Raw genomic sequence first — 54401 nt, forward strand, 5'->3', positions numbered from 1 at the left:
CTCCGCGCACGGCTAAGGACTGCGCGTTGCTGCCAATATAAGAACTCCTCGACCGGAGTCGAGGAGTTCTTATATTATCCTCCGCTGAAGCGGTGGATAAAACCAGATAAAGCACATCAACGCTGCAAAGTGACTTCAAATCATAGAATGTTAATTTGCGTTGCTTGCCGCAACGGCCCTGTTTCTGCTAAACTATGCATGAAGTCTTTAGAAGAATCATGCCGGAACGCTTATTTCTCTCTTTTTTGGAATCTGCTTAACTATTTCAGTATATTTTTATTACAAATCTTGCTGAATAAGGCGTAAAGCTATGAAAAAGGAGTGCCCATTGGGGCACTCCTTTGCTCTGTTGGAACAGTGCGAAGCTGTCATTTTAAGTCTGCTTCTTTATCATAAAGCATTGGCATTCAGTTTTTCAAATTCCACATAGGCTACGGCAAAGGCACAGACCTGCCGTGTGCAGCCGGGGATGGTATCCTTGAGATAGTAATGTGGTTATTTCTCTCGAAAGAGCGAAACAGAGTTTAATAGAATGGATATCCCTACACACACCCACAGAGCCTTGCTCATGGTTGGCATAATATCCATCAAGCCTCCCCAATCTTCATTTAGCACACGCATCGCTCCGTCTGAATAAAACGAACATACGGTCAAGGCAGTGAACGATAGGGCTGCGAATCTAAACCATTTTTCATTCTTGTTTTTAAAAGAGTAAATCAGATTGAAGCCCGTAAAAATCATTGCAGAAATTCCGAAAAACAGCCACATAATATATGATCTCCTTAATCTAACATGCCCTGCGCTCTTTTGGGACAAGGCTCGCAATCGTATCACTTACGGACAGGAACTGCCGTTGAGAGGATCGTTTGCAGCCCTTTACCGATTCTCCGCCAGATATTCCTCCGCATAGTGGACGGCTACCGCGCCGTCCGATACGGCGGTGACCACCTGCCGCAGCGCCTTGGTACGCACGTCGCCCACGGCAAACACGCCGGGAAGATTCGTGCGGGTGGATTCGTCTGCCACGATATAGCCGGACTTGTCCAGCACCAGCTCGCTTCGGAACAGCTCCGTGGCCGGGGCGCGTCCCACGCTGATGAACACGCCGTCACAGGCAAGGTCACGTTCTGCGCCGGTGTTGACGTCTTTTAGCCGAAGCCCCGTCAGGCGGCTTTCGTGCAGCAGCGCGGAAACGGTGCTGTTCCAGCGGAATTCCACGTTGGGCGCGTTCATCAGCGGCTCATGATAGACCTTCGTCGCCCGCAGGCTGTCGCGGCGGTGGATGAGATAGACCTCCTTGGCGATGCGGGACAGTGCCATAGCATCTGCCGCGGCGGAGTTGCCGCCGCCCACCACCGCCACGGTTTTGCCCCGATAGGGCGCGCCGTCACAGGCGGCACAGTAGTGAACGCCTTTGCCCACCAGCGCCTCCTCGCCGGGAACGCCCAGGGGACGGGGCGACGCGCCGGTGGCGATGACCACCGTTCGACCCTGAAAGACGCCCTCGCTGGTTTCCAGCGTCTTGATCTCCCCGGAAAGGCTTGCTTTGTACACCTCTGCCAGCTCCGTCACCGCGCCGAAGCGCTCCGCGCTTTGCTGCATTTTTTCGCCCAGCGTAAAGCCGTTGATGCCGTCCTCAAAGCCGGGATAGTTGTCGATCTGCTCCGTCAGCGCCATCTGCCCGCCGGCGGAGAGCTTTTCCAGCACCAGCGTGGAAAGTCCGGCACGGGCGGCATACAGGGCGGCGGTGTAACCGGCGGGGCCGCCGCCGATGACGATCATATCATAGATCTGCTTCATAATCGTGTCCTCACTGCGCCAGCGTTTCCTTGATAAACGCTTCAATGGCCGCCTTGGAGGCGGGGGCGACAACAGAGCCGAGCACCTTGCCGTCCTTAAAGAGCAGCAGCGTGGGGATGGTGTCGATGCCGAAGCGCTCGATGAGCTGCGGCTCCTCGTCGTAGTTGATCTTGCCGGAGATAAGCGTGTCGGCATACTGCTCGCCCACCTTGTCAAAGGCCGGGGCAATGCGGCGGCAGTAGGGGCACCACTGCGCCCAGAAATCCACCAGCACGGGCTTGTCCGCGCGGAGAACATCGTTTTCAAAGCTGTTGGTCGTAATGGTAAGCATCGTATATCCTCCTATTTCTGTGTAAAAAGCTGTGTTTCAATATCTGTGATCGTAATGTGCGAGAGATAGGCGGCGCACTGTTCACTCATCTGCCGATAGAGCGCGTCCATGACGCCCGCCATGCCGGAGCAGATGGCGCAGTCCCGGTCAATGTCCCCGCTGTGCCACGCACAGTCCACAAAGCGGGTATTTACCGCCTCCGCCACCTGCCGCAGAGTCAGGCTCGCAGGATCGGCCGTCAGGCGGTAGCCGCCATCCAAGCCCTCCCGGGTCTCCACCATTCCTGCCTTTTTCAGCCCCGCCAGCACCCGGCGGACGCGGGTGGGGTTGGTGCAGATGTTCTCCGCCAGCGCTTCGCTGCTGAGAGAGCGTCCGCTGTGGCTCAGGCAGACCAGCGCGTGGACTGCCAGATTAAAGGAGCTGTTCACAATTATCCCTCCTTCACAAGCTCGTAGGGCCAGTCGATGACGCCGCCGAAGTCGTAGACACTCTGATACCCAAGCGCCATCAGCTTTTGGGCGGCATCCTTGCTGCGGCGGCCGCTGCGGCAGTAGATCAGCAGCGTGGCTTCCTTGTCGGGCAGCGCCTCGGGCATTTCGCTCCCGATGCTCTCGTTGGGGACAAGGACGGCGTTTTCAATATGTCCGCCGTCGTATTCCTCCCGGGTGCGAACATCCACCACCACGACCTCCTGCGAGGCCATCATCTCATAGGCTTCCTCGGCGCTGATTTTATGATACGCCGCCTTCTCTGCCACGTCCTCCGTATCCTTTTTTGTTTTGGACAGCGTGCAGCCAGCCAGCAGTGCCAGCGAGGCGGTAAGTGCCGCAAAAAGCAATATCTGACGCATAGATTCACCTCCGAAATAACTGTGTCTGTTTTGGTAACAGTTTATACTGTAACTATATCAGACACAGTTTGAGCTGTCAAGAGTTACTCGCAAAAAAATGACAAAACATATCCTGATAGACGGGAAAAAGCAAGATCGGCAGTCCGGTGCAGGGAAATCTATTACTGCGGCAACGACATGTCAACGCAGTTTTTTACGGCAAGCGTGGCGGAGGAGCTGCTGCTGAATACCGGATTGACGGAAGAAAACAAGAGCCATGCAAGGAACCAGCTCAAAGAGTTTTGGCTTTACGAGTACAGGGATGCGCACCCGTCCACCCTGTCCGGCGGACAGGAGCAGCGCCTTGCCATCGCCTGCGCCATCTTTTCCGGCCGCAGGATACTGATCCTTGATGAGCCACCAGCGGCCTCGACGGGCAGAATATGCGCCTCATCACGGAAAGGCTGAAAAGCGAAGCGCGGCATGACAGAACTATTCTCGTGCTCACCCACGACAGGGAGCTGATCGAGAGCTGCTGCGATAACGTTGCGGAGGTTGAAAAACGATCGCCATGAATCAGCCGAGGACTGTTATGTGATATCCGCGCCGGAGGGATTGCTTTCTGTCTCTGCCGGCAGCTCCACCGCGATGGTCGTGCCCTTGTCCGAGCTTTCCTCCACCCAAACGGAGCCGCCGTGGAGATCGGCGATCTCCCACACCAGAGAAAGCCCCAGTCCCGCGCCACCTGCCGCAGATTGCTCATCTTCAGCAGCGTCCTGGTCATCTGCGTCAGCCGCTCCGTCTGCTCGCGCAAAAGCGTGAGAAACTCCGCAGTCTCCGGTCGCACATCAGGATGCTCCGCGGAGAAAAGCCCAACTGCACCTGCTCCACCTGCGAGGTAAAGCTGCGCAGGGGCTTGAGAGCGCGTCCGCTGACGAAATAGGCGAGGATGCCGCTGAGCATCGTTACCGCCGCCGTGATGTACCAGTTGGTGGTGCGGAAGCGCCCCTGCACCCCATCGACAATGATCGTCAGATCCTCGTTGGGCGCTATGAGCTGCGGGTCAAAGCTCGCCGCTCCGCCATCATTCAGGATCACCGTGCTGCCGCCTTGTAAGCTGTCCGCAATGGTGTCCATATAGTACACACCGGAGGAGCACAGCAGTAAATTCATGGCCACGCAGGTGATGCCGATGAGCAGGACGGTCATCAGCGTGATGCGCCACTGCAAGGAAAGCCGCTTCATTCCTCCTCGCCTCCCATCAGATAGCCCTCGCCGATGCGGTTGCGGATGGAGTCATAGCCCGGCACGGCGCGGAGCTTTTTGCGCAGGGCGGAGATGTGGACGCGAATGGAATTGCTGAAGCTGTCCACGCTATTGTCCCAAACGTGATCCATCAGCTCCTCCTGACATACTGGCCTTCCTTGATGCACCATCAGGTATTCCAGGATTCCCGTTTCCTTCCGGGTGAGCGTCAGCGTCTGCCCATTGACGGCGGCGGTACGGGAGCGGGTGTCAAAGGTCAGGCCTCCGCAGCTTAGCAGCACATCCTGCTGGGTGAACTGCCGCAATGTCAGGCTGCGGATGCGGGCCTCCAGCTCCGCCAAGTGGAAGAGCTTTGCCAGATAGTCGTTCGCCCCGGGCGCGTTCATCTTCAATTACTAAAAGGTGCATGAGAGCCCTCCTTTATATTTCTTCGTTTTTTGTGTTGCTTTCATGATAGCAAAAACAGATAAGAGTTGCCTTAAGTTTTCGTTCTTAACAGAGACTTTAACTCTCCCGCGCTATAATGGGGGTAGAAAATCGGAAAGGATGATGAAAAATGAGCTGCGGGAAAAAGGCCGCGGCGCAGATTGCGCTGCTGATAACCGGAATTACCATGCTGTGCTTCGGTGTCTGGCGGGGCGAGGCGGCGACAGTGCTGAGCAAAGCAATCCAATTATGTCTGGAGTGTGTGGGCATTGGGTAAAAAGTTTTCAGGCGTTTCACAGACCATGTCCCGCTTCCGGGGCTGGATTCAGGCGGGTGCGACGCTGCTGACCAACCTGCATCTGCCGAATTTCCTCAAGGGCAGACTGTATCAGGGGGCAGGGAAGACCGTCTGCGTGCCGGGGCTGAACTGCTACTCCTGTCCGGCGGCCTCCGGGGCCTGCCCCATTGGGGCGTTTCAGGCGGTGGTGGGATCGTCCAAGTTCAGCTTCTCCTACTATATCACAGGCTTTCTCATCCTGCTGGGCGTGCTGCTGGGGCGCTTTATCTGCGGCTTTCTATGCCCCTTCGGCTGGTTTCAGGAGCTGCTGCATAAAATCCCGACAAAGAAGCTCTCCACAAAGAGGCTGAAGCCGCTGACATACCTGAAATACGCTGTCCTGCTGGTGATGGTCATTCTCCTGCCGGCGTTTCTTGTGAACGATGTTGGCATGGGAGACCCGTTCTTCTGCAAATACCTCTGCCCCCAAGGCGTGCTGGAGGGAGCCATCCCGCTGTCCCTTGCCAATTCCGGCATCCGGGCGGCGCTGGGCAAGCTGTTTACATGGAAATTCAGCATCCTGCTGTCGGTGATTGCGCTGAGTGTACTGTTCTACCGACCGTTCTGCAAGTGGCTCTGCCCGCTGGGCGCGTTCTACGCGCTGTTCAACCGGGTGTCCCTCTTCCAGATGAAGGTGGATAAGAATAAGTGCGTCTCCTGCGGGAAATGCGCCAGAGCCTGCAAGATGGATGTGGATGTGACGAAAACGCCCAACCATACCGAGTGCATCCGCTGCGGAATGTGCATCCGCGCCTGCCCGACGAACGCCGTGAGCTTCCGCTACGGCTTCGGCAACGGGAAAGAAACAACAAAGAAAATAACGATGGAGGAATCAAAATGAACAGAAAGAGAATTTTTACACTGGCTTTTGCCGTGCTGATGTTGCTGGCCTTGGCGGCCTGCGGTACGAAGAACAATGACAAGATGGGCGACATGAGCGGCAACGGCTCTGCCATGACTGGCGAAGCGAAAAACGCCGAGGAAGCGCTCGCCATGCACAAGGAACTCATGGCACAGGAGAACGCGCTCCTGTCGGAAAAAACCGAGCTCTGGGAGAAGGTGTTCATGGCGGCCGATAAGGGCATGACCATGCAGGAGGACGGCAAAAACTACGGCGACTTCCTGCTCAAGACCATCGAGGACGCCAAGGAAGAGTTCAGCGATGAGGAGTATGAGTGGCTGAAGGAGTCAGCCACGGAGATCAGCAATATTGAAAGCAAGTTGACCGAGTTGGAAGAGAAGTATCCCGATATCATGCAGAAATCCATGGACGGCGATATGAGCGTGCCCGCGGGCAGCGACACGAGCGACCCTCCCGACGACGGCAGTATGCAGAAATTCCCCGTCTTTGATGGCAAGGATCTGGATGGCAACACGGTGAAGAGCGACGAGCTGTTCTCCGCCAACGCCGTCACCGTGGTGAATTTCTGGTTCACCACCTGCAACCCCTGCGTAGGCGAGCTTTCCGAGCTGGACGCGCTGAACAAGGAACTGGCGGAGAAGGGCGGCGCGCTCATCGGCGTCAACACCTTCACGCTGGACGGCGACGAGAAGGCCATTGCCGAGGCGAAGGATGTGCTTGCCAAGAAGGGCGCCACCTATCAGAATGTGTATTTTGACTCCGACGGTGAGGCGGGAAAGTTTACCACCAACATCTTTGCCTATCCCACCACCTATGTGGTCGACCGCAGCGGCAATATCGTGGGTGAACCCATCGTAGGCGCCATCACGGAAAAGAAGCAGTCGGAGACGCTGCAAAAACTCATCGACCAGGCTCTTGCCGCCGATATGGGCTGACCTGAGATTTAAAAAAGTGCCTGCTGCGCGCCATTGCATTGCCCTCGGCGGGCAAGGGGCGGAGTGAGCCCGGATTCCCCTGAAAGGAGGAAACGTGATGTATCGAAGTGTATTAGCCCTGTTTTTCGCCGCAGTGCTGCTGCTAGGCGGCTGCGCCGCCGGGAAGCAGACTGTGCCGAAGGAAAAGAGCGGACAGGAAACAAACATGGACGGAGCGGCTTTTGACCGGTCCGATGAGGAGATCACCTATATGGATACCACAGACAATGTCATCTATCTGGCGGGCGGCTGCTTCTGGGGCATGGAACAGCTGATGCAGTCCATCCCCGGCGTCATCGACGCCGAGAGCGGCTACGCCAACGGCACCTGCGAGGCGGATGCCGATTACAAGACCGTCTGCAAGGGAGAGACCGGCTTTCGGGAGACCGTGCGGGTGGAATACGACCCCGAGCAGGTGAGCCTCGACGCGCTGCTGATGGCGTACTTCTATGTCATCGACCCCACGGTACAAAACCGGCAGGGCAACGACCGGGGCAGCCAGTACCAGACCGGTGTCTACTTCACCAACGAAAGCGCGAGAGAAACGGTGAAGCGCATCGCGGAGATCGAGCGCGGCCGCAGCGAGAAATTCTTTGTGGAGATCGGCCCGCTCAAGAACTACTATCCCGCCGAGGAATACCACCAGAACTACCTCGAAAAGAATCCGGACGGCTACTGCCATATCCCGCGCGCGGAGATGGAGCTTTTTTCCCAGCTGCGCATCGACCCGGGCGACTATCAGAAGCCCGCGGCGGAGTCCATCCGGGACAAGCTGACGGCGGAGCAGTACCGTGTTACGCAGGAGAGCGGCACGGAGCGTGCCTTCACGGGCGAGTTCTGGGACAAGTTTGAAAAGGGCATCTATGTGGATGTTGTCACCGGCGAGCCGCTCTGTTCCTCCACGGATAAGTACGAAAGCGGCTGCGGCTGGCCTGCCTTTACAAAGCCCATCGAGGGCCCTGCCGTGGTGGAAAAAGAGGACCTGAGCCACGGCATGCGCCGTACAGAGGTCAGAAGCCGCGCCGGAGATTCTCACCTTGGTCATGTGTTCACCGGCGATCCGGAGTCGCCCAACGGCGTGCGCTACTGCATCAACAGCGCGGCTCTGCGCTTCGTCCCCTATGAAAAAATGGAGGCCGAGGGCTACGGATATCTGCTGCATCTGTTTGAAAAATAGGATGCAAGCGGTTGGCAATTCTTATGCAAAGTACCATCAGCACATCACAGCATATCGGACTGCCGCCGGGCAGTCCGATATGCTGTGAATGGATTTTCCGGCACTCTCAATGTTGATCTTATGCCATCTGGAAACAAAACCTTCAACCTGATTGGCCTAAAAATGCCGAGCGATAAGGATATACAGCCTGTCGAAAAAGGTCACCTACGGGTGGCCTTTTTCTGGTAAAATGGTTCAAAAAAATGGTATAATAAGTACGAGTGATAAACGTGCTAACGAATGGGTATTAAAGGCAGCTGCGGACGCGGGATATTTGGACACAGAAGCCATATTTGTAGACGGTACGCACATAAAGGCAAGTGCAAATCTGAACAAGCAGGCCCGCAAAGCTGCACCCAAAGAAGCAAAGCGCTATGCACACGAATTGTTTGATGAGATAAACAAGGACAGAGAAGCGCACGGAAAGAAGCCCTTCGACGAAAACAACAACGGGAATGATTCTGGCAGTGGAGATAACTCCGGTGAATCGGAAATGGTAGAAAAGACTGTTTCGACTACAGACCCGGAATGCGGCGTATTCGGGCGAACACAAGAAAGTCTTTGCCTATGAAGCGTATACCGCTTGTGACAAGCACAACTTTATTTTAGGTGTACATGTTACGCCAGGAAATATTCACGACAGCGTAGCATTTGATTTTCTGTATGATGATATCTGCCAGCACTACCCCGAACACAAAATCGTTGCAGCCGACAGCGCCTACAAAACCCCTTGGATCTGCAAAAGAATCTTTGAAAGTGGCAGAGTTCTGACTTCATTCTACCACAAACCGCGATGGCTACCGCGAATACAAAAGCCGTTCTTATCTGTGTGCAGACTGCCCAACAAAAGCGATGTGTACACAAAATGCCAAGTGCGAAAAAAACGTTACAAGGCATATCTGGCAGCACTTTGTGGAGATGGCTGAGGATGTACGACACACACCTTCGTACAGGGATATCTACAAGCTAAGACAACAAAAAATTGAGCGTGTGTTTGCCGATGCAAAAGAAAAGCACGGTATGCGCTATACGCAGTACAGAGGCTTGGCTCAGGTTACCAACTGGGTGAAGCTTAAATTTGCTGCCATGAATTTGAAAAAACTGGCCGCTTGGAAATGGAAACGCAAAAATCCTTCTCATAGGAAGAGGTGGAGAAGGATTTTGGCGGCCGATTATTTTTCTTGGCTGCTATTTTTCCCTTTTCAAACGAAAAAGCCTGCCTTGGCGTGATTGCTAAGACAGACTTTTTCTACAGGCTGAGCGGCACTCAGCTGGGTGCCGCCTGTTTTTGTACATCTAAGGGTCGAAAATCACCAATTTTCGTCTCTGTAAAGCAAGGACAGTGAAAAAGGTGAAATAGTTATCGCTTTTGTGCAGTTCCTTTGTGAAACAGTGAATTGCTGCGGGGTGAACACCATTCGCTGGGGCGTGTGTATATTTGCGGTCGTGCAAAAAATCCCACAAAACCGCAAAGTCGATAGGTGGGTATTTCGATGCAGAGTATGTTCGACACTGTGGAAACTGAAAATCAGCTTGTATTCGCAGAAAAGTTGCATTTTAGGGCGATAACCGCCGGGTGATTGTAAAGCGCTATTCAATACCACCCGGCTCGCTCGATGCAGGAAGCCACGCATCGGATATATTCTGTGCTGACGGGCATAATATAGCAAAACAGACAGCTTTCGTCAACCGTTGCGCAGAAATGCGGCTTCGGTGGAAAGCTGCTATTTTTTGCAAGATACGATTTCTTACTTGGTTATCTCTGCATCGACCAGATGGCAGTCCATATATCCGTTTTCTTCGTAGGTCTGGAATGTGCCAACGACCGTGATTTCTGTTCCCAGTTCGGGATAGTCGGCAGGATAGCTATGCTCGCCCGCGAGGACGAATTCCAGCCCCTGCGAGCAGCAGGCAGTCGCGTCCATGATGATGCAGACCGTGTACACCGCGCCGGTGTTCGGATTCCCATAGGCCGCAAACTGCCCATTCATTTGGATGCGCTTTCCGACATACCGATCCGGCTCGTACATCATGTTATAGATCTCGGAGTAGACCATCGTGCTGCTGAGCGTAGTCAGATCGACATCCGGTTCGCCGGAGGCCTGTGCCGGTTCATAGTCCGGAAGCGCTTCGGCGGGCTGCGTCTGCTCCGGTTCCGGAACGGATTTTTTCGGTGCAGTTTTATCCGAAGCAGGCTGCTGCTCCGGAATTGCAGTCGGCGGAGCGGTTGTTTCGCCTATGGCATTCGCCATCTGCTCCTGAACGACCTGCTGGGTCGCGCTGCCCTGCTTCGATTTGGACTGGATCTTCTGATCGCCGCAGGCGCAGAGGGAAACCAGATAAAGCGCGACGGCGAGAATAAACAAAGCCTGTTTCATGTGCGGATACCTCCCAATCGGGATATTCCTGAGAAAATCAGAAATGCAAAAATATCCACAGCCACAATGGTCGAGCCGACCGGCGTTCCAGCTAGGATGGAGATCAGAATGCCCAGTGCGGCGCAGCAGACGGAAAGGACGGCCGCACAGATCGTCACCGCACGGAAGTTTTTGTAGACCCGCATGGCAGACAGCGCCGGGAAAATAACAAGGGCGGATATGAGCAGTGAGCCGACAAGGTTCATTGCCAACACGATCACAACGGCGACCGTTATGGCAATCAGTAAGTTATACAAATCGGCCTTTGTCCCCACAGCCTTTGCAAAGTTTTCATCAAAGGTCACAGCGAAAATTTTGTTGTAGCAAAGAACAAATACCGCCACGACCGCCACCGACAGCACCGCGCACAGCCAGACCTCGCTTTTCGTCAGCATCAGAATAGAGGTCGAGCCGAATAGCGTACTGCACACATCGCCGGACAAGTTAGAGGATGTGGAGAACAAATTCATCAGCAGATAGCCGATAGCAAGTGCCCCCACCGAGATCATGGCGATGGCGGCGTCGCCCTTGATCTTCGTGTTCTGCCCGGTACGCAGAAGCAGCACGGCGCTGATGATTGTAATGACCATGACCAGCGGCATTTCGTTGGTGATTTGTAGCACAGCGGCAACCGCCATGGCTCCGAACGCCACATGAGAAAGTCCGTCACCGATGAAGGAAAACCGTTTCAGCACCAGCGTTACGCCCAGCAGAGAGGAACAGAGCGCAATCAGCACGCCGACCACCAGCGCATAGCGGACAAAGGGGTACGCCCAATAGAGGGTCAGTTTTTCCAAGATTGCAGTCATTGTTCATCACCGCCTTTCTCTGCGGCAAATAGCCGCCCTTGCGGGCTTTGGAGATACTCTGCCTTTGTTCCGAAGAAAACGGTGTTGCCAATATGCAGAATATGGCTGGCGTATTTGACTGCGGCGGCAATATCGTGAGAAATCATAATAATGGTGATACCGTCCCGATGGTGCAGTTCGTCGATCAGACGATACATTTCCGCTGTCACTTTGGGATCAAGCCCGGAAACAGGCTCGTCCAAGAGCAGCATTTTTTGTGTGGCGCACAGCGCACGGGCAAGCAATACCCGCTGTTGCTGCCCGCCGGACAACTCTCGATAACACCGCTTTGAGAGCTTATCAATCTGCATTTTCCGAATGTTTTCTTCGGCAAGCTGTTTTTCTTCTTTGTTATAAAAGGGGCGGCTGCCGCAGCGCCCCTGACACCCGGAGAGAACGATCTCTCTCACGGATGCAGGGAAATCCTTTTGTACGACGGTCTGCTGCGGCAGGTAGCCGATCTCATTTTTCCTCAGCCCGTCGCCTGTCAAAATTCTGCCGCTGATGGGCGGCTGCAAGCCAAGGATCGTTTTCATAAGTGTACTCTTACCAGAGCCGTTTTCTCCTACGATGCAGAGGTAGTCGCCTGCAAAGACCTCAAAGCTGAGATCTTGCAGAACGGACTTCCCATCATAGCCGACGCGGAGATTTTGACAAGTGAGCTGAGCCATAGACCTACCTCCTTAACCCAATGCTTCTTTCAGCACGGACAGGTTCTTCTCCATCACGGAGAGGTAGGTCGTACCGTTTGCCACATCTTTAGAAGTGGTGGACTGCATGGAATCCATGGTCAGCACCTTTTGATTTTTCTCAGCGGTGTTCTGGACAATGGTTTCGGAAATTTTATGCTGTGCGCCCTCAATGGTCAGAACGCAGGGCAGTTTCGATTCATCCACCTTCTTAGCAAGGAACGAAACGGTCTCAAAGCTGGCTTCCGTTTCGGCGGAGCAGCCCACAAAAGCGGCATAGTAGCTCAGACCGTAATCGTCCACCAGATAGCGGAACGGGAAACGGTCGCCGAACAGAACGGTCTTATAGGTCGCAGCGTCCACGGCAGCCTGATATTCGCCGTCCAGCGCAGAGAGCTTTTCGATATAGGCAGCGGCGTTGGTAGCGTAGGTGTCCTTATTGTCGGGGTCCAGCTCCTGTAAAGACTTGGAAATGGCATTTACAAGAACCTCCGCGTTTTTCAGAGAAAGCCAAACGTGCTCGTCCTTTTCTTCCTCATGCTCGTGGTCTTCGTCCTCGTCGTGGTCATGCCCTTCCATGTGTTCGCAGATCTCTTCGCCGGTCATATCAGCCGGGAAGAAGGTAGGCCAGGAGTTTTCGGGATCGACGATCGCGTCGAAGCTCTCGTTGCTCATCCGGATGTGGAAGTGTTCGGCGGCGGCCGGTTCGATCATGTGGTCATTGAACTCAATGTAGACCGGCGCGCCGGAATCCTTGTCCTCCGCCTCAAAGCGATACATGGCCGCCTTCGTGCCGGCAGACCAGTTCTGAATGTAATAGCCGACATACTTGTAGTTAGAGCCGACCTTCTTGCTATCTTCGTAGGTGAACTCGATGTGGTCACCCTCAATATCAATGTTGGTAATGTCCGTTTTGTAGCCGTTCTGATAGTAGGTCTTGTATTCTTCGGCGGTCATTTCGCCTTTCTCGGCCATCGCTGCAAACGCATCATCCAGCGTTCCGTCCAGCACAAAGGGATAGGCAGACTGCCAGTCGCCCGCCCAATCAGACAGGCTTCTGTCCTGAACCTCGTCATCTTCAAAGGTGGAGACTTCCTTGCTGTGGTCATGGTCGTGATCGTGCTCTGTTTCCTGCATACCCTCGACCACTTCTTCGGTCTTGACGCTGTCGCCAAGGACATCCAGCAGGTTGATGACCTTCATGTTCTTGTTGGTGGCATTTTTCAGAGCATCGTCCACCCAGCCGTCGGACTCGCCGCCCACATAGATGAACAGATCGCAGTTGGAGATTTTGACAATGTCATCGGCAGTGGGCTGATAGCTGTGCAGGTCAACGCCGTTATCAAGCAGCATCGTGACTTCGGCGTTATCGGCTTTGTCACCTAAAATCTCACGCACCCAGTCATATTCGGGGAAAATGGTAGTGACAATGCTCAGTTTGTCGGTTTTGTTGGTATCGTTCTGCTTTCCGCAGCCGGCAAGAGCGCCGACGAGCATCAAAAGCGCAAGCAGCAGCGCAGTTATTTTTTTCATAGGGTTTGTTACCTCCAAATTATGATAAGAACTTAAAAATGGGCGCAAAAATACAAGGGTAACAGCAACGCCGCAAAAGTCTATCCGAAAAAAGATAGACTACACCCTTGTAAAAAGTTCTTATTTTTAATTTGAAAGTTTGACCTTGAGAGAAACCAGCGTAAAGGTGCGGGCAACCTCTGTACAGGAGGGAATGATCTGGCACAGAATATATAGAATCGCCGCTACAGTAGCTGCGGCGGAGCCAGCAAGCCCAATGCTTTTGAGCAGGTTTTCGCAGACGTTGATCTGATGGCAGATGGCGCAGTCCACGCCAGTACAGTCATGGTCGGATTCCACTGCGATAAAGGCAAGAGAGGACAGCATAACAAAGGCCAGCACTACGGCCAGCAAGCCCGTCATAAAACGAAATTTCTTTGTCATGGTCTGTCCTCCTTTCCAATCGTTATTTTCCCTTGCAGTCCGAACAAGTTCCATAGAGGATCGTGTAAGTCGTGTCCAACATAAACTGTTCGCTCTGCGCCAAAAGCTTTGCGAGCAAAGCTGCGTTACCATCTGCCATGTGAAAGGTCTTGCCGCATTTGATACAGCTCATGTGCAGCGCACCTTTGCAGCTTTCGGCATCAAGGTATTGATAGTAGACCTCGCGCGTGCCGCTCTTGCTGCTCCGACGCACTTTTTCCTCTGTCTCTAACTGTGCAAGGTTTCGATATACGGCGCTCAGGCTGATTTTTTTATCTGCCAAAGCGTCCGCAATTTGCCGTGCGGACAACAGCTCGTCCGGGTGCTGGCTCAAATAGGCAAGCAGAACCTTTCGCTGCCGCGTGCTGTAGCTATGCAAGTCACCGCACCTCCAATTTGCAGTTCATTCGCAAATATTATAATCCAAGAAAGCAAGAAAGTCAATATGCGAGTTGTTCGCAAATTGCAAGTTTTCAATGAACGCAGCTACCGCGAAAATCAAAACTACTTTTACTGTTGCCCAATATGTTTGACTGCATATTTTAGGACTACAATTTCTGGATGTTGGAGTTGTCACTTGTCCAGATGCAGGAGACGCTCGGCAAGGCAGCATCTACTGGATTACATGCTTGATGTATGCCATGATGATAGAATGCTGAATCTGTTCAAGAAGGTTTGCAGACGATATTATAGTCTTTATCCGGAAATGATGGCCTATAAGGAATGGTATGAGGATTGAACGATTCTATCTTAAATCAAAGGAGGATGGTTGCCAAGTGTATAGAAAATGGACAAAGAATGATATAGAAGCATCCAAAGCACGCTTCCATAGGATTTATGTACAATCGCCGATTGAGTATCGCTTTCTCTGTGGTCACGATATTCAGAGCGACGATGATGAGGATGCATTGGATTACTACATGATGGGGGTATGGCTGGTTCAGCATAGGAAATATTCTGATTGGTCGAAAGAGAAATCGTTTGATTTGGCGAAAATTCTTGAATTTATGCGAGTGTGCAGGATAAGAATTCCACGATATATCAAGCGTACAAGATTCTATCGTAAAAAATTAACTTGAAAGATGACACGACAAGAATTATTCACATGGATACACCAGCAGTACGGCACGGAGCCGGAATACCCCTGGCATGACTGGAATGCTGTGCTGCGGCGCAACGACAATGATAAATGGTATGGTGTGGTTCTGGAAGTATCTGCCGATAAGTTGGGATTGCCGGAAGCAGGTATCGTTGATGTCCTTAATGTGAAAAGCGATCCGCTGTTGATCGGCTCTCTTCGCGGACAGGACGGCTATTTTCCGGCCTATCACATGAACAAGGAAAAGTGGCTCAGTATTCAGCTTGGCAAACCGGAACTGGATGATGCCATCAAAGATTTGCTTTCTTTGAGCCATGAGCTGACAGCACCGAAAAAGCGCAACTCCAACTCAAAGTCATCAGCAAATAATCCGGGAGATTCCGCAAATGGCAAAGAAAAAGAAACTGACGAAGGCTGAGCGAAAGGAAGCACGCCTCCGGAAAGGCAAGCAGTGGCTGCTCACCTATACCTGCTCACCGAAAAAGATGAACAAGCATTACCGGGAACGCTTTCATGTGGATGCTGTGACGGCAGCTAAAGATTTGCAGGAGCTGGGGGTCAATTATACACAGGAGCAGCTCGACCAGATTAAACAGGCTGAAGAACAGCGGCTCCGGCAGCGGAGAATGGAGCGGGAAGCGAAAGAACGGGAACGGCTGGCAGAACTGTATGAGGACTGCGATGATTGCTTTGCCTTTATTGCAGGCTATACAGATGGCGGCGCACCATTCGGTGTGATGTGGGAAGAAGTCGGCATTGATCCGGGACTGCCGTTCGAGGAAAAGTGAAGTTCTATCACATGCAGATGTTAGGCTGATAATTATGCAAGCGCCGCCTGCACAATTTGCAACAAAAAGAGGAGCCGGTCAAGGCTCCTCGAAGATACGTTATTTCAAAAAGTTGCTCTTATGTTCCAGTGCGTGCAGATTATAACCAAGGATGGCCAGGTGCGCCACCTTCAGCGCAACCAGGTTGATGTCGGTGGACATCGCACTGGCAATCTGTTCGGCGGTGTATCCATATTCATAGGTGTAGCGAAGGACTTCATCGCTGTCCATCAGGATCTCTGCTGTCACGAAAGCCCTGCTTGCTATCAACCGTTTCCTATTCTACTAATACTATAATTTCAAAGCATGAAAATGGCCGAATTGATAATAAAAGAGTGGTTGCTATGAACAACCACTCTTAATCAAAATCATTTTTAATGTTGCATTTTTCGATACTCTGTCGGTAACACCTGTACTACATCCTTGAATGCTTTCGAGAATTTTCCCTGAGTTTTGTATCCCACTTGGTTGGCAATATCAGCGATGGAGGCATCTGTTTCCCGCAATAATTTCATAGCCTGATGCACCCGAAATTCCTTCATATAGGTGGCGATAGGCTGGCCGTAGACTGCCTTGAATATTTCCTTTAGAGTAGAGGTATTTATCAAATATTGTTTGGAAAGTTCAGCAATCGTAAATCGCTGATCCAAGTGCTCTGTCAACTGTTGATGAATTTCTTTTATCAATTCGGTTTGCTGGGAGAAGTATTGAGTCAGTTCTTTATGCTCCGATTTCATGTTGCTCAAATAAATCAAAATTTCCAGCACCTTCAATTTCAAGAGGGAAATTCGAACGGACACAGGAGCAGAAAAGAGTGGGGCAAAAATATGCTCTAAATCGGAACAGGACGGGATTGCGGATGGCTTCCCGGAGCAAAATCGATCCCGTAACTGGTCTGCCTCTACACCGGCATTCTTTAAAACTTCCGGGCAAATGGAAGAAAGCTGTTTCAGATCCACGGAAATGGAAATCCCCTCTGAATATCCTAGGGGAAACATCATGGCGGAATCCGCGCAGCAGGCCATACTGTGCGCAGTCACATCACCTGCACCTAAATAGACGGCAGTACCGCCTTGCATATTCCAACCCACGCGACCACTGCGGCAATAGTAAATTTCCAAAACAGAATCCGAAGCATCGTGCCGAAACTTGACCTCTGAAGCAAGAAAAACATTGAAGGATACCTCTATTCCAGGAAAAGTTTCATATGCCTCCACACATCCTTTTCCAGCGGTAACCGCTCGAAACTGTTCTCCAAAGAGTGTGCTATCTGTTCCACCAGCCCGACAATGCTTCAAGGCGAGGGTGCCGTTTGGAATCTTTTGGAGTTTTTGAGCGATAACTTTGGATTTTTCTTTTTTCATGGCGTTCCTTTCTGTGTTTCTACTTGCGATGGACAGGCGATTTTTACAAGCCACTCAATCATGTGGTGGAAATTTTGGGCCGGTTCGGTATCGGCAGCTCTATAATAGACCTCTTTTCCGTCCCGGCGGCTAACGATCAGACCTGCTGATTTCAACTGCTTGAGATGGTGAGAAACTGCAGGACTGCTCATATCTACCATGGCCGAAAGATTGATAACACATTCCTCACAGTGGCAAAGTAACCCAAAAATGCGAATACGGCTGCCATCCCCCAGCTGCTTGAAAATATCGGCTACGGTTTGAAAGTTTTCTACGCTGGGTATATGTTCCAGTTCCTGCTCGATAGTTTGTTCGTGGTCGTGGGGTAAGTGGTTCTGAACCATTTAGCACTCCTCCTTGAAGTCTATTTTACCATAGGCCGGAGGGAAAAACTTTACTTCTGAGATGTTTCTGGTTCAGGTCCAGCGTCATGGGTGTAATCCAAGATACGGACACCATCGCCTACCTCTTTCTGCACCAGCTTCCGCATACGTTTGGCAAAAGGACAGGGGTAACCAATGGGAGTCCCTTTGCTGATACAGGAAGCAAAGGCAATGGTGTCTGCACACTGTTCTACCAGAGAACGGGCTCTTAGCACCGCTTTTTTCCGGGGCAGCCACCGCAGTTGATGAAGCCCACTAACTGAATATCGTCCTCTCCCATAAAAGCGCCTTTTCTCTCTCGGATTGTCCGAAAATCCCGGCTTCCGGGACAGCAATCCTCTGTATGCATACAACGAATAATGCCAAGTTTCATATTGGTTTCCTCCTTAATTTATTTAGGGCCGGCCATTCAGATTTGGCCGGCCCACTGTCTATTATTATGTAACCAGCTGTCCTCTGGCAATCTTAATGGAACGGGTTATGTGAGCCTTATCAGCTTTCATGGGGGATAATCTCCGTGACTTCGTAGCCCGCCTCGGTAACTGCCGCTTTCAGGGTTTCGTCAGTAACGGACTCCGGAACCTCAACAGTGGCCTTTTTGTCCTACAGACTTACCTGGATATGGGACGCACCAGGGATACCCTTCAGGGCATGGGTGACATGCTTGACGCAGTTCTGGCACATCATTCCTTCGCTCATCAGTTCTTTTTTCATAGTAGTTCCTCCATTCGATTGCTTCATTGTTGTTTGCTTTACGGAAATCTTCTGTACGGGAGATTCCGTAGTGACAGAAGCGGCAAAAACAGGGTCAGGGCGTAGACTATGGAGTTTTCCGTCCACAGAAAGACACTCGGCAGCGGCCAGCCCAACATATGTCCCATTGAGATATAGAACAAAGGGATAGTGAATACAAAGGACCAGATTACTCGACGGCGCATCGCCTCATATTCCTTTTTGCCGTGTCCACCGAGGAGACAGCCTGTACAGCCGAGTTTCCCTTGACCTGCTGTAGGGATGCGCCATAGCCTGCCTTTTCTACAGCGGCGATAATCTGCCCACTGTTTACATTTTTATCGTCGTAAGTCACCACCATACTGTTTTTTAACAGATTGACATTGCATTCTTGCACGCCGGTCAGGCTGGATACGCTTTTTGTACCCTAGCTTGGCAGGCCGCACAAGTCATGCCTGTGACATTGTACTTTTCCTGCATATTTGAAACCTCCTTTTCTGGAAAGCAGAATACCCATACGGGGCATAGGTCTCTCTGGTTCTCAGTATAGAATCGCAAGGAGGTCTTGTATTTCCCGTTCAGAAGAATTTTTGTCCCAAATGGAAGAGCTTCTGAAAATCGATCCGTTATAAACGCTGCAAGGGCATCCCTTCCAACTTCATGTGATATTGTTCCAGCACATCTTTCAGCGTGATTTCTTGCATTCTTTGTTCCGCTGTTTTTTGAATGTCCAAGTAAAAATCCCGCAGCACCAGTTGGATATTTACACCCACGCCACAGGCAGGATTGGTGTGGATGTCCTGATGGAGCAGAGGCTTGTTGCCCTCTACTGCTCGATAGGCATCCAGCAGAGTGATTTTCTCCGGCTCACGAGCCAGGGCAGGCCGAGGATGTCCCTTCACGCTGACCAGCAGCCCTCCTTTCCGCAAGGCGGACATGAGCTGGCGTACATAGGCAGGATTGGTTTGAACGCTTTCTGCCAGTTTGTTGCTGGTCAGGTCGCAGTCTGGGTACAGAGCGATAAAGGCTAAAATATGAACGGCATCGCTAAGCCGGGTGGGGTATTTCATGGCAAATCTCCTTTTTGATGTTATTTTTATTATAACAACATATTGACAGCGGCGCAAGCAAATGCTAATATGAGTTGTAGTAATAATAAAAATAACACCCGCTCGAAAGGAATGATGACAATGAACTTCTATGATGATTTGGTCATGCAGGCACAGATGAATTATTCCAAGTACTATCATATCTATGCTTCCGGCAGTACGCCTTATCAGCTGACTGACAAAAAGCCGCTGTCGTATAGCGAACAGATCAATCGGTTGGTACAGGAGGTAAAGGAAGCTGACTGTGTGGTAGTGGGCGGGGCCTCCGGTCTGTCCGCTGCCGGTGGCGGAGATTTTTACTACGAGGACAACGACTCCTACCGGAAATACTTCCGGCCTTTTGCGGAGAAGTACCACTTCAAAGGTGCTTTTGCAGGGATGATGCACCCCTGGAAGACAAGGGAAGAGTATTGGGGGTATCTCGCCACATTCCTTCACACCACCCAGACCGCACCTGTGCGTCATTCCTATTTGGATTTAGACGCTTTGTTGAAAGGCAAGGACTTCTTCATCCTCACCACCAATCAGGATACCCAGTTTGTCAAACTCTACCCGGAGGAGAAGGTGGCGGAGATCCAGGGAGATCACCGGTTCTTCCAGTGTGCCGCCTGCTGTACCGATGACACCTGGGATGCGGTAAAGCCGGTGGCTGATATGGTAGCCGCTATGGGGGATGGCACGAAGATTCTCACGGATCTTATTCCCCAATGCCCCCACTGCGGCGGTGAGGCATTCCCCTGGGTGCGAGGATATGGGAATTTCCTGCAAGGAAAGAAATATGAAGAACAGTACGAAAAAATTTCTCGCTACGTACTGGAACACAAAGACAGCAAAATTCTGTTCCTGGAGTTGGGCGTTGGTCGAATGACTCCCATGTTTATCCAAGAACCTTTCTGGAACATGACCCTCAGCTTTCCCCATGCTCGATATATTGCTGTCAACGACAAATATGACTTCCTGCCCAAGCAGTTGGAGGATAAGGGCATGACCATTGTGGCCGACATTGCTCAAGTGCTGCGGGATGCACGGAACACCATGGAAAGCGGAGATAACGATCAATGAGGGTTGGAAACCAAGCGGCGCTTCAGGAACTTGCCGAGCGTATTGCTCAAGCAGATGCCGTTGTGATCGGAGGCGGCTCCGGCCTGTCAAGCGCAGCTGGATACGACCACTACCATTGGTCCCCGGCATTTTCGGAGGCATTGGCTCCCTTTCGTGAACAGTATGGCTTTACCTCTCCGCTGGCTGGATTCTACCATTGCTTTTCCAGCTATGGAGAGCAGTGGGGATATTACAGTCAATATATCCGCTTCATGTGGGAAGCCCCTACGGGGCAGCCCTATCTGGATCTGCAAACGCTTGTTGCAGATAAACCGGTCTTTGTGCTGACCACTAATGTCGATCAGCAGTTTTTTCGGGTATTTCCCCAGGAACAAATTTGCGCCTTTCAGGGAGACTTTAGCTACTGCCAATGCAGCCAGCCCTGCCGGGATGATATTTGGAAAAACCGCGAACTGGTAAAGGAACTGACCGGTCGCTTGGTGGGGGTGCGCCTGCCGGAGGAAGCTGTTCCTCGCTGCCCGGATTGCGGGCGGGTGCTGGTGCCTTGGGTACGAGATGATACCTTTCTGGAGGGAACCTTCTGGCAGGATAGCCTGCACCGCTACCATAGATTCCTGCGACGCTGGATAATGGATCAGTCCGACAAAAAAGTCCTGCTGTTGGAACTTGGCGTGGGTGAGATGACGCCCAGTATCATCAAACTACCCTTCTGGGAACTTACTGCCAAAAACGAAAACGTCTTTTATGCATGTCTTAATCGAGAGGCATCTCATAGGCCAGAGCATCTGCGGGGACGCAGCCTGTATCTGCAAGGAGATTTGGTGGAAACTCTAGCTGCCCTCCGGCAGGAGCGCTCCATCGCAGCAAACATAAAATAGAAAGGGGCGAACGAATATGATTGATTGGAACCCTATTGCGAAAAAATTCAGAGAAGCGGACGCTATCTTGATCGGGGCCAGTAACGGACTGTCCATCACCGAAGGACTGCATTTGTTTGCGGATAATGCGGCCTTTGAAAGACTGTTTGGGGATTTTAAACGGAAATACGGCCTTGGGTGTATTTTGCAGGGCATGATGGCTGGATGGCCCAGCGAGGAGGAAAAATGGGCCTTCTGGGCCCGACTCATCCATCATTACTGCGGGCAGTACCAGCCTACGCCGGTGATGAACGATTTGAAGGCCATTGTGGGAGAGAAAGATTACTTTGTCGTCACATCAAACGGAGAAGGTCACTTTGAACTGTGTGACTTCGATCCGTCGAAAATCTATGAGATTGAGGGCAACTGGTTTACTATGCAGTGTGCCCGCCCCTGCCACGACACCATCTATCCTAGTCTGGAGGTGGCAGAAAAATTATCGGCTGCCGAACAAAGCGGCCATGTGCCTACAGAATTGGTGCCGCGCTGTCCCAAGTGCGGCGGTCCCATGGACATCCACATGGGTGCGGGTCAGAGAATGATTCCGGATACCGCTGCCCAGGCACGGTTCCAAAACTTTCTGAAAACCTACCACGGGAAGAAACTGGTGGTTTTGGAGCTGGGCATTGGCTGGCGCAATCAGCTGATCAAGGCCCCGATGATGCGCTTGGTGGCCAGCGAGCCAAACGCCACTTATGTGACCCTCAATCTTGGTGAGATCTACATTACGGACAATATCAAAGAAAAGTCCTTCGGTCTGGACGGGCGGCTGGACGAGCTGCTGCCTGCTCTCCGGGAGGCGTGCGAGGCATAACGATTTCGGAGCAAGTTCAAAATGACGATACGAATGCAGTGGACAGATGGAAAGATTCGATGCCATTGGGTGAGCTCGACTAATACCACTTATCTGCGATACCATGACGAGGAATGGGGCAGACCGGTCCACGATGACCAGTTGCTGTTTGAAATGTTGATTTTGGAGAATTTTCAGGCAGGCCTCACCTGGGAATGTGTCTTAAATAAACGAGAAGCATTTCGCCGTGCTTTTGACGGGTTTGATTTACGGAAGGTGGCATCTTATAGCGAAGAAAAATTGACGGCTCTGCAAGCTGACTCTGGAATCATCCGTAACCGGCTGAAAATACGAGCTGCAGTGGTCAACGCACAAGTGTTTCAAAAGATACAGCAAGAGTGGGGCAGTTTTGACCGATACTTATGGCATTGGACAGATGAAAAAATCATCCAAGAAGTAGACAAGGTCAGCTCACCATTATCGGATGCTATCTCAAAAGACTTGAAAAAGCGAGGCATGAAGTTTGTGGGGACCGTAATCATCTATGCCTATTTGCAGGCGGTGGGAGTTATCAACTCTCATGAATCAGGTTGCTTCCTGAATCCTTTGCAGCAGTAGAAAATGCAGAAAATAAAACGCCGGGAAGTTGACTCAAGTTGTCAATGTCTCCCGGCTATTATCTTGCAGATTAATATAGTTAGAATCATGGTATATATTTCATTCCCCATTGGGAAATGGCGTAAAAGACCGGCAACAGATCCCGTCCTTTCTCGGTGAGGGAGTATTCCACCCGTAGGGGCATTTCATTATATTGGATGCGCTGGATCAATTCATCCGCTTCCAGTTCCTTCAGGGCGTTGGTCAGGGCTGTATTGGTAATGGGTTTGAGAACTTTTTTCAGTTCCCCAAACCGCATGGGGCACTTGATGCACAGCTCATATAGAATTTGGAGCTTCCATTTGCCCTGCAGCATTTGAACCACCGGCGTGACCGGGCAGTTTCCCTCGTCGGTTAGAATGACACTGCCAACCTTTTCTTTGAATTCTTCATAAGTCATAATTGGATCGTTCCTCGTCTTTTGCGGTATATTTTTTGATACCAGGTACAAATAATTTGCGTACTTGAACAAAAATTGCTATTAGATATAATAAATATATCACTGGTTGACCATGCAGTCAACGACTGAATTTTCTTGGAAAGGTCTGAATTTTATGAAAGAACTGAACATTATGGAGGCTACTGTTCTGACCTCCCCCAATCCGCTGACACTGATCTGCTCTAAAAAGGAGGACGGTTCTACGAACCTGGCTCCCATTTGCTTTGTGTCTTACCTCTCCTTCAATCCGCCTATGGTGGGTTTCGCCACTAGCAAACAGTCCCACACCGGTAAGCGTGTGTGTGAGACCGGCAAAGTCATTGTCACTGTTCCCGGTGAGAGTCTGGCAGGCGCAGTAATGGCCTGTGGAGCATCTACCGGTGCCGAGACCGACAAGGTGGCCGCTAACAACATCGAGATGATGGCTGTGGAGGGCAGCGACATCCAGATTCCGGCGGACACCCGGCTGGCGATGGTGGCTACCTTGCAGCAGTCGGTGGAAGTTGGCGACCATATCCTGCACATCTGTCAGGTGGACAAGTTCCTGGGCGATGAGGACAAGAAGGGGCTGTATGCCTGGAACGGCTTCGGGAAAGTTGCGCCTGCGGTAGAAGGCTAAATCTTAAAACGGAAAGGAGGCGTTAGCGGTGGCTGTTTGTATTAAAGACTGTATTCAGAACATGAATCTGGTGATCGGCTGTACTATTGGTTGCAGCTACTGCTATGCCAGAAACAATGTCCGCCGGTTTCACATGATCGACGACTTTGAAAAGCCGGAGTTTTTTCCCAATAAGCTGCGGCTGATGGAGAAAAAGCGCCCACAGAATTTTCTGCTCACCGGCATGAGCGATTTTTCCCACTGGAAGCCAGAGTGGCGGGAACAGATATTTGACAAAATGACTGAAAATCCGCAGCACCAATATCTGTTTTTGACCAAGCGACCGGAGGATATTGTGTTTTCCACTACCCTAGAAAATGCTTGGTTTGGTGTAACTGTTACCTCCAGTAAAGAGAAAAACCGTATCCGGACTTTGCGGGAGCATATCCATGGCGGACACTATCATGTGACCTTTGAACCTATGTTTGATGATGTTGGCATGGTGGACCTTACCGGAATTGAGTGGATCGTCATTGGGACTGAGACCGGACATAGGAAGGGTAAATCCGTATCGAAACCGGAATGGGTGTGTAACCTGACACATCAGGCCCATGCGCTTGGCATCCCTGTATTCATGAAGGAAGATCTACTTCCTATCATGGGAGAAACACATATGGTACAAGAATTTCCCCCGGCTTTTTACCGGGTATTGGAGGAACAGAAGACATGGCGGAAGTGAAAGATAGTAGCATTCTGATTCAGGATGTAGAAACCAAAAATATTATGACAAGATCCACCCTGCCAGTGGGCGGCTATTCCGTCAATCCTTATGTGGGCTGTACCCATAGCTGCAAATACTGCTACGCCTCGTTTATGAAGCGATTTACCGGGCACACCGAACCGTGGGGTACATTCCTGGATGTGAAGCATTGGCCGGCAATCAAAAATCCGCAAAAGTACAAAGGGCAGCGCGTAGTCATCGGTTCTGTGACCGATGGCTATCTGCCCCAGGAGGCTCAGTTTCAGAACACCCGAAAACTTCTTGAGCAGCTCCGGGGCAGCGAGGCGGAAATTCTTATCTGCACCAAGTCAGACTTGGTAATCCGTGATATCGACCTTCTGAAAGAACTGGGAAAGGTCACGGTTTCCTGGTCGATCAATACGCTGGACGAGGATTTCAAAAACGATATGGACAATGCCGTCAGCATCAAGCGGCGGCTGGATGCCATGAAGCAGGTTTATGACGCAGGTATCCGCACCGTGTGCTTTATCGCTCCGGTTTTTCCCGGTATCACGGATTTTGAGGCTATCTTCCATCAGGTCAGGAACCAATGCGACCTGATATGGCTAGAAAATCTAAATCTGCGAGGCGGATTCAAAAAAGACATCCTGGACTATATTTGTAAAAAATATCCTGACTTGGTTCCGCTGTACGACGCTATCTACAACAAGAAAGACAGAAGCTACTTCCGTGGTTTGGAGGATCAAGCGGAACGGCTAGCGAAAGAATACAGCTGTCCCTTCGTGGACAACGAGCTGCCCTACGGACGAGCAGAGCCTGGGCACCCCGTAATTGTGGATTACTTTTACCATGAGGAAGTGCGTGGCTCGGAAAACACCGGGCGACGCAACCCCAAAAAATAATTTGTGAAATAAAAGGGTTCTGACATGGAGCTGTGCTTCAATGTCAGAACCTTTTTTTCAGCACTGTTTACCTATTCAGAAGTTTTTTTACTTTTGGAGTGTATCAGATCGGCTCTCTTGTATTGCTTTAAGACAGCAGGTTTTACAAGGTGTACCAAACATAGATAGGAGATTTGTATGGCGTCTTTGATTTTGCTTGCCGTATTGACAATGTATTGCATCTGGTCGCTACGGCGTATTATAAAGCGACGCAAAGAAAATCGCGGAAAGTGTTCCGGTTACCCTTATCAAGGCACTGGAATGTGCCGATAAAGGCTACTTTTTCCCAAGCAGCAGGACCTTTTACCCAAATAGCAGGATGTGCTTCCAAAGCGTTGACGAAGCCAGTTTATCCAAGTATGATGAGAATACAATTAAACAATGATTTAATTGTTCTGGTAACAGGAGCAAATTAAGAGAGGAGTTTTCCAAAATGAAAAAAACTTATAAGATCGAAGTAGACTGCGCTAACTGCGCCAACCTGATGGAGGATGCAGCCCGCAAGACCAGCGGCGTGCAGAACGCTACTGTGAACTTCATGACCCAGAAGATGATTGTGGAATTTGCTGAAGGTCAGGAGTCGGCCGGCGTGATGGCTGCTGTGCAGAAGGCTTGCAAGAAGGTGGAGCCTGACTGCGAGATCTTCCTGTAAGGTCCCATTCCACACAGGTGTCCCAGACGCTACGGGCGGAAGGGGCACTTTTTTTAACAAACAAATAAGCAATTATAGAAAGGAAAGAATGATATGCAAGAAATGATTGAAAGCGGCTTGCTGATCGTAGTAGCCGTATTATCAATTATCCTTCTCTTGATTGGCCAGCGGTCCAGCAGCGGCATGATAAAGAAACAGAAAATCATGTTGGGAAGAATTCTGACTGCCACGGTATTACTGTTGGCGTTACAAACTTTGGGTTCCACCGTATTTGACCAGCTGGGCGCAGCCGGGCGCTGGGTACGATTGGCACTGTATTTGGTGGATTATCTCATTATTGGTTATGATATTCTGAGAAAAGCGTATAAGGGTATCCGTAATGGTCAGGTCTTTGACGAGAACTTCTTGATGGCGGTTGCCACCATTGGTGCTTTGGCTCTGGCTGTCTACGAAAACGGTGATTATCTGAAGTCCATTGCAGTTATGCTGTTCTATCAGGTAGGCGAATGGTTCCAGTCCTATGCTGTTGGAAAATCTCGCCGCAACATCAGCGAACTCATGGACATCCGTCCAGACTACGCTAACATTGAACGGGATGGCAAGCTCGAACAAGTAGACCCGGACGAGGTGGATATCGGCACCATCATCGTGGTTCAGCCTGGCGAGAAAGTTCCCATTGACGGTACCGTGGTGCAGGGAGAATCCACTCTGAACACTGCCGCCCTCACCGGCGAAAGTTTGCCCCGTGAGGGCAAGACTGGTGATGAGATTATCTCTGGCTGCATTAACATGACCGGACTGCTTCATATCCAGACTACCAAGGAATTTGGTGAGTCTACGGTCTCAAAAATCTTGGACTTGGTGGAAAATGCCTCCTCCCGAAAATCGAAGTCAGAGGATTTTATCTCCCGTTTTGCGAAAATTTATACCCCGGCTGTTTGCTATGCAGCGTTGGCGTTGGCTGTGCTTCCGCCGCTGGTGCGGATGTTCGCCTTGGGTCTTCCTGCTGGCTGGGAAACCTGGGTGTACCGCGCACTGACCTTCCTTGTTGCTAGCTGCCCCTGTGCACTGGTCATCTCTATCCCTCTGTCCTTCTTTGCAGGGATTGGCGGAGCTAGTAAGGCCGGTGTGCTGGTCAAATGTTCCAACTACCTTGAGACTCTGTCACAGGTTAAGATTGTAGTCTTTGACAAAACCGGCACACTGACTCAGGGCGTATTTGAGGTGAATGCGATCCATCACAATGAGATGGATGAGCGCAAGCTGGTGGAATATGCTGCTCTGGCGGAAAGTGCCTCTAGCCACCCTATCAGCAAGAGTTTGCAGAAAGCCTACGGTATGGAAATCGACCGTAGCCGGGTGACTGACCTTCAGGAACTTAGCGGCAACGGTGTCATCGCTACGGTGGACGGTCATCAGGTGGCAGCTGGTAACGACAAGCTCATGAATCGTCTGGGCGTTCAATCTATTCCGTGCCACAGCGTAGGCACCATCATTCACATGGCGATTGACGGGAAATATGCCGGACACATTGTTATTTCCGACATTGTGAAGCCTCACTCCAAGGAAGCCATCCAGGCATTAAAGTCGGCTGGGGTTCGCAAGACTGTGATGCTCACCGGTGATGCCAAAAAGGTGGCTGACAGTGTAGCCTCCGCTCTTGGCTTGGATGAGGCCTACAGCGAACTGCTGCCTGCTGATAAGGTAGAGAAAGTAGAAAAGCTAATTCAGATCAAATCGGAAAAGGAAAAGCTGGCTTTCGTAGGAGATGGCATCAATGACGCCCCGGTACTCCGCCGGGCAGACATCGGTATCGCCATGAGTGCCATGGGTTCTGACGCCGCCATTGAGGCTGCTGATGTGGTCCTAATGGATGATGATCCCATGCAGATCTCCAAGGCGATTAAGATCAGTCGCAAGTGTCTGGGCATTGTCTACCAGAACATCGTTTTTGCCATTGGTATCAAGCTGATCTGCCTTGTCTTGGTAGCCCTGTGCATAGCCAACATGTGGCTGGCGGTGTTTGCCGATGTAGGCGTAATGATTATTGCCGTTCTCAATGCCATTCGAGCGCTATTTGTAAAGAACCTTTAAGGGGTTGGGGAAAGCGCAAGGAATGGAGAAGTCCCATGAATCGATCTTGGCCCCGAGAACCACAAGGGCAAGAATTGGAAGATTTAATACAGTTGTTTAAGGCACTGGGGGACCCTTACCGCATGAAGGTTTTATTTCAGATTGGTTTCTCGGAAGCATGTGTCAGTGAAGTTGCAGGCAAACTGAATATGTCAGAATCTGCCGTTTCGCATCACCTCCATGTTTTACGAATGAATGGTTTGGTCTGCAGACGCAGAATCGGAAAACTATTTACTATATTCTAAAAGATGATCATGTTAGATGCATTATTGCACAGGGATGTGAACATATTAAAGAATTCGTTAGTTAGTAGGAAGAAAAACAAATAATTTCAATCACCTGCCGGACGACGGCACAAGAGAAAAGCCGTCGTCCAGTAGGCTGATAATTATGCAAGCGCCACCTGCACAATTTGCAACAAAAAGAGGAGCCAATCCAGGCTCCTCGAAGGTACGTTATTTCAAAAAGTTGCTCTTATGTTCCAGTGTGTGCAGATTATAACCAAGGGTGGCCAGGTGTGCTACCTTCAGCGCAACCAGGTTGATGTCGGTGGACATCGCACTGGCAATCTGCTCGGCGGTGTATCCATATTCATAGATGTAGCGAAGGACTTCATCGCTGTCCATCAGAATTTCTGCTGCTACGATATTGGCCTCATATTCCGGCTTGGATTTCATGTCGTAGAGCATGAACTCATGAATCGGGGGGGCGCCATATTCCGGTGAAGCTGATCATGCCCTAATTCATGTGCGCACACGATGCGCAGCATATTTTCATCCAGACTGTTATTCAGGAAAATAAAGCGATTTCGCTTGATTACCCGGTACATTCCCTTCAGGGAACCAAGATTCTCGCAAAGCATGACATGGACACCAAGCTGCCTTGCAATTTCAAAAGGGGCTCTGGAACCGCAGCGTTTTACCAGTTTCTCACCGACCCGTGAAAGCTGTTCCGCATTCATCATACCACCTCCAGTGTACAGTATAGCGAAAAGTGTGTACGATAAATATCACTGATCGGATTTTTTACGCCTCGTTTTCGGGGCGTATTTTTTATTGTTCTCTTTGGCAATCCAGTAGGCATCGGTCAGAGCTTTATAAGCTCCTTCGATGACATCTTCGCTTAATTCGCCGCCAGCGAACATACCGGTCACTTCACTGACCAGTTCTTCAATATCTTTCGCTGCTTTTATGCCGCCTTTTTCATGAGCTTCTACGACGTAGCTGCCGCTGCTTCCCAGCAGGTACTCAGTAGTAGTATTCAGCGCATCCGCAATCTTCTGAATCGTAACCATATTGGATGGTTTGCGGCTGCCAAGCTCATAATTCTGAATTGTGCGGGCGGTTACACCGGCCTTCTCTGCAAGTTCTACCTGAGTTAAATTGGCTTCTGTTCTTTTTTCTTTCAACCTTTCTTTGAAGACCGTAGGAATACCTCTTTCTTTTTTGATGACGAACACGAACACTTTTTCATAAAAAAACTATTAACATGAAAAACGGTGCTTACTATAATGACGATGAAAACACGAAATACAATTCGTGTAATTATAGTATCACAAGAAATGCTGTGTGTTAATGCGTTCGTGAAAAGTTGTTCGTGCTATCACGAACAGAGAGGAGGAATACGGGATGCAAAGAGTGATTCTTCACTGTGATATGAATAATTTCTATGCCTCGAGATATACGGTCGATACACTGACCAGATCGAGCCGTATGGGATGGACGAATGTTGGCTGGACGTGACTGGAAGCGGCTGCATGGGAACCGGATTTGAAATTGCGGATGAGATTCGCAGAACTGTTAAGTTTGAACAGGGACTTACGATTTCCGCAGGAGTTAGCTTCAATAAGATTTTTGCCAAGCTTGGGTCGGATATGAAAAAGCCGGATGCGATTACCTGCATCGAAGCAAATTCGTTCCGGGAGAAGATTTGGTGTCTTCCTGCCTCTGACTTGCTTGGAGTCGGCAGAGCGACCGAGAAGGTTCTATCCGGTCATGGGATTCATACCATTGGAGAGCTTGCTGCAACATCGGATGATTTCTTGAAGTGCCGCCTTGGAAAGAATGGACTGGCAATTAAGAAATATGCCAATGGACTGGATGATTCGCCGGTTATGCGTTCCGATTATGTCTCCCCAGTAAAGAGCATTGGGCACGGGATAACGACCAAGCAGGATTTGGAGAATAACGCCGAAGTCTGGTGCATCATGCTGGAATTGGTGCAGGAAATCGGAACCAAGCTGCGAACACATAAGAAGAAAGCTGGCGGAATAGCGATTTCCATCCGCAACAACGAACTTTATACGAAAGAGTGGCAGTGCCGGATTAGTATTCCGACACAAGCCCTACTTATCTGGCGAAAACTGCATTTGCTTTATTTGCAAAAAACTATCAGTGGGAACACCCGATTCGTTCAGTGACAGTTCGGGCAATCAACCTGTTTGAAGAGGATTGTCCGATACAATACGACCTATTCACCGATGTGAAATCACTGGATCGCCAGGAACGGTTGGACGCAGCGATTGAGCAGATTCGATTCCGATTCGGGAAAGATGCGATTAAAAATGAGGTACTTTTTCAGAAAAGCAAGATGCCGACAGAGCGAAAAGTAGATTTGGTTATGCCGACAGGAATGATTGGTTAATACAGCACCGGTAGAATCTGGTGAGTTCTTTGCTAAAAGAAGTCAACACATTCGCCGGTTTACAGAGGAGGAGCGTAAAGTATGTCGGAACAGAAATGTAGAAAAGTATATGTACCTGTGAATTTGGATGTGGATGCCGAGGGAAATATCCGCCTGCGCCTGATTCGGTGGGTTGACGGACGGGTGTATGAGATTGACCGATTGAAGCATAAGTGCCGGGCTGCTTCCACGAAGGTAGGTGGCTGCGGAATTCGTTACACGGTCATGATCGGTGGGCATGAGAGCTTTCTGTATAACGAAGATGAAAAATGGTTTGTTGAGGCAAAGGAGCAGTGCCTATGATTCTTTCACAGAAAAATATAGAAGAAATCGCTGTTGCAGTGATAAAAGATTTTCAAAAGTCCTTTTTCGGCAGCGAAGCGGATGATCCGGAAAGATTTGCGCTTCCGACACCCATTGACCAGTTTGCATCCGATTATCTGAACCTGAAGGTGTCATTTCAAAAGCTGTCCTCGGACGGAAGCATCTATGATCTGACCGCGTATGTGATACAGAATATCAGATAGAAGTAGAGGGAAGTCAGAGGAGCATCTTTCTGAAAACCAATGATGTGGTTCATCAACAACAGAAAGCCTCTGACTTGTTATGGATGGCGTTTTTATGACATGGATCAGGTGAAGATAGATACTTTCTGTGGTGTCTTTGGTGTTTCAAGATCGGCAGCTGCTATTCACTTGGAACAACTGGGCTATCTGAACCGGAAAAAGGATTATGAATATCGTGATCCATTGGAGGTGTGGCCATGAGCAGGAATATCAGAGTATCGGAACCATCTGCGGAAATGCAGATTCAAATCATCCGGGCAAAGGATGCAATCGCCTCGCAAAAGCCCAGGACTGTCAGGTGCCCTTATTGCCGACACAATTCAATCATCGTCTTTGAGGATACCAGAGGACATGTGCAGACCAAATGCAAGGCCTGCGGACGCGAGACCGTCTTCAATGTTTTGGAGATGAGAAGATTACGGAGATTGCAGCTCTACTATTCGTCTTTGAATGGTTGAGATGACAATAAATAACCCTATTAACACAATTTTATAAGTCATAGCTGTGCTGTGGAGCCGCTGACAGGCGAAGTCTTCCGAATGCCGCATGAGACAGAATTATGGAATACCCATGTTCTGTTTTATCGGCACAGGATTTTTCTTCACCGTCATGCGGCTCTTTTTTTGACCTTCCGTCGGTCCGGTTCTGTACCGGCTGTGCGGAAGGAGAAACGTTATATGCAAGAACGAGAGAGGAACTGTACCAGAAGGAACAGGAAGCAATTCAGCAGATTGAGAACAAGACGTATCGCCGCAGTACACCCACGGTGGAAGAGTATTGCGAGAAATGGCTGCTGATGCAGTCAGCACAGATTAGGATGACAACGCTGATTGACTATACATCGAAAGTGAAGAACTACATCATCAAGCCCTTGGGCGATATGCATATGGGGGATGCAACAGCGGATGACATTCGCCTGGCACTGTTGGCGGAGAGAAGAAATCCTCGGACTGCAATGGGATTCGGTGTATCTTGATTGCGAGGCTCTGTACCTTACTGTTCGGAGAGCCTGGCATACGGAGCATAATCGTCCGGTGATTCTGACAGAGCTGAAAACAAAGGCAGCGCATCGGAATGTCCCTCTGCCGGACAATCTTCTGGAATGTCTGAAAGAGGCGAAGAAGACATCGACATCGGATTATGTGGTTGCAAATCGGGATGGAGACCCTTTGTCCTATACGCAGTTCAAGAGATTATGGCAGTATATCGTAACCCGCACCACCAAGGAACGTTGCTATTACCGCTATGAAGATGGCAAGAGGGTAAAGCATGCGGTGAAGCCGGTTCTGGTGCAAAAGGCGGCACACAATGGAAATGTGGTTTACAGTCTGGACTTTGAGGTGACTCCGCATCAGCTGCGGCACACCTATATTACGAATCTGATTCATGCTTCGGTTGATCCGAAGACAGTTCAGTATCTTGCCGGTCATGAAAGCAGCAAGATCACCATGGATATTTACGCCAAGGTGAAATACAATCGCCCAGAGCAGCTCGCAGGAGTGCTGGAAGATGCTTTTGCATCGTGGGATTAAGAGTAAATCAGAAACAACTTAGGGCAGGGATGGTCACAAAAATCCCTGCCCTTTTTACATACGTTCGACATCCTTGAAGGAAGTGCTGTACGCCTTGATAATAAAAGTGACAACACGCAATGTATGAAGATAGACGAGGAGGAGAACACATGGCTAAAGGGAAAAAGCGTCCTGCCGAACTTCCGGAATACGGAACAGAACAGACTGCCATTTTGCTGGATAGCATGCGTGAGCTTCCACCGTATGTATTCGTGATGATCGGTTTGTATGCGAGACTGCGTAGAGAAGAGATTCTTGGACTTCAATGGGACTGTGTATTCCTGGATGAAAAAACGCCGTACATTTCGGTAAGGCGTGCATGGCATGCGGAAGGCGGTAAGCCGGTAGTCAATACACTCTTGAAGACACCAGCAGCGAAACGAGATGTTCCGATTCCCAAATGCCTGGTAGCCTGTCTCAAAGAAGAAAGGGAAAAATCAGAATCGGAATATGTGATCTCGAATTCGAAGGGAACTGTTTTGACGGAAACACAGTTTGTGAGGGTCTGGAAGTACATAACAGTCCGTTCTACCGCAGAACGCTGTTATTACACCTATGTAAATGGACAGTCCATCAAGCATAGAATAAAGCCAAGGCTTGGTGAGCATCAGCCGAATAATCCCAAGCTGGTGTATACGATGGACTTCAAGGTGACTCCGCACATGCTGCGGCACACCTACATCACCAATCTGATTTACAAAGGTGTTGATCCTAAGACGGTGCAGTATCTGGCAGGCCATGAGAACAGCAAAGCGACTATGGACATCTATGCGAAAGTCAAGTATAATAAACCCGAGGAATTGAGCAGCGTTGTGAATGCAGCATTCGGGCTGCGTTAAATTGCACCAAAAATTTCTCGATTTCGTGGGTTTACCTATGGGTTTACTGAGAGAGGGAAGCCCGAAAACCCGCATGAATACTGGACTTTTCGGATCAAGGTCAGGTGAGTACGGTCTCAAAGCCGCTCGTCGCGCTCCGCAGTTCACCAAGCGCTAATCAATATTTGTGCTTTCAAAGTGCAGAAAACGCAAGTTTTCTGCACTTTTTCTTTATTTATCGACAAAACAATATATGCAGAATTGCAATGCAAAACAGGAGAAACATGTGCTTTTCTCATCGATAAAACCGTGCTGCAATAGAAGTAGACAAAAAAACGAAACGGAGAATGCACATGGCAAAGACAAAACGCTCGATCGATATACTGCACGGACCGCTGAACGGCAAACTCCCGGCGAGATTGTCGGTCGGCTGATCACCCTGTTGTTCATGGTGCTCGGTACCTGCACGCTGCTGTAACCGATCGAAACCTGTATCCCGTCAAAAACCGGCTGTTTCATCGGTCGTTTTTTTGTACGCCGCGACTAACCCTACCACTGGACGAATGCACAAAAATATGCTACAATTCAATATAGATATTTACACGGAGGTGTCGTGCGATGCACAGTACCAGAAAGGTCAAGGATGATCTCATTTATGTTGGCGGCAGCGACCGCCGCCTGAGCCGCTTTGAAAATTTGTTCCCGATTCCCAAGGGGGTATCCTATAACAGCTATGTGCTGTTGGACGAGAAAACCGTGCTGTTTGACACGGCGGACGAGTCCATTAGCCGTCAGTATATCGAAAACGTCGTTCACGCGCTGAACGGCCGTCCGCTGGACTACATGGTCGTTCAGCACATGGAGCCGGATCACTGTGCGATGATCGACGATATGCTGCGCCGCTATCCGGAGGCGAAGATGGTATGCAGCGCCAAGGCGGTCGGCATGTTCGCCCAGTTCTACGGAACGGACGTTGCCGCGCGTGCGCTGGTCGTCAAGGAAGGCGACAAGCTGTCCACGGGCGAGCATACGCTGCACTTTGTTATGGCGCCGATGGTGCACTGGCCGGAGGTCATGGTCACCTACGACGAGAAGGACAAGATCCTGTTCTCTGCTGATGCATTCGGCACATTCGGCGCACTGGCGGGCAACATTTTCGATGACGAGATCACGTTCGACACCACATGGATGAACGATGCCCGCCGTTACTACACCAACATTGTCGGCAAGTACGGCGTACAGGTGCAGACGCTGCTTAAGAAAGCGGCATCGCTCGATATTGAGATGATCTGCCCGCTGCATGGTCCGATCTGGCACAAGGATCTCGGCCTGCTGCTGGAGAAGTACCAGAAGTGGAGCACCTACGAGCCGGAGGACAAGACGGTCATGATCGCCTACGCGACCATGTACGGCAACACCGAGAACGCCGCAAACGTGCTCGCAGGCATGCTGGCCGACAAGGGCGTGAAGAATATCGCGATGTACGATGTATCTGAGACCGACGTTTCCGAGCTGGTGGCAGAGAGCTTCCGCTGCAGCCATCTGGTGCTCGCTGCGCCGACCTACAACAGCGGCATCCAGCCCAAGATGGAAGCATATCTGTCCGACATCAAGGCGCTTAACCTGCAGAACCGCACGGTTGCCGTCATCGACAACGGCACCTGGGCCGCTACTGCGGGCAAGCAGATGATCGGCATGCTCGAGGGCATGAAGAACATGACCATCCTCGAGAACCCGATCTCCATCAAGTCTGCACTGGCAGAGAACCAGCTCGGCGCACTCGAAGCGCTGGCTGACGAGCTGGCAAAGCAGGTAAACGGTTAAGGCAATACCGCATAATTGAACAAGAGCGATTTGCGAGCAAATTTTGTGTACTAACGAGGCGCGGTTTTGCAGTAATACTTAATGTATTACTGTGAAATCGCAACAAAGTCAGGACACAAAATTTCCGCAAAGCGCCGCAGCTTTAATTGTGCGGTGTTGCCTTAATAATCAAATACCGGCGGCTGTCGCAATGCGGCAGCCGTTTTGCTGTATATGCAGGGGAGAGCGGCGAGGAAAAATGCCCTCCCTTCCTTTATAAAATGTATACGAAATTGATGATGTTATAGAGAAAACCCGGATTTGTCCAAGCAAACAGCAGGGAAAAGTGAAAGAGCGTCAGCGGTGCGGGACGAATGCATCTCCCGGTTTACTGTTTTCCACGGAAAGACAGGGCAAAGTGGCATGAAAAAAACGCATGAAAGCACAAAAATTTTGTGCGAACAGTGAAAAATTAAAAATTTTGTGAAATCCGGTTAAAAATGTGTTGCATAATGCGTTAATAGTGCTATTATAGTACAAGGGTTGAAACAACCGCCACAATATCTAAAGTATAGAGAAATACATCAGGAGAAGAAACGAGGAATTTTTATGCTTCGGTTTTTGGAGAGCATGCAGTGGGTGCTGTTCATTTTCTTTACTGCGGCGTATGCGTACCAGATCTTTTACCTTCTGGTTGGCTTGTGGGGCAAGCAGCGCGGCGGCGTAGAAAATGCAGAGCTGCACCGTTACGCGGCGATCATTTCAGCACGCAATGAGTCCGCCGTTATCGGCAGACTGATCCGCACCTTGAAGGAGCAGGATTATCCGTCAGAGCTGCTCGATGTCATTGTTGTTGCAGATAACTGCACGGACAATACCGCTGAGGTAGCACGCAGCGCCGGTGCGATCGTGTACGAGCGATTTAATAAGGTGCAGGTCGGCAAGGGCTACGCGCTGGATTATCTGTTCAAGCATATTTTTGAGGAGCAGGGTGAGGATGCGTACGACGCGTTTTTCGTATTCGATGCGGACAACATCGTAGATCCGCAGTTCGTCCGTGAGATGAACAAGATGTACGATACCGGCGAGTATTCCGCACTGACCAGCTACCGCAATTCGCAGAACTTCTGCGCGAACTGGATCTCCGCAGGCTATGCACTGTGGTTCCTGCGTGAGTCGCGCTTCCTGAACCGCCCGAGAACCCGTCTGGGCGTCAACTGTGCGGTTTCCGGCACTGGTTTTCTGATTTCGGCTGATGTGCTCCGTGAGGAAGGCGGATGGAATTATCATCTGCTGACTGAGGATATCGAGTTCTCCATCGCCAGTGCGGTCCGCGGCCGTAAGATCGGCTACTGCGGCAATGCCATCATCTACGACGAGCAGCCGGAGCATTTCCGTCAGTCGTGGGATCAGCGTCTGCGCTGGAGCAAGGGCTTCTATCAGGTGGACGCAAAGTATACCGGCGCACTGCTGCGCGGCTGTACGCGCGGCGGCAAGGCGGGCATGTCCTGCTATGATATGCTGATGACGGTTGCACCGTGCAACCTTGTTACCATCGGCTCGCTGCTGCTGGCCGTACTCCTGTGCGTGACCAGCTTTGCACAGCCGGCATACATTACATACCGCGTTATGCGCATGCTCGGCCGTATTCTGATGCTGACTGTGCGCGGCATTACGTTCAGCCTGTTTGCCTTCGGCGCGGTGACGATGATCGCCGAGTGGAAGCGCATCGCAGGTCCGGCGTGGAAAAAGGTACTGTATACCTTTACCTTCCCGTTCTTCATGCTCACCTATGTTCCGATCTCGATCGCCGCTCTGGTCGGCAAGGTCGAGTGGAAGCCGATCCAGCATGGCATCGCCAAGGTGCAGGAGGAGCGCGAGAGCGCGTAATTGAATCAAAACAGCCGCAGGGTGTCTGTGGCTGTTTTTTTACCATTTGCAGATGTGTAATCGCAGGGGAGGCCGGTGGTCTCCCTTGTGCCACCAGACCAACGAGTTGCGCGGCACAGGTATCCTCTGGAGGACTCTCTCTTGTCCTTCGGGCAATTCACCGTTCTCTGATTTTCGCTGTGCTGAATAGGAAGGAGGGAACCTTGGTTCTCTTCTTCTTGTGCCCCTGCCGGGGAGGCAGGATTCTCTCGCTTCGCAAGCGAAAACCCTAATTTCTGGAATGATAATGAAAACCCGCTCAAACGCCGCACAATCGCTCCTGCAAATTCGGCGTATAGTTTTGAACAGACTCGCCCAAACCATCGTACACGCGATTCTGACGCGAAATACAAAACGAAAACCGAGGACGTACCTGTCCTCGGTCTCCAAACTGTTCAAACTGGCAAAAAAAAAGAGCCGTGCTTTCGCACAGCTCTTCAAAAATTTACTTCAGCAGATATACATTTGCGTACTGCACGCCAAGCTCGTTTGCACGCTCGTGGGTGCTTACTGCAATGTCGATTTTGTTGCCCTTGATCGCTCCGCCGGTGTCCTCAGCGATGAACACGCCGTAGCCCTCGATGAATACGCGGCTGCCGAGCGGAATGACGGACGGGTCAACTGCGATCGTGCGGCCTTCGGTCAGGGTGGTGCCGGTAGCGGTCAGTGCCAGATTGTTGCCGTTGCATTCAACGCACGGATCGTAGAAGGTCAGTTTATAATTGCCAAGCGCAGTGGCATTTGCCTTGATGGCATCGCTTGCCAGATACGTTGTGGAGTAAGCTACCGGACGGGCGGTGGCTGCACTTGCGACCAGCTGGTTGTAAGCGGCCTGGGTTGCAGCGGCCTTGATCTCGGCTTCCTTCTTAGCTGCTTCTTCAGCGGCCTTTTTGGCAGCCTCAGCCTTAGCCTTCTTAGCAGCTTCCTCCTGCGCCTTCTTGGCAGCATCCTGCTGTGCCTTGAGTGCGGAAGCCTTTGCCTTCACCATAGCCTGCTGTGCATTGGAGATTTCGGCAGAGGTGAGCACCGTGCCGACAGAATGGTTCAGAGTGGAAGAGAGTACCGCAGTCGGCTGCTCCAGTGCAGCAGCGCCGAAGGTTGCCATCGAGCCTACCGTGAAGGTTGCCGCGAGGAACATGGCAGCATGCTTACGCAGAGAAATAGACATTTGTGTTACGCTCCTAAAAGTCAGGTGAAAACGCAGCGGGAACACTTCCCGCGCCACCGGAAAAACCGATGTTGTTTTCTGGGTTGTTACTGTTTTGTTTACGTTCTGTTTCCGAACTGTAACCAATCATACTGCATCCTCTCCGATTTGTCAAACGGTTTCATAGAATTTTGTGCACATTTAACAGAGTTTGTCGTTGGATTTCGTTAATCTGTATGGCATAATTGGGCGAAAAAACGGTTTTTTACGGTTAGCCGTGTAAAACGCACATCGGCGGCTTTGTTACAAACCGCAGGGACCGAAAGGGAAGTCTGCCCGGTTTGACCGGTCATTATGCAGGACACGCAGAATGGGTAAAACGGCAGGACACTGTGCATAAATAGTATATAGGAAGATTAGCTGTTTCGACGAAGCCGCGCAGAGCGCTTTGGTGACTGGCTCTTTACAATTCTGCTGAGCTGTGGTATATTAAAAATAAGTGTTTGCAGTCCGTGTGGGAATGCGCTGTGCCATTTACAGCGAAAACGGACCGCATCCTTCACATGTGGATAAAGACAGACGGGATCGCATGGTCTGCCTTTTCAGAAAAGCGGAAACGACATCCGCGTACATATAATAAACAACAATCAGATAAAGGAAAGTGATAATACTATTATGAAGGAAAAATTGAAGATCATACCGCTCGGCGGCCTGAACGAGATCGGTAAGAACATGACGGTGATCGAGTACGGCAATGACATCGTAGTTATCGACTGCGGCGTTGCCTTTCCGGATGACGATATGCTGGGTGTTGACCTGGTCATTCCGGATACAACGTACCTCAAGCGCAACCTGAACAAGCTGCGCGGCTATGTGATCACCCACGGACATGAGGACCATATCGGCGCTATTCCGTATGTTCTGCGTGAGTGCAATGCACCGATTTACGCGACCCGACTGACCTGCGGCATCATCGAGACTAAGCTGTCCGAGCATAAGATGCCCCAGAAGGTCAAGATGAACCGCGTGCGCGCCGGTGATACGATTAAGCTCGGCTGCTTCAAGATCGAGTTTATCCACACCAACCACTCTATTGCGGATTCGGTTGCGCTGGCGATCACCACGCCGCTGGGCACCATCCTGCACACGGGCGACTTCAAGATCGACCTGACGCCGGTTTCCGGTGAGATGATCGACCTTGTCCGCATCGGTGAGTTGGGCAAGAAGGGACTGCTTGCGCTGATGAGCGACTCGACCAACGTCGAGCGTCCGGGCTACACGCCGAGTGAGAAAATCGTCGGCAAATCGCTCGAGAAATTTATCATGGAGAGCGACCAGCGCATCATCATTGCAACGTTCGCGTCCAATGTATCGCGTCTGCAGCAGATTCTCGACATTGCCGCCAAGGCAGGACGCAAGGTAGCCGTCTGCGGCCGAAGCATGGAGAAGATCTCTAAGGTTTCGATGGAGCTGGGTTATCTGAAGGATTCCGGCAAGGTCATGATCGACATTTCCGAGATCAAGCGCTACGCGCGCAGCCAGCTGATCATCGTATCCACCGGCTCTCAGGGTGAGACCATGTCCGCGCTGTACCGTATGGCGTACGGCAGCCACAAGCAGGTGGAGGTCAATTCCGGCGACCGTATCCTGATCGCAGCGTCTGCTATCCCGGGCAACGAGAAGTCGATTAACAACATGGTCAACGAGCTGTACAAGCAGGGCGCTGAGGTCATTTACGACCGTTCGGCAGCCATCCATGTTTCCGGCCATGCCTGCCAGGAGGATCTTAAGCTGATGCTCGGTCTGTGCAAGCCGAAGTACTTCATTCCCGTACACGGCGAGTACCGCATGCTCGTGCAGCATGCCGGTCTGGCACGCGAGATGGGTGTCAACCCGAAGAACATTCTCGTCAGTGAGATCGGCCGTCCGATCGAGATCAGCGAAAATTCGGCTCGTCTGGGCAATTCCGTGCCGGCAGGCCGTCTGCTGGTAGACGGTCTGGGCATTGGTGATGTCGGCACTGCCGTTCTGCGTGACCGTAAGCATCTGTCCGAGGACGGTCTGCTGGTTATCGTTGTCACGGTTGACGCAACGACCGGCGTTGTCATTGCGGGTCCGGATATCGTATCGCGCGGCTTCGTTTACGTCAAGGAAGCCGAGGCGCTCATGGAGGAGCTGCGTACCATTTCGCAGATGGCGCTCGACCGCTGCTCGGTAGAGAATCTGCGTGACTGGAACAGCCTGAAATCCGCCATCAAGGGCGATGTAAGTGATTACCTGTTCAAGAAGACCAAGCGCAGCCCGATGGTCCTGCCGATCATCATGGAAATCTAAATGTAAGCCAGATAAGAAAAGACACCGATTTTTTCGGTGTCTTTTTTCATATAAGCCCTATCATTAACCTTTATACATGCCGATCTTGCACAGCTCTTTAATCATATCCGGCACGGTCTGACCGGCAATCTCGAGCCGCTCTGCGGCGCCGGGTTTCTCCTCGGAGAACGTATCCCATGCGGTGACAAGATGTCCGGTCGGCTCCATGCCGTACTTTTTCAGCAGGGGAACGAAACGCTTTGCGGTCTCGCTGTAAATGGACAGAACCTTGTACTTCTGTACGAAAAGCTCCTCCTCGGTGGTCAGAGAGCCAATGGCGAATGCCGAAAGACCGTCCTGATACAGCAGCTCGCCGTAGCCGTCTAAAATCATGGTCAGCTGCTTTTTTGTCATGCCGTCCAGATACCAGACCTCATCGCTTTCCGCATCCGGATGGATGGCGAGGAACAGCGGCTCGTCCAGCTCGGCGTAGAACGAATGCACAAAGTCGCTCAGCTTCTCGAAGCTGAGGTTTGCGGTGATGGTGTTGCCGTCCAGCTCGTACTGCTCGGACAGCTTTTCGGGGAACGGAACGGTCACGCCTGCAGCGGTTTGAAACATAGAAATATCTCCTTATATATAATGTATAAAAATGCGGTTTACAGTCGAATGCTGATCTCGCCCGAGGACAGGGCATTCACCTGTCCGTCTGCGGTTTTCACCAGCAGATGTGCATCCTCGTCCAGTCCGACGCACTCGGCTTCGTAGCGGCCTGCCGGACTGCTGACCGTTACCGGACGGTTAATGCAGCACAGCCGTTCGCGGTACTGCTCGAGCAGCTCGGGTTCCTTGCCCTGCTCGAGCAGCAGGTACACATCCTCGAAGTGGTTGAGGACAGCGGCGGCCAGTTCGGCTCTGCGGGGCGGCTTGCCGAAGTCACTGATGGCACCCGCGACCGCCTGTACTTCCTCGGGCCACGCCGGATTGGGCTGCAGATTGATGCCGATGCCGACCACAAGCGAGCTTACCGTGCCGGTTTCACCCTCGATCGTCGCTTCCGTGAGGATGCCGCACAGCTTGCGTCCGTTCATCAGCACGTCGTTCACCCATTTGATTTGCGGCGTGAAGCCTGCAGTCTGCTCAATGGCGCGCACGACCGCGATCGCCGCCGAAATGGTGACGAACGACAGGTGCGACAGCGGCAGTGTCGGATGCAGCAGAATGGTCATGTACACGCCGGTGTCGGCAGGGGAGACGAATGTGCGGCCGAGCCGTCCGCGTCCGCCGGTCTGCTCCTCGGCAAACAGCGTGAAGCCGTGCTTTCTGCTGAGATACTGCTCCTTCATCGTTGTGTTGGACGAGGTAAGCGACGGCTCGACCAGGATTTCGCGTCCGATGACCGCGGTATCGAGCAGTGCGTCAATGCCTGCGGCGGTCAGGCTGTCATCATCCGAGGCCAGGCGATAGCCTTCTCCGGTCACGGCGTCAATGGCAAGGCCGCTCTCGCGCAGTGCGGCGATCGCCTTGTGCACCGCCGCACGGGATACGCCAAGCTGCTCGGCCAGCCGTCCGCCGGAAAGGCGGGTGCCCCGTGCCTGTTCGAGTGCCTGCAAAACGGCGTCCTTCACGGTCAATTCGATCATCTCCATCATTAAAATGCTAATCTCTATTGTAAACGAAAAAAGAAGATAGTACAATACTATCATGCAAAACAATAGGCGGCATAACGGAAAATCTATGCCTATGCCGCAATGGAGGAAAATATCTTGAAGACCAAGCAAGAGATCCTGACCGCGCTTGCACACAGCGGCGACGATAAGCTGCTGCTGGCAGGACTGCTTGACAAGGAGCAGACGTGTGAGCAGCGCGGTTATCTGACCCATACCAAGTTCCTCGACCTCAAGCAGCGGGCGCTGTGCACGGATGCGGTGCGCCTTGCCGGAGCGACCGGTCATGCGCTGTTCTGGGGCGGCTATGAGGACGCGGAACGCGGGATCTATCTGTTTTATCCGGATTACATGGATGCCGAGAGCGCAAAGCTGTCCGCTCCGCTGGCGCTGCTGCGCGCCCGCAAGCGCAGGGAGGACACGCTCACGCACCGCGACTACCTCGGTTCGCTGATGGGCCTGCAGATCGACCGTTCGGTGGTCGGTGACATTCTCGTGCACGAGGAAGGCGCAGACATCATCGTGCTCGAGGATATGGCGGAGTTCATCCTCATGCACTTCGCCAAAGCGGGCCGCAAGCAGCTTTCGCTGACGCGTGAGGACCTCAGCGACCTGAAGCACGCGGCAGTCGAGGAAAAACGGGGGACCGGTTCGGTGGCGTCGCCGCGTCTGGACAGTGTAGCCGCTCTGATTTTTGGCCTGCCGCGCAAGGACGCACAGGCGCGGATCGAGAAGGGACTGGTGTTCGTCAACAACACACCCTGCATGAAGCCGGAGCACCAGATTACGGAAGGCGACCGCCTGACCGTGCGCGGCGTCGGCCGTGCGCGCGTGGAAGCGTTCGGCGGTACGAGCCGTAAAGGACGAATTTTCCTCGAATATGTCCGCAATGCGTAAATATTGGCAGAATGTGTCCGGCAAAGCCTGTTGTCAAGCGGGTTTGTCTATGTTATACTTTAGGCAATACCAAACGATTAAAGCTGCGGCGCTTTACGGAAATTTTGTGTCCTGATGTCGTTGTGATTTTTTGCAATACCTCGTATTGCTGCAAAACCACGCCTAATCAGTACGCAAAATTTGCTCGTAAATCGCTCTTGTTCAATCATTTGGTATTGCCTGTAACCCACATACGAGGTGTATCTTATGAAAAAACGCTTACTATCTGCTTTCCTGTGTGCAGCGATGCTGGCAACGATGATACCGGCAGCGTTTGCCTCCGATCTGGACGGACACTGGAGCAAAAACTTTATCGAATATCTGGATGATGAGGGCATCATCAATCCGAGTGCGACCACCGGCAAGTACGAGCCGGAGCGCAAGGTCACTCGTGCGGAGTTCATGCGCTATGTCAACCGTGCGTTTCACTTCACGGAGAAGGCAAGCATTTCGTACAGCGATGTGCAGTCCAACTCATGGTACTACGACACGGTGCGCATTGCCGAGAAGTACGGCTACATTAACGGCACCGGCAAGGGCAGGATGAATCCGGAGGTTTATGTCACCCGTGAGCAGGCGGCGGTTATCCTCGGACGGCTGTACAAGGCCAATCCGGGCAATGTAAAACCGGCAAACCTGTCGTTTAAGGATAAGGCGCAGGTTGCGACGTGGTCGGCAGGCTACGTCAAGGCGGCTGTGGACAAGGGCATCATCACCGGCTACAAGGATAACACCTTCAAGCCGACCAAGGTCATCACCCGCGCAGAGCTGGCGAAGATCCTGTACTATTACCTTGGAACCTCGCTTTCAACGGCCGGCAAAGCCTATACCGGCTTCGACCTCAAGAGCGATACCGCGAACGTCACCATCTCGGAAAGCTGCACGCTGTCCGACGCGACGATCGACGGCGATCTGTACCTGACCGAAGGTCTGGCCTCGGATGCGGTACAGCTGAATGACGTGTACGTCAAGGGTACGATCATTGTAGCCGGCGGCACGGTAACAATGACGAATACAATGAGCGACCACATCGTTGTGTCCTCGCCTATGGGTCGCCTGCTGCAGGTTACTGCGGCAGGCGCCGCTCGTTTTCCGAGCACGGAGGTCCGCAGCACAACGGTGCTCTACGAGAAAAAGCTGACCACCCCAGGCTATGAAGGCTTCGCGGATGTAAAAATAAACGGCGATAAGAAGGTTTCGCTGACGCTGGATGCGGATATCAATCATCTGGAGCTGGATACCGAATCCACGGTTTCCACCACCGCGAATGCGTCGGTCTACCGCATGACCGCCAGCAAGCCTGCGTCTGTCACCGGCTACGGCACGATTTATCAGGCGGAGATCAAGAGCAGCGGCGTGAGTTTTGCCAGCAGCGTGCGGGTCTCCGGCTACACGATCGCAAACGGCGTGACCGCCACCGCAGGCGGACAGACGCTCACGGGCAGCGTGACGGCGGCTGTTTCGCCGGAAAGCATAGCGGTCGATTTGAATAACCTCTCTGCACTGGGCAAAAATGTTGCGGTCACCGTGCCGAACGGTCTGAAAATTGAGAAAATCGAGAGTAACGGTGCAGTCCTCGCCGCAGGCACGGACTATACGCAGACCTCGACCGGAGCCGCCGTCAGCGCGGACTGGCTGGGCAGGCTGCCGCGCGGTAACTACAAGCTGACGCTGACGCTCTCGGACGGCAAAACGGCGGCAATCGCCATTGCTGTTACCGATTCTTCGGTGAGCGAAAATGTGCAGAATGCGTCTTTTGACCGCTATTACAAGTCGGAGAACTACGCAGATGTACGCACGCGTCTGGGCGGCGCCAACACCTCGGAGGATATCCGGGATGTGGTGCTCGGTCTGTCGAGCATCGACTACACGTTCGATTCCTCGACGCGTTCGCTCATCCTGCCGCGCGGTGTGCTGGCGCAGCTTCGAGCGGGCAGCTACACCATCAGCGTTGAGCTGAAGAACGGCAAGACCGAGGCATTCACCCTGACCGTGAGCGATTCCGCACCGACCGGTGAAAGCTGGGCGGTCGAGGAGTACAACACGTTCTCGCCGAGCGAACCGAAGTTCACGCTGCCGCTGACGCGCACAAGCCTGAAAAGCGTGACCGTGAGCGGCGATACGCTGACCTCAAACAAGGACTACACGGTCAGCGGTCAGACGCTGACGCTGAAAAAGTCCGCGCTCGAGCGTTACCGCAAGGACGGTACGACTGTCGTATTCAGCGCCGATCTGGCAGACGGCACGACTTATGCCCTCGTTATCGACTATGTAAAGCGAAAGTAACTTCTTGTAAAGGAGCGTGATGAAATGAAAAAGGCAGCAGGCTTTATCGTTTTACTGATTTTCATGACGGGATTGATCGGCTGCAGTGGAAAAACGGTCAAGCTGGACTTGCCGTTTACAGCCGATGATGTGGAAAGTGCTGTAATGTATCATTTCGAGGGCGTTCCTATAGCGGCAGAGAAGAAAATCGTTACAGAAAAAGATGATATCAAAGCGCTGTACGAACGGCTGAAAGGTCTGCCGCTCAAAGATAAGACGATAGATGATAGCGGCTCCGGAGGAGATGTGACCAGTTTTCGGTTTCAGCTTTCGGACGGGACGAACTATGAACTGATTTACGTCTGCAGCGGCGTGAAAAACGGCTATCTGGCTTCGCAGACAGGCGGATTTCGATATTTCACACGAGCGGATATCGGCGCCTGCTGGAATGGCTTGAATCAAGAACTTGTGGCAGAACCTGCCGATCAGAGCGAACTGCTGGTATATGATCCGGCATAAAGGCATAAAAACCCTCCGTATGAAACCATACGGAGGGTTTTCTCTATCTTACGGGTACGCTCAGCACTCACACTTCCAGAAGTAAGCCGAGTACGGCGGCAATTCACTTCCGCCGCCGAAGTCGTGCATTTCCCCGGTAATGAGGTCCACAGCACGGCCGCAGCGTGCGTCAAAGTGTGCGTGGTACGGCTGCTCGTCAATGTTGACCGCAACGAGCACGCGTTCGCCGTCTGTCTCGCGCTCCCAGATGCACTGCTTGTTGGTGAGCACAAGCTGCTTGAAGCCGCCGTAGCAAAGCGCGCGGCTTTCACGGTGCGCCTTCGCCATTGCGGTGATACGGGCGGTCAGGTCGTTCTCGATCGGCTGCTCGAACGAGGGGCGCAGAGCGTCATCGCCGTCCTGCTTTTTGCCCTCGGCGCCCCATTCGCTGCCGTAGTAGATGCACGGAATGCCGGGCATGCCGAACAGCAGCGCATAGATCAGCGGCAGATGCGCCGGATTCTGCAGGATGGACGCAACGCGCGTCACATCGTGGTTATCCACAAACGAAAGCAGGTGCTTGCCTTTATACAGCGTCCAGTTTTCCGGACCGAACTGGCGCAGCAGCGAATGCGTGATCTCGAACAGGTTGCAGCTGTTCATCGAGGAATACAGACCCTTGTAGCACTCGTAATTCGTGCAGGAGTGCAGCATGCCGTCTCCGACAAACTGGTTGTAATCGCCGTGGAGCAGTTCGCCGACGAGGAAAAAGTCGGGCGAGAGCGAGTCGCAGAAGCCGCGCAGCGCACGGATGAAATCCTTGTCGAGACAGTAGGCAACATCCAGCCGCAGACCGTCAATGCCGAATTCGTCCTTCCACTGGCGGATACACTCGAAAATGTGGTGCTGCACATCGGGGTGGCGCAGATTGAGCTTTACCAGCTCGAAATGACCTTCCCAGCCCTCGTACCAGAAGCCGTCATTGTAGTTTGAGTTGCCGTCAAAGGAGATGTGGAACCAGTCCTTGTAGGGGGAATCCCACTTTTTCTCCTGCACATCCTTGAACGCCCAGAAACCTCGTCCGACGTGATTGAATACGCCGTCCAGCACAACTCTGATGCCGTGCTCGTGCAGCGTTTTGCAGACGGCGGCGAAGTCCTCGTTGGTGCCGAGACGGCAGTCCACGCGGCGAAAATCGCGGGTGTCGTAGCCGTGGCTGTCGGACTCAAAAATCGGGGAGAAGTACACGGCATTGCAGCCGAGAGATGCAATATGCTCCGCCCAGTCGCTGACCTTGCGGATGCGCGGAACGGTCACGCCGTCGTTTACGCGCGGCGCACCGCAGAAGCCGATGGGATAGATCTGATAAAATACGCTTTCGTATGCCCACATGAAAAAACACTCCTTTACATCGGGTAGCATTTTCAGTATAATAAAAGTGAATAAGAAATGCAAGCGGTTTGTGATAAAAATTATGCAAGGTGGCGATAAAATGCGAAAAATTTCTTATGCTGCGGGATTGGGGATTTGTCTGCTTTTATGCGCTTGCAGTCAGCAAAAGCCGATCAGATTGCTTGCCGACGCAGAAATTGTGTCCACAGACAGCCAAAATCAAACAATCACTGTGCGGGATGCGGGAGAGACGACCGTATTCGGCGAGCATGGCACGGCAGACTGCTCGAAAGCAGCGCTTTCTGCTTACAATTCCGACTCCGGCAAAACGCAGGAAATCGGCTTTGAGGACCTGCAGGTGGGAGACTATGTGGTCGTTGGCTTTTATGACAACGAGAAGGCGCAGGCGCAGACCGAGACCGTTCGCGCCGAGTCTGTCGAGCGAATGAGACAAAAATCTGCGCAGGATTGAAAAAACACTTGCAATCCGCCACATGATATGATATTATAATCGAGTAACAATGAACACGGGCATTCCTCTGCTCATTTATGGGTTTACGATGCGGCAAGAATGTCTAAGACGAAAGGAAGACTAAAAAATGGATCTCGTTAAAGTCCTGTCCGAGCAGCAGCTCAAGAGCGATCTGCCCACTCTGAAGATCGGCGACACCGTTAAGGTACACGCAAAGATCAAGGAGGGCAACCGCGAGCGTATTCAGGTATTCGAAGGCATTATCATTGCTAAGAAGCACGCTGGCGTAAACCAGACCGTAACCGTTCGCCGCATTTCTTACGGCGTAGGCGTAGAGAAGACCTTCCCGGTACATTCTCCGAACGTTGCTAAGTTCGAGGTTGTTCGCAGCGGTAAGGTTCGCCGTGCTAAGCTGTACTACCTGCGCGGCCGCGTAGGCAAGGCTGCCAAGATCGCAGAGAAGGTTTAATTTCAAGGCAATACTGCTTACAGTATCACCTTAGTAAAAACCAAACACATGAAACGGGGAGCTTTTGCTCTCCGTTTTTTGTTTTCACTTGCGCATACGCTGTATTATCGCTATAATAATATTGTATGCTATCTTTTTGATGGAGGAAATCATAATGCAGCAAACCGAAAATAAAAAGAGTGAGGGACGCTTCTCGAGCGAGCTGTTCGGCTGGGGCGAATCCCTGATGGCGGTTCTGGTGTTCTTCGTGGTCGTATTCACGTTTTTCGTGCGCCTGATCGGCGTGGACGGCATGAGCATGTACCCGACCCTCGAGGATCACAGCATCATGCTGGTAAGCAACCTGAACTATACGCCCGAGCGCGGAGACGTTGTCGTGCTGCGCAAGGAGGGTTTTTACAACAATCAGCCGATCGTCAAGCGCATCATTGCGACCGGCGGCGATACGGTGGACATTGATCCCGTAACCGGCGACGTGAGCGTCAACGGCGAGGTTCTCGATGAGCCGTATATCAACGAAACGATCGACGTACTCGAGCATATGGGCGATCTGACCTATCCGCAGACCGTGCCGGAGGGCTGCGTGTTCGTCATGGGAGACAACCGCAATGCCTCTACCGACAGCCGCGACAGCCGTCTCGGCATGGTGGATGAGCGCTACATCCTCGGTCATGTGCAGAGCGTGGTTTTCCCAATCAGCGATTTTGGAACGGTGAAGTAATATGAATATTCAATGGTATCCCGGACATATGACAAAAACCCGCAGGCAGATGGCGGAGTATATCAAGCAGGTGGACGCGGTCTGCGAGGTCGTGGACGCACGCATTCCGCAGGTGTCCCGCAACCCGGATATGGATGAGATTGCAGCAGGCAAGCCGCGTATGATGATTCTCAACCGCATCGACTTGGCCGACCCGAACATGACGGCTGTCTGGGCGAAGCATTTCCGTGAGCAGAGCATGGCGGTCATCCAGACCGACAGCCGCAGCGGCAATGGCACGCAGGCGTTCTCCGGTGCGGTTCGCACGCTGCTGGCGGACAAGATCGCCCAGTGGAACGAGAAGGGGCTGGTCGGCAAGTCCGTCCGCGTGATGGTTGTCGGCATCCCGAATGTGGGCAAATCCACGTTCATCAACCGCATTCTCGGCAGAAAATCTGCCAAGGCGGCGGATCGTCCGGGCGTAACGCGCGGCAGCCAGTGGTTCCGCGTGGAGAGCGGCATTGACCTGCTCGACACCCCGGGCATCCTGTGGCCGAAGTTCGACGATGAGCGCGTCGGTATTCTTCTGGCGTGCACGGGTGCGATCAAGGACGATATTCTGGATGTTGAGACGCTCGGCTGCAAGCTGATGGAGCTGCTCGCCGAACAGGCGCCGCAGACCATCATCGACCGCTACAGCATCGCCATCCCGGAGGAGGAGTGCGATTTCCTCGGTTATGAGCTGCTGCAGCAGGCGGGCAGGCGCCGCGGTTTCCTGCTGCGCGGCGGTGAGATCGACACCGAGCGCATGGCGCGCATCCTGCTCGATGAGTTCCGCGGCGGTGTTCTCGGCCGCATTACGCTCGAGAAGCCGGAATAAACCAACAATTTCGAGGGCGAACCACTGTGTTCGCCCTTGGTTTTAGGAGAGACAAACATGACTTGGGAATACGAAGAAAAAGCATGGGCGAACGGCTACGGCTCGGTGTGCGGCGTGGATGAGGCCGGACGCGGTCCGGTCGCCGGACCGGTGTGCGCTGCCGCAGTTATCCTGCCCGCCGGAATCGTCATCGAGGGGCTGAACGACTCGAAAAAGCTCAGCGAAAAGAAGCGAGAGAAGCTGTTCGACGAAATCACGGAAAACGCGCTTGCGTGGTCGGTTTCGCTCGTGGACGAGCGGGTGATTGACGAGATCAACATCCTGCAGGCGACTTACCGCGCGATGAAGCAGGCGGTGGACGGTCTGACACGCCCGGCGGATTTCGTCTATGTGGACGGCAACCGCTCACAGGGACTTGAGCAGCCGCACGAGTGCGTGGTCTCCGGCGATGCAAAAATTCCGTCTGTGGCGGCAGCGTCCATCATCGCCAAGGTAACGCGAGACCGCCTGATGCGCCAGTTCGCCGAGCGGTACCCGCAGTACGGCTTTGAAAAGCACAAGGGCTACGAGACCAAGGCGCACGATGAGGCACTGCTCGAACACGGCCCGTGCCCGATCCACCGGATGACCTTCCTCAAGAAATTTTACGAAAAGCATCCGGATGCACCGCGATGAAGGGCGCGTGGGGAGAAAAAGCGGCGCGGCTGTACCTCGAAAAGCGCGGCTGGCACACGGCAGCGACGAATTTCCGCACCCGGTTCGGTGAGATTGACATTATCGCGGAGAACGCGCAGTATGTTATCTTTGCGGAGGTCAAGACGCGCAAAAACGCCCGCTACGGTCCGGCGTGCGAAGCCGTCACACCTGCCAAGCAGGCGAAGATCATCGCCGCTGCACAGGCGTGGCTGCAGGAGCATCCGACTGAAAAGCAGCCGCGGTTTGACGTGATCGAGGTTTACGGCGAGGAAAGCGCACCGGTTCCGCCGCGCATCAACCATCTGGAAAACGCCTTTGGAGGGTGAGTATGAAGCTGTTTGATCTGCACTGTGACACCATTTACGAGTGCTGCGAGACCGGCAAGCACCTGCGGGAGAACGATTTACATATCAATTATGCAGCAGCGCGCAGGTATCAACCGTATGTGCAGTTTTTTGCGCTGTTCTGCGGCGCAAGACAGCCGTATTCGCCGGAAACACGCGACTGTCTGCTCGATACGCCCGCTGATGAGCGGTTCGACCGCATGCTGACGACTGCCAGGCGCGAGTTTGCCGCCAACGCCGACTGGCTGACGTTCTGCCGCTCGGCGGCGGATATTCGGGCGGCGGTGGAGGCCGGAAAGGCGGCGGCGCTGCTGTCCATCGAGGGCGCGGAGCTGCTGCCCGACCGGCCGGACGCGCTCGATTATGTTTACGATGCCGGTGTGCGTCTTATCACGCTGACGTGGAATTACCGCAGCCGCTACGGCTGCTCATCCGCCGTAGATCAGAACGAGGGTCTGACCGAGTTGGGCAAGCAGCTGGTCCGCGACTGCGGCGAGAAGGGGATAATCGTTGATGTATCTCATCTGTCCGACCGCGGGTTCCGGGACGTGTGCGAGGCAACCGACCGTCCGTTTGTCGCAACGCACAGCGATTCGCGGGCGCTATGCCGCAACTCGCGCAACCTGACCGATGAGCAGTTCGCCGAGATTGCAAACCGCAGGGGACTGGTCGGCGTCAACCTGTACACGCCGTTCCTCGTGCGGCAGAGCGATTCGGTGATTGATGACGCTATCGACCACATCGAGCGCTTCATCGGCATGTACGGCGAGAAGGTGGTCGCGCTCGGCTGTGACTTTGACGGCTGCGATACCCTGCCGATCGGCATTGACGGTCTGGCGGATATGTACCGTCTGGCAGACCGCATGTTGACGCTTGGCTACAAGCAGGAAACGGTCGATGGGCTGTTTTATGACAACGCATTCAACTTTATGCAGAAAATGTTGTGACAGGACGGCGGAATTTCCACGGAATTGCCTATTGCCCAAACATACATATTTGCTATACAATAGAAGGAGCAATCAAAACCACTGCGGAGGTTGTAAAAATATGGATTATGTAAGCACAAGAAATAAGGAGCGCAAGGTTTCCGCGGCATATGCCATCGCCAACGGTATCGCACCGGACGGCGGCCTGTACTGCCCGACCGCGTTTCCCGCGCTTACCGACGCGGATTGGAAAACGCTTGCGGAGAGCGATTACAAGGGCCGCTCGGCGCTCATTCTCGGCAAGTTCCTGACCGACTTCACGGCGGAGGAGCTGGCGGACTTTGCGTCCAAGGCCTACGCCGATGAGAAGTTCGGCGGTGCAGATACCGCACCGGTGGTAAAGCTGGGCGAGGGCAAGAACCTGCTCGAGCTGTGGCACGGTCCGACCTGCGCGTTCAAGGATATGGCGCTGCAGATGCTGCCGCACCTGCTCACCGCGTCCCTGCGCAAGACCGGCGAGACCCGTACCGCCTGCATTCTGGTCGCTACCTCGGGTGACACCGGCAAGGCAGCGCTCGACGGCTTCCACGATGTACCGGGCACCAAGATCATGGTGTACTATCCGGTGGACGGCGTATCGCCCATGCAGAAGCTGCAGATGGTAACGCAGGAAGGCAGGAACGTCGAGGTTGTAGCCATCCACGGCAACTTTGACGATGCACAGAGCGCGGTAAAGCGCATCTTCACCGATGAGAATACCCGCGCAGCGCTCGACAAGGACGGCATGATGCTGTCCTCGGCAAACTCCATCAACTGGGGCCGTCTGGCGCCGCAGATCGCGTACTACGTTTCTGCGTACTGCGATATGGTTGCCGCAGGCACCATTGCACAGGGCGACAAGATCAACGTCTGCGTACCGACGGGCAACTTCGGCAACATCCTTGCGGCGTACATCGCCAAGAAGATGGGTCTGCCGGTCAACAAGTTCATCTGCGCGTCCAACCGCAACAACGTGCTGACCGACTTCTTCAAGAAGGGCGGCGAGTACAACCGCAACCGCGATTTCTTCACCACCACGTCGCCGTCGATGGACATCCTGATTTCGTCCAACCTCGAGCGTCTGCTGTTCTTCGCTTCCGACTTCAACGACAAGCTGGTCGCAGAGTTGATGGGCAAGCTGAATACCGAGGGCAGCTACAAGGTAGCCGAGGATGTATTTGCCAAGATCGAGGCTGAGTTCGACGCAGGCTGCTGCGACGACAGCCACGCGGCTGATACCATCAACAAGCTGTGGAAGGACGAGAACTACCTGTGCGATACGCACACCGCAGTTGCCGTTCGGGTATACGAGGACTACCGCGCCCGCACCGGCGACGAAACGCCGACCGTGATCGCGTCCACCGCGTCTCCGTTCAAGTTCTGCCGCTCGGTTATCGAGGCGCTCGGCGGCACGCTCGAGAACGACGACGTTACCCAGCTGGAGGTGCTCTCTCAGCTGACGGGTGTACCGGCACCCGCTCCGCTTGCCGCTCTGGCAGGCAAAACGCCGCGCTTTGACCGCGTGGTAGACAAGGCCGACATTCTGTCCACCGTCGGTCTGCTCAAGGATCTGTAATGGCGCTTTATACGCTTGCCGATCTGCACCTTGCCGCCGATGTAGCCAAGCCGATGGATATTTTCGGCGGCCGGTGGCAGGGGCACACGGAAAAGATCATCAAAAACTGGCGTGCGCTTGTTGCGCCGGAGGACACCATTGTTTTGGGCGGGGATATTTCGTGGGGCATCAACCTTGCGGAAGCGAAAGGCGATTTTGCGCTGATCGACTCGCTGCCGGGCAAAAAGATCATTTT

At 52.3% G+C, this 54401-nt stretch carries 66 protein-coding genes and 5 pseudogenes (1 of these 71 running past the window's edge); 42 read left to right on the plus strand and 29 right to left on the minus strand.

The window, feature by feature from the left end; genetic code table 11:
- Nucleotides 1–495 precede the first annotated feature (495 nt).
- The 5 genes from DW088_RS13695 to DW088_RS13715 form a co-directional block, all read right to left on the minus strand.
- Nucleotides 496–768, minus strand: a complete 273-nt coding sequence (locus DW088_RS13695; protein ID WP_118361385.1) for a hypothetical protein — start codon at nucleotides 766–768, stop codon at nucleotides 496–498.
- 108 nt (nucleotides 769–876) lie between these two features.
- Nucleotides 877–1800 (minus strand): thioredoxin-disulfide reductase, encoded by a 924-nt coding sequence (trxB, locus tag DW088_RS13700; protein WP_118361387.1) that lies wholly within the window; start codon nucleotides 1798–1800, stop codon nucleotides 877–879.
- A 10-nt stretch (nucleotides 1801–1810) separates the two neighbouring features.
- Complete coding sequence (gene trxA / locus DW088_RS13705) at nucleotides 1811–2131, minus strand: thioredoxin (RefSeq protein ID WP_118361389.1); 321 nt, start codon at nucleotides 2129–2131, stop codon at nucleotides 1811–1813.
- A gap of 11 nt (nucleotides 2132–2142) precedes the next feature.
- Complete coding sequence (locus DW088_RS13710) at nucleotides 2143–2559, minus strand: RrF2 family transcriptional regulator (RefSeq protein WP_118361391.1); 417 nt, start codon at nucleotides 2557–2559, stop codon at nucleotides 2143–2145.
- A 2-nt stretch (nucleotides 2560–2561) separates the two neighbouring features.
- A complete protein-coding gene (locus tag DW088_RS13715) occupies nucleotides 2562–2981 on the minus strand; it encodes a rhodanese-like domain-containing protein (RefSeq protein ID WP_118361393.1) in 420 nt (139 codons plus the stop codon).
- Between the two features lie 177 nt (nucleotides 2982–3158).
- On the opposite strand from DW088_RS13715, the gene DW088_RS13720 reads away from it, so the two are divergent.
- Nucleotides 3159–3428, plus strand: a complete 270-nt coding sequence (locus DW088_RS13720) for an ATP-binding cassette domain-containing protein (RefSeq protein ID WP_243029948.1) — start codon at nucleotides 3159–3161, stop codon at nucleotides 3426–3428.
- 122 nt (nucleotides 3429–3550) lie between these two features.
- Here DW088_RS13720 and DW088_RS16790 read toward each other — a convergent pair whose 3' ends face one another.
- The 3 genes and pseudogenes from DW088_RS16790 to DW088_RS13730 form a co-directional block, all read right to left on the minus strand.
- Nucleotides 3551–3679, minus strand: coding sequence for a hypothetical protein (locus DW088_RS16790; protein ID WP_442861188.1), 129 nt, complete (start codon nucleotides 3677–3679; stop codon nucleotides 3551–3553).
- A gap of 70 nt (nucleotides 3680–3749) precedes the next feature.
- The gene (locus DW088_RS13725) at nucleotides 3750–4205 is read right to left on the minus strand and encodes a hypothetical protein (RefSeq protein ID WP_442861189.1); all 456 of its coding nucleotides are present in this window, start codon (nucleotides 4203–4205) and stop codon (nucleotides 3750–3752) included.
- Nucleotides 4202–4600 (minus strand): annotated as a pseudogene (locus DW088_RS13730) (response regulator transcription factor); the annotation flags it as partial. The pseudogene DW088_RS13730 and the gene DW088_RS13725, both read right to left, overlap by 4 nt.
- A 182-nt stretch (nucleotides 4601–4782) precedes the next feature.
- Here DW088_RS13730 and DW088_RS16095 point away from each other — a divergent pair.
- The 7 genes from DW088_RS16095 to DW088_RS16585 all read left to right on the plus strand — a co-directional run bounded on the left by DW088_RS16095 (nucleotide 4783) and on the right by DW088_RS16585 (nucleotide 9271).
- Nucleotides 4783–4929 (plus strand): CD1871A family CXXC motif-containing protein, encoded by a 147-nt coding sequence (locus DW088_RS16095; RefSeq protein WP_199720444.1) that lies wholly within the window; start codon nucleotides 4783–4785, stop codon nucleotides 4927–4929.
- A gap of 25 nt (nucleotides 4930–4954) precedes the next feature.
- The gene (locus tag DW088_RS13735) at nucleotides 4955–5830 is read left to right on the plus strand and encodes a 4Fe-4S binding protein (protein ID WP_199720446.1); all 876 of its coding nucleotides are present in this window, start codon (nucleotides 4955–4957) and stop codon (nucleotides 5828–5830) included.
- A complete protein-coding gene (locus tag DW088_RS13740; protein ID WP_118361397.1) occupies nucleotides 5827–6786 on the plus strand; it encodes a TlpA disulfide reductase family protein in 960 nt (319 codons plus the stop codon). The genes DW088_RS13735 and DW088_RS13740 overlap by 4 nt, the downstream gene beginning before the upstream one ends.
- 250 nt (nucleotides 6787–7036) lie before the next feature.
- Nucleotides 7037–8002: a peptide-methionine (R)-S-oxide reductase MsrB gene (gene msrB, locus DW088_RS13745; RefSeq protein ID WP_442861192.1), complete on the plus strand. Its 966-nt coding sequence runs from the start codon at nucleotides 7037–7039 to the stop codon at nucleotides 8000–8002.
- Nucleotides 8003–8315: 313 nt separating this feature from the next.
- The gene (locus DW088_RS13750; RefSeq protein ID WP_147356579.1) at nucleotides 8316–8612 is read left to right on the plus strand and encodes a hypothetical protein; all 297 of its coding nucleotides are present in this window, start codon (nucleotides 8316–8318) and stop codon (nucleotides 8610–8612) included.
- Nucleotides 8548–8967, plus strand: coding sequence for a transposase (locus DW088_RS16580; RefSeq protein ID WP_118361478.1), 420 nt, complete (start codon nucleotides 8548–8550; stop codon nucleotides 8965–8967). Before DW088_RS13750 ends, DW088_RS16580 begins: the two co-directional genes overlap by 65 nt.
- Nucleotides 8867–9271 (plus strand): transposase, encoded by a 405-nt coding sequence (locus DW088_RS16585; protein WP_118361403.1) that lies wholly within the window; start codon nucleotides 8867–8869, stop codon nucleotides 9269–9271. The genes DW088_RS16580 and DW088_RS16585 overlap by 101 nt, the downstream gene beginning before the upstream one ends.
- 518 nt (nucleotides 9272–9789) lie before the next feature.
- On the opposite strand, the gene DW088_RS13765 is transcribed toward DW088_RS16585, so the two are convergent.
- The 6 genes from DW088_RS13765 to DW088_RS13790 form a co-directional block, all read right to left on the minus strand.
- The gene (locus DW088_RS13765) at nucleotides 9790–10419 is read right to left on the minus strand and encodes a hypothetical protein (protein WP_118361405.1); all 630 of its coding nucleotides are present in this window, start codon (nucleotides 10417–10419) and stop codon (nucleotides 9790–9792) included.
- Complete coding sequence (locus tag DW088_RS13770; RefSeq protein WP_188885844.1) at nucleotides 10416–11267, minus strand: metal ABC transporter permease; 852 nt, start codon at nucleotides 11265–11267, stop codon at nucleotides 10416–10418. Before DW088_RS13770 ends, DW088_RS13765 begins: the two co-directional genes overlap by 4 nt.
- Nucleotides 11264–11977 carry a metal ABC transporter ATP-binding protein gene (locus DW088_RS13775; RefSeq protein WP_118361407.1) on the minus strand — a complete coding sequence of 238 codons (714 nt, stop codon included), beginning with the start codon at nucleotides 11975–11977 and terminating at the stop codon, nucleotides 11264–11266. The genes DW088_RS13770 and DW088_RS13775 overlap by 4 nt, the downstream gene beginning before the upstream one ends.
- 12 nt (nucleotides 11978–11989) lie before the next feature.
- A complete protein-coding gene (locus DW088_RS13780) occupies nucleotides 11990–13528 on the minus strand; it encodes a metal ABC transporter solute-binding protein, Zn/Mn family (RefSeq protein WP_118361409.1) in 1539 nt (512 codons plus the stop codon).
- Nucleotides 13529–13654: 126 nt separating this feature from the next.
- Nucleotides 13655–13951 carry a hypothetical protein gene (locus tag DW088_RS13785; RefSeq protein WP_118361411.1) on the minus strand — a complete coding sequence of 99 codons (297 nt, stop codon included), beginning with the start codon at nucleotides 13949–13951 and terminating at the stop codon, nucleotides 13655–13657.
- A gap of 22 nt (nucleotides 13952–13973) precedes the next feature.
- Nucleotides 13974–14369, minus strand: coding sequence for a Fur family transcriptional regulator (locus tag DW088_RS13790; RefSeq protein ID WP_118361413.1), 396 nt, complete (start codon nucleotides 14367–14369; stop codon nucleotides 13974–13976).
- Nucleotides 14370–14766: 397 nt separating this feature from the next.
- Here DW088_RS13790 and DW088_RS13795 point away from each other — a divergent pair, with 397 nt between their 5' ends.
- From DW088_RS13795 to DW088_RS13805, 3 genes are read left to right on the plus strand one after another with little or no spacing between them, the layout of a single operon-like run.
- Entirely contained in the window at nucleotides 14767–15069 is a 303-nt protein-coding gene (locus DW088_RS13795) for a chalcone synthase (protein ID WP_118361415.1), read from the plus strand.
- Between the two features lie 3 nt (nucleotides 15070–15072).
- Nucleotides 15073–15507, plus strand: coding sequence for an MmcQ/YjbR family DNA-binding protein (locus tag DW088_RS13800; protein ID WP_118361417.1), 435 nt, complete (start codon nucleotides 15073–15075; stop codon nucleotides 15505–15507).
- Entirely contained in the window at nucleotides 15476–15877 is a 402-nt protein-coding gene (locus tag DW088_RS13805) for a hypothetical protein (RefSeq protein ID WP_243029950.1), read from the plus strand. Before DW088_RS13800 ends, DW088_RS13805 begins: the two co-directional genes overlap by 32 nt.
- Before the next feature lie 99 nt (nucleotides 15878–15976).
- Here DW088_RS13805 and DW088_RS13810 read toward each other — a convergent pair whose 3' ends face one another.
- From DW088_RS13810 to DW088_RS13840, 7 genes and pseudogenes are all read right to left on the minus strand, one after another.
- Nucleotides 15977–16165 carry a hypothetical protein gene (locus DW088_RS13810; RefSeq protein ID WP_243029952.1) on the minus strand — a complete coding sequence of 63 codons (189 nt, stop codon included), beginning with the start codon at nucleotides 16163–16165 and terminating at the stop codon, nucleotides 15977–15979.
- A gap of 125 nt (nucleotides 16166–16290) precedes the next feature.
- A complete protein-coding gene (locus DW088_RS13815) occupies nucleotides 16291–17280 on the minus strand; it encodes a helix-turn-helix domain-containing protein (protein ID WP_118361419.1) in 990 nt (329 codons plus the stop codon).
- Nucleotides 17277–17663, minus strand: coding sequence for an ArsR/SmtB family transcription factor (locus tag DW088_RS13820; RefSeq protein ID WP_118361420.1), 387 nt, complete (start codon nucleotides 17661–17663; stop codon nucleotides 17277–17279). The genes DW088_RS13815 and DW088_RS13820 overlap by 4 nt, the downstream gene beginning before the upstream one ends.
- Before the next feature lie 50 nt (nucleotides 17664–17713).
- Nucleotides 17714–18075: pseudogene (locus DW088_RS13825) on the minus strand (CGGC domain-containing protein).
- 230 nt (nucleotides 18076–18305) lie between these two features.
- The gene (locus DW088_RS16435; protein ID WP_243029954.1) at nucleotides 18306–18416 is read right to left on the minus strand and encodes a heavy-metal-associated domain-containing protein; all 111 of its coding nucleotides are present in this window, start codon (nucleotides 18414–18416) and stop codon (nucleotides 18306–18308) included.
- Between the two features lie 208 nt (nucleotides 18417–18624).
- A pseudogene (locus DW088_RS16795) lies at nucleotides 18625–18846 on the minus strand (cation transporter); the annotation flags it as partial.
- A gap of 214 nt (nucleotides 18847–19060) precedes the next feature.
- Entirely contained in the window at nucleotides 19061–19504 is a 444-nt protein-coding gene (locus DW088_RS13840) for an Rrf2 family transcriptional regulator (protein WP_117484730.1), read from the minus strand.
- A 120-nt stretch (nucleotides 19505–19624) separates the two neighbouring features.
- Here DW088_RS13840 and DW088_RS13845 point away from each other — a divergent pair, with 120 nt between their 5' ends.
- The 4 genes from DW088_RS13845 to DW088_RS13860 all read left to right on the plus strand — a co-directional run bounded on the left by DW088_RS13845 (nucleotide 19625) and on the right by DW088_RS13860 (nucleotide 22933).
- The gene (locus DW088_RS13845; protein WP_199720445.1) at nucleotides 19625–20605 is read left to right on the plus strand and encodes an NAD-dependent protein deacetylase; all 981 of its coding nucleotides are present in this window, start codon (nucleotides 19625–19627) and stop codon (nucleotides 20603–20605) included.
- The gene (locus DW088_RS13850) at nucleotides 20602–21483 is read left to right on the plus strand and encodes an NAD-dependent protein deacetylase, SIR2 family (RefSeq protein WP_118361424.1); all 882 of its coding nucleotides are present in this window, start codon (nucleotides 20602–20604) and stop codon (nucleotides 21481–21483) included. Before DW088_RS13845 ends, DW088_RS13850 begins: the two co-directional genes overlap by 4 nt.
- Nucleotides 21484–21550: 67 nt before the next feature.
- A complete protein-coding gene (locus DW088_RS13855; RefSeq protein ID WP_442861190.1) occupies nucleotides 21551–22336 on the plus strand; it encodes an NAD-dependent protein deacetylase, SIR2 family in 786 nt (261 codons plus the stop codon).
- Nucleotides 22337–22357: 21 nt separating this feature from the next.
- Entirely contained in the window at nucleotides 22358–22933 is a 576-nt protein-coding gene (locus DW088_RS13860) for a DNA-3-methyladenine glycosylase I (RefSeq protein ID WP_442861191.1), read from the plus strand.
- Nucleotides 22934–23018: 85 nt separating this feature from the next.
- On the opposite strand, the gene DW088_RS13865 is transcribed toward DW088_RS13860, so the two are convergent.
- Nucleotides 23019–23372, minus strand: coding sequence for a winged helix-turn-helix transcriptional regulator (locus tag DW088_RS13865; protein WP_118361428.1), 354 nt, complete (start codon nucleotides 23370–23372; stop codon nucleotides 23019–23021).
- A gap of 154 nt (nucleotides 23373–23526) precedes the next feature.
- Here DW088_RS13865 and DW088_RS13870 point away from each other — a divergent pair, with 154 nt between their 5' ends.
- From DW088_RS13870 to DW088_RS16800, 6 genes are all read left to right on the plus strand, one after another.
- Nucleotides 23527–24030 (plus strand): flavin reductase family protein, encoded by a 504-nt coding sequence (locus tag DW088_RS13870; protein WP_118361430.1) that lies wholly within the window; start codon nucleotides 23527–23529, stop codon nucleotides 24028–24030.
- Nucleotides 24031–24058: 28 nt separating this feature from the next.
- Nucleotides 24059–24748, plus strand: a complete 690-nt coding sequence (locus tag DW088_RS13875) for a radical SAM mobile pair protein A (RefSeq protein ID WP_118361432.1) — start codon at nucleotides 24059–24061, stop codon at nucleotides 24746–24748.
- Nucleotides 24736–25653: a radical SAM mobile pair protein B gene (locus DW088_RS13880; protein ID WP_118361434.1), complete on the plus strand. Its 918-nt coding sequence runs from the start codon at nucleotides 24736–24738 to the stop codon at nucleotides 25651–25653. The genes DW088_RS13875 and DW088_RS13880 overlap by 13 nt, the downstream gene beginning before the upstream one ends.
- A gap of 472 nt (nucleotides 25654–26125) precedes the next feature.
- Nucleotides 26126–26344, plus strand: a complete 219-nt coding sequence (locus DW088_RS13885; RefSeq protein WP_118361436.1) for a cation transporter — start codon at nucleotides 26126–26128, stop codon at nucleotides 26342–26344.
- Between the two features lie 93 nt (nucleotides 26345–26437).
- Entirely contained in the window at nucleotides 26438–28438 is a 2001-nt protein-coding gene (locus DW088_RS13890; protein ID WP_118361438.1) for a heavy metal translocating P-type ATPase, read from the plus strand.
- A 35-nt stretch (nucleotides 28439–28473) separates the two neighbouring features.
- A complete protein-coding gene (locus tag DW088_RS16800) occupies nucleotides 28474–28722 on the plus strand; it encodes an ArsR/SmtB family transcription factor (RefSeq protein WP_118361440.1) in 249 nt (82 codons plus the stop codon).
- A gap of 210 nt (nucleotides 28723–28932) precedes the next feature.
- On the opposite strand, the gene DW088_RS16805 is transcribed toward DW088_RS16800, so the two are convergent.
- The 3 genes from DW088_RS16805 to DW088_RS13905 are packed head-to-tail and all read right to left on the minus strand — an operon-like array spanning nucleotide 28933 to nucleotide 29936.
- Entirely contained in the window at nucleotides 28933–29166 is a 234-nt protein-coding gene (locus DW088_RS16805) for a hypothetical protein (protein WP_243029956.1), read from the minus strand.
- Complete coding sequence (locus DW088_RS16810) at nucleotides 29151–29441, minus strand: ImmA/IrrE family metallo-endopeptidase (RefSeq protein ID WP_243029958.1); 291 nt, start codon at nucleotides 29439–29441, stop codon at nucleotides 29151–29153. Before DW088_RS16810 ends, DW088_RS16805 begins: the two co-directional genes overlap by 16 nt.
- Before the next feature lie 45 nt (nucleotides 29442–29486).
- A complete protein-coding gene (locus DW088_RS13905; protein ID WP_243029960.1) occupies nucleotides 29487–29936 on the minus strand; it encodes a helix-turn-helix domain-containing protein in 450 nt (149 codons plus the stop codon).
- A gap of 258 nt (nucleotides 29937–30194) precedes the next feature.
- On the opposite strand from DW088_RS13905, the gene DW088_RS13910 reads away from it, so the two are divergent.
- The 8 genes and pseudogenes from DW088_RS13910 (at nucleotide 30195) to DW088_RS13950 (ending at nucleotide 37807) form a co-directional block, all read left to right on the plus strand.
- Nucleotides 30195–30896 (plus strand): DNA polymerase Y family protein, encoded by a 702-nt coding sequence (locus tag DW088_RS13910; RefSeq protein WP_243029962.1) that lies wholly within the window; start codon nucleotides 30195–30197, stop codon nucleotides 30894–30896.
- A gap of 305 nt (nucleotides 30897–31201) precedes the next feature.
- A complete protein-coding gene (locus DW088_RS13915; protein ID WP_118361444.1) occupies nucleotides 31202–31462 on the plus strand; it encodes a hypothetical protein in 261 nt (86 codons plus the stop codon).
- Nucleotides 31459–31686: a hypothetical protein gene (locus DW088_RS16450; protein WP_243029964.1), complete on the plus strand. Its 228-nt coding sequence runs from the start codon at nucleotides 31459–31461 to the stop codon at nucleotides 31684–31686. The genes DW088_RS13915 and DW088_RS16450 overlap by 4 nt, the downstream gene beginning before the upstream one ends.
- Before the next feature lie 99 nt (nucleotides 31687–31785).
- Nucleotides 31786–31926, plus strand: a complete 141-nt coding sequence (locus tag DW088_RS16455; protein ID WP_243029966.1) for a hypothetical protein — start codon at nucleotides 31786–31788, stop codon at nucleotides 31924–31926.
- A 472-nt stretch (nucleotides 31927–32398) separates the two neighbouring features.
- Nucleotides 32399–33257 (plus strand): annotated as a pseudogene (locus tag DW088_RS13930) (site-specific integrase); the annotation flags it as partial.
- A gap of 194 nt (nucleotides 33258–33451) precedes the next feature.
- Nucleotides 33452–34135: pseudogene (locus DW088_RS13940) on the plus strand (site-specific integrase); the annotation flags it as partial.
- A gap of 597 nt (nucleotides 34136–34732) precedes the next feature.
- The gene (locus DW088_RS13945; RefSeq protein WP_118361448.1) at nucleotides 34733–35938 is read left to right on the plus strand and encodes an FprA family A-type flavoprotein; all 1206 of its coding nucleotides are present in this window, start codon (nucleotides 34733–34735) and stop codon (nucleotides 35936–35938) included.
- 588 nt (nucleotides 35939–36526) lie between these two features.
- The gene (locus DW088_RS13950) at nucleotides 36527–37807 is read left to right on the plus strand and encodes a glycosyltransferase family 2 protein (RefSeq protein ID WP_252197176.1); all 1281 of its coding nucleotides are present in this window, start codon (nucleotides 36527–36529) and stop codon (nucleotides 37805–37807) included.
- Nucleotides 37808–38291: 484 nt separating this feature from the next.
- On the opposite strand, the gene DW088_RS16590 is transcribed toward DW088_RS13950, so the two are convergent.
- Entirely contained in the window at nucleotides 38292–39014 is a 723-nt protein-coding gene (locus DW088_RS16590) for a 3D domain-containing protein (RefSeq protein ID WP_118361450.1), read from the minus strand.
- A gap of 654 nt (nucleotides 39015–39668) precedes the next feature.
- On the opposite strand from DW088_RS16590, the gene DW088_RS13960 reads away from it, so the two are divergent.
- The gene (locus DW088_RS13960; RefSeq protein ID WP_110436586.1) at nucleotides 39669–41327 is read left to right on the plus strand and encodes a ribonuclease J; all 1659 of its coding nucleotides are present in this window, start codon (nucleotides 39669–39671) and stop codon (nucleotides 41325–41327) included.
- A 63-nt stretch (nucleotides 41328–41390) separates the two neighbouring features.
- On the opposite strand, the gene DW088_RS13965 is transcribed toward DW088_RS13960, so the two are convergent.
- Entirely contained in the window at nucleotides 41391–41927 is a 537-nt protein-coding gene (locus DW088_RS13965) for a hypothetical protein (RefSeq protein ID WP_116704867.1), read from the minus strand.
- Between the two features lie 38 nt (nucleotides 41928–41965).
- The gene (locus DW088_RS13970) at nucleotides 41966–42958 is read right to left on the minus strand and encodes a biotin--[acetyl-CoA-carboxylase] ligase (RefSeq protein WP_158574709.1); all 993 of its coding nucleotides are present in this window, start codon (nucleotides 42956–42958) and stop codon (nucleotides 41966–41968) included.
- 114 nt (nucleotides 42959–43072) lie between these two features.
- On the opposite strand from DW088_RS13970, the gene DW088_RS13975 reads away from it, so the two are divergent.
- The 3 genes from DW088_RS13975 (at nucleotide 43073) to DW088_RS13985 (ending at nucleotide 46693) form a co-directional block, all read left to right on the plus strand.
- Nucleotides 43073–43870 carry a YlmH family RNA-binding protein gene (locus DW088_RS13975; RefSeq protein ID WP_158574454.1) on the plus strand — a complete coding sequence of 266 codons (798 nt, stop codon included), beginning with the start codon at nucleotides 43073–43075 and terminating at the stop codon, nucleotides 43868–43870.
- A 246-nt stretch (nucleotides 43871–44116) separates the two neighbouring features.
- Nucleotides 44117–46195 carry an S-layer homology domain-containing protein gene (locus DW088_RS13980; protein WP_118361454.1) on the plus strand — a complete coding sequence of 693 codons (2079 nt, stop codon included), beginning with the start codon at nucleotides 44117–44119 and terminating at the stop codon, nucleotides 46193–46195.
- A 24-nt stretch (nucleotides 46196–46219) separates the two neighbouring features.
- Nucleotides 46220–46693 carry a hypothetical protein gene (locus DW088_RS13985; RefSeq protein ID WP_118361456.1) on the plus strand — a complete coding sequence of 158 codons (474 nt, stop codon included), beginning with the start codon at nucleotides 46220–46222 and terminating at the stop codon, nucleotides 46691–46693.
- 60 nt (nucleotides 46694–46753) lie between these two features.
- On the opposite strand, the gene DW088_RS13990 is transcribed toward DW088_RS13985, so the two are convergent.
- Nucleotides 46754–48064: an alpha-amylase family glycosyl hydrolase gene (locus DW088_RS13990; protein WP_118361458.1), complete on the minus strand. Its 1311-nt coding sequence runs from the start codon at nucleotides 48062–48064 to the stop codon at nucleotides 46754–46756.
- Between the two features lie 100 nt (nucleotides 48065–48164).
- On the opposite strand from DW088_RS13990, the gene DW088_RS13995 reads away from it, so the two are divergent.
- From DW088_RS13995 to DW088_RS14035, 9 genes are all read left to right on the plus strand, one after another.
- Complete coding sequence (locus DW088_RS13995; RefSeq protein WP_147356580.1) at nucleotides 48165–48536, plus strand: hypothetical protein; 372 nt, start codon at nucleotides 48165–48167, stop codon at nucleotides 48534–48536.
- 127 nt (nucleotides 48537–48663) lie between these two features.
- Complete coding sequence (gene rplS / locus DW088_RS14000) at nucleotides 48664–49005, plus strand: 50S ribosomal protein L19 (RefSeq protein WP_110436593.1); 342 nt, start codon at nucleotides 48664–48666, stop codon at nucleotides 49003–49005.
- A gap of 154 nt (nucleotides 49006–49159) precedes the next feature.
- Nucleotides 49160–49726, plus strand: a complete 567-nt coding sequence (gene lepB, locus DW088_RS14005; protein ID WP_110436594.1) for a signal peptidase I — start codon at nucleotides 49160–49162, stop codon at nucleotides 49724–49726.
- 1 nt (nucleotide 49727) lies between these two features.
- Nucleotides 49728–50585 (plus strand): ribosome biogenesis GTPase YlqF, encoded by an 858-nt coding sequence (gene ylqF / locus DW088_RS14010; RefSeq protein WP_118361462.1) that lies wholly within the window; start codon nucleotides 49728–49730, stop codon nucleotides 50583–50585.
- A gap of 57 nt (nucleotides 50586–50642) precedes the next feature.
- Nucleotides 50643–51260, plus strand: a complete 618-nt coding sequence (locus tag DW088_RS14015) for a ribonuclease HII (RefSeq protein ID WP_118361464.1) — start codon at nucleotides 50643–50645, stop codon at nucleotides 51258–51260.
- The gene (locus tag DW088_RS14020) at nucleotides 51257–51607 is read left to right on the plus strand and encodes a YraN family protein (protein ID WP_118361466.1); all 351 of its coding nucleotides are present in this window, start codon (nucleotides 51257–51259) and stop codon (nucleotides 51605–51607) included. The genes DW088_RS14015 and DW088_RS14020 overlap by 4 nt, the downstream gene beginning before the upstream one ends.
- 2 nt (nucleotides 51608–51609) lie before the next feature.
- Nucleotides 51610–52572 (plus strand): dipeptidase, encoded by a 963-nt coding sequence (locus DW088_RS14025; RefSeq protein WP_118361468.1) that lies wholly within the window; start codon nucleotides 51610–51612, stop codon nucleotides 52570–52572.
- A gap of 100 nt (nucleotides 52573–52672) precedes the next feature.
- Entirely contained in the window at nucleotides 52673–54166 is a 1494-nt protein-coding gene (gene thrC, locus DW088_RS14030; RefSeq protein WP_118361470.1) for a threonine synthase, read from the plus strand.
- Nucleotides 54166–54401: the beginning of a metallophosphoesterase gene (locus tag DW088_RS14035; protein WP_118361472.1), read on the plus strand. It continues 466 nt past the right edge of the window; only the first 236 of its 702 coding nucleotides appear in the window; it begins with the start codon at nucleotides 54166–54168; its stop codon lies off the right edge, out of view. The genes thrC and DW088_RS14035 overlap by 1 nt, the downstream gene beginning before the upstream one ends.

This window comes from Butyricicoccus sp. AM05-1, from assembly GCF_003474415.1.
Taxonomy (GTDB): Bacteria; Bacillota; Clostridia; order Oscillospirales; family Butyricicoccaceae; genus Agathobaculum; species Agathobaculum butyriciproducens.

Bases quoted from the DNA above. Each gene is read 5' to 3' on its own strand.
- DW088_RS13805 (WP_243029950.1), top strand. From the start codon at position 15,476: ATGGCAAAGAAAAAGAAACTGACGAAGGCTGAGCGAAAGGAAGCACGC.
- DW088_RS13995 (WP_147356580.1), top strand. From the start codon at position 48,165: ATGCGAAAAATTTCTTATGCTGCGGGATTGGGGATTTGTCTGCTTTTA.
- DW088_RS13775 (WP_118361407.1), bottom strand. From the start codon at position 11,977: ATGGCTCAGCTCACTTGTCAAAATCTCCGCGTCGGCTATGATGGGAAG.
- DW088_RS13865 (WP_118361428.1), bottom strand. From the start codon at position 23,372: ATGACTTATGAAGAATTCAAAGAAAAGGTTGGCAGTGTCATTCTAACC.
- DW088_RS13720 (WP_243029948.1), top strand. From the start codon at position 3,159: ATGTCAACGCAGTTTTTTACGGCAAGCGTGGCGGAGGAGCTGCTGCTG.
- DW088_RS13910 (WP_243029962.1), top strand. From the start codon at position 30,195: ATGGACGAATGTTGGCTGGACGTGACTGGAAGCGGCTGCATGGGAACC.
- rplS (WP_110436593.1), top strand. From the start codon at position 48,664: ATGGATCTCGTTAAAGTCCTGTCCGAGCAGCAGCTCAAGAGCGATCTG.
- DW088_RS13815 (WP_118361419.1), bottom strand. From the start codon at position 17,280: ATGAAAAAAGAAAAATCCAAAGTTATCGCTCAAAAACTCCAAAAGATT.
- DW088_RS13725 (WP_442861189.1), bottom strand. From the start codon at position 4,205: ATGAAGCGGCTTTCCTTGCAGTGGCGCATCACGCTGATGACCGTCCTG.
- DW088_RS13840 (WP_117484730.1), bottom strand. From the start codon at position 19,504: ATGAAATACCCCACCCGGCTTAGCGATGCCGTTCATATTTTAGCCTTT.
- DW088_RS13770 (WP_188885844.1), bottom strand. From the start codon at position 11,267: ATGACTGCAATCTTGGAAAAACTGACCCTCTATTGGGCGTACCCCTTT.
- DW088_RS14020 (WP_118361466.1), top strand. From the start codon at position 51,257: ATGAAGGGCGCGTGGGGAGAAAAAGCGGCGCGGCTGTACCTCGAAAAG.
- DW088_RS13960 (WP_110436586.1), top strand. From the start codon at position 39,669: ATGAAGGAAAAATTGAAGATCATACCGCTCGGCGGCCTGAACGAGATC.
- thrC (WP_118361470.1), top strand. From the start codon at position 52,673: ATGGATTATGTAAGCACAAGAAATAAGGAGCGCAAGGTTTCCGCGGCA.
- DW088_RS13965 (WP_116704867.1), bottom strand. From the start codon at position 41,927: ATGTTTCAAACCGCTGCAGGCGTGACCGTTCCGTTCCCCGAAAAGCTG.
- DW088_RS16810 (WP_243029958.1), bottom strand. From the start codon at position 29,441: ATGATGAATGCGGAACAGCTTTCACGGGTCGGTGAGAAACTGGTAAAA.
- DW088_RS13860 (WP_442861191.1), top strand. From the start codon at position 22,358: ATGACGATACGAATGCAGTGGACAGATGGAAAGATTCGATGCCATTGG.
- DW088_RS16590 (WP_118361450.1), bottom strand. From the start codon at position 39,014: ATGTCTATTTCTCTGCGTAAGCATGCTGCCATGTTCCTCGCGGCAACC.
- trxA (WP_118361389.1), bottom strand. From the start codon at position 2,131: ATGCTTACCATTACGACCAACAGCTTTGAAAACGATGTTCTCCGCGCG.
- DW088_RS13800 (WP_118361417.1), top strand. From the start codon at position 15,073: ATGACACGACAAGAATTATTCACATGGATACACCAGCAGTACGGCACG.
- DW088_RS13985 (WP_118361456.1), top strand. From the start codon at position 46,220: ATGAAAAAGGCAGCAGGCTTTATCGTTTTACTGATTTTCATGACGGGA.
- lepB (WP_110436594.1), top strand. From the start codon at position 49,160: ATGCAGCAAACCGAAAATAAAAAGAGTGAGGGACGCTTCTCGAGCGAG.
- ylqF (WP_118361462.1), top strand. From the start codon at position 49,728: ATGAATATTCAATGGTATCCCGGACATATGACAAAAACCCGCAGGCAG.
- DW088_RS13980 (WP_118361454.1), top strand. From the start codon at position 44,117: ATGAAAAAACGCTTACTATCTGCTTTCCTGTGTGCAGCGATGCTGGCA.
- DW088_RS16435 (WP_243029954.1), bottom strand. From the start codon at position 18,416: ATGAAAAAAGAACTGATGAGCGAAGGAATGATGTGCCAGAACTGCGTC.
- DW088_RS13880 (WP_118361434.1), top strand. From the start codon at position 24,736: ATGGCGGAAGTGAAAGATAGTAGCATTCTGATTCAGGATGTAGAAACC.
- trxB (WP_118361387.1), bottom strand. From the start codon at position 1,800: ATGAAGCAGATCTATGATATGATCGTCATCGGCGGCGGCCCCGCCGGT.
- DW088_RS13735 (WP_199720446.1), top strand. From the start codon at position 4,955: ATGTCCCGCTTCCGGGGCTGGATTCAGGCGGGTGCGACGCTGCTGACC.
- DW088_RS13695 (WP_118361385.1), bottom strand. From the start codon at position 768: ATGTGGCTGTTTTTCGGAATTTCTGCAATGATTTTTACGGGCTTCAAT.
- DW088_RS16455 (WP_243029966.1), top strand. From the start codon at position 31,786: ATGGATCAGGTGAAGATAGATACTTTCTGTGGTGTCTTTGGTGTTTCA.
- DW088_RS14015 (WP_118361464.1), top strand. From the start codon at position 50,643: ATGACTTGGGAATACGAAGAAAAAGCATGGGCGAACGGCTACGGCTCG.
- DW088_RS13715 (WP_118361393.1), bottom strand. From the start codon at position 2,981: ATGCGTCAGATATTGCTTTTTGCGGCACTTACCGCCTCGCTGGCACTG.
- DW088_RS16800 (WP_118361440.1), top strand. From the start codon at position 28,474: ATGAATCGATCTTGGCCCCGAGAACCACAAGGGCAAGAATTGGAAGAT.
- DW088_RS13915 (WP_118361444.1), top strand. From the start codon at position 31,202: ATGTCGGAACAGAAATGTAGAAAAGTATATGTACCTGTGAATTTGGAT.
- DW088_RS13785 (WP_118361411.1), bottom strand. From the start codon at position 13,951: ATGACAAAGAAATTTCGTTTTATGACGGGCTTGCTGGCCGTAGTGCTG.
- msrB (WP_442861192.1), top strand. From the start codon at position 7,037: ATGGATACCACAGACAATGTCATCTATCTGGCGGGCGGCTGCTTCTGG.
- DW088_RS13740 (WP_118361397.1), top strand. From the start codon at position 5,827: ATGAACAGAAAGAGAATTTTTACACTGGCTTTTGCCGTGCTGATGTTG.
- DW088_RS13970 (WP_158574709.1), bottom strand. From the start codon at position 42,958: ATGATGGAGATGATCGAATTGACCGTGAAGGACGCCGTTTTGCAGGCA.
- DW088_RS16095 (WP_199720444.1), top strand. From the start codon at position 4,783: ATGAGCTGCGGGAAAAAGGCCGCGGCGCAGATTGCGCTGCTGATAACC.
- DW088_RS16450 (WP_243029964.1), top strand. From the start codon at position 31,459: ATGATTCTTTCACAGAAAAATATAGAAGAAATCGCTGTTGCAGTGATA.
- DW088_RS13885 (WP_118361436.1), top strand. From the start codon at position 26,126: ATGAAAAAAACTTATAAGATCGAAGTAGACTGCGCTAACTGCGCCAAC.
- DW088_RS13890 (WP_118361438.1), top strand. From the start codon at position 26,438: ATGCAAGAAATGATTGAAAGCGGCTTGCTGATCGTAGTAGCCGTATTA.
- DW088_RS13950 (WP_252197176.1), top strand. From the start codon at position 36,527: ATGCTTCGGTTTTTGGAGAGCATGCAGTGGGTGCTGTTCATTTTCTTT.
- DW088_RS13820 (WP_118361420.1), bottom strand. From the start codon at position 17,663: ATGGTTCAGAACCACTTACCCCACGACCACGAACAAACTATCGAGCAG.
- DW088_RS13945 (WP_118361448.1), top strand. From the start codon at position 34,733: ATGCACAGTACCAGAAAGGTCAAGGATGATCTCATTTATGTTGGCGGC.
- DW088_RS13850 (WP_118361424.1), top strand. From the start codon at position 20,602: ATGAGGGTTGGAAACCAAGCGGCGCTTCAGGAACTTGCCGAGCGTATT.
- DW088_RS16805 (WP_243029956.1), bottom strand. From the start codon at position 29,166: ATGCTCTACGACATGAAATCCAAGCCGGAATATGAGGCCAATATCGTA.
- DW088_RS13990 (WP_118361458.1), bottom strand. From the start codon at position 48,064: ATGTGGGCATACGAAAGCGTATTTTATCAGATCTATCCCATCGGCTTC.
- DW088_RS13870 (WP_118361430.1), top strand. From the start codon at position 23,527: ATGAAAGAACTGAACATTATGGAGGCTACTGTTCTGACCTCCCCCAAT.
- DW088_RS14025 (WP_118361468.1), top strand. From the start codon at position 51,610: ATGAAGCTGTTTGATCTGCACTGTGACACCATTTACGAGTGCTGCGAG.
- DW088_RS13765 (WP_118361405.1), bottom strand. From the start codon at position 10,419: ATGAAACAGGCTTTGTTTATTCTCGCCGTCGCGCTTTATCTGGTTTCC.
- DW088_RS13845 (WP_199720445.1), top strand. From the start codon at position 19,625: ATGAACTTCTATGATGATTTGGTCATGCAGGCACAGATGAATTATTCC.
- DW088_RS13780 (WP_118361409.1), bottom strand. From the start codon at position 13,528: ATGAAAAAAATAACTGCGCTGCTGCTTGCGCTTTTGATGCTCGTCGGC.